Source organism: Streptomyces sp. NPDC104096 (genome assembly GCF_055584385.1).
The window spans coordinates 1-53,232 of the sequence record NZ_JBVJMD010000053.1 but is presented as its reverse complement, the minus strand read 5'-3'; the positions used below and the strand labels follow the sequence as shown (position 1 = coordinate 53,232).

Below are 53,232 nucleotides of genomic sequence, written 5' to 3'. Positions count from 1 at the left end.
GCCGGTACGAGCTCGTACCGGCCCCTCCCCCGCCTCGGTCACCCCGGCCAGGTGCCGGTCAGTCGGCGGGTGGCCGTCGCGCCGCCCCGTTGGACGGCCGCCTTCACGCCCCCGAAGATGGCGCCCTGCAACACGGCGGCGGCGAGGATCTCGCCCCAGGCCCGTTCCTCGTCGGTGGCGTCGGGGGCGTCCGTGTCCTGTCCGACGACTTTCCACGTCTGCTTGAAGAGACCTGCCGCGATCATGCCGGCGAGGACTCCCAGACAGAGTCCGACCGGCTTGTAAGCGATCTTGGATGCTTTCATGGCTCAGCCCTTCCGCCGCCACAGCAGCCATCCGGCACCTGCCACCGCGGTGGCGGTCACCAGCACGCCCCGGTAGTCCCGCGACAGGCGCAGGCCCAAGGCGGCCCCGTCCCGTACCGGCCCGGGTGCCTTCTCGGCCCACCGCCGGTGCATGGGTGCGGCGCTCGTACCGGGTCGCCCGCCACCGCGCTCCGACGCGGACAACGGCTGCCGCGCCCGGGAGGCGACCGCGGCGGACTTCACCCGCGCCCGCCTGGCCCTCAGGACAAGCCGCTCTCTCAGCACCGCGGCCCTGGTCGCGGCTTGCTGCCCGATCCGGACGGCCTTTTCCTGGGCACGGGCCTTGACGTCGGTCTTGGCGGCGAGCGCCGCCACCGTGGCTCCCAGTTCGTGCCGCGTCCGCTCGACCTGCTCGCGCAGTTCCTCCGGAGTTCGAGCGGGGGCCCCTTCCTCAGTCGGTCGGGTCATCGGCGCGCCCTCTCCTTGATCTCGGCCACATCGGCCTTCACGTCCTCGATCGCCTGCACCGGCGCGGGTGGGGCGGCCTGTGCGATCTGCCTCTTGCCGCGCAGCGCCAGCACCGCCGCGACCGCGCCGAGGACCGCGGTCACGATCAGGCCTGCGGCCCACACCGGCAGTGGCACGGCCAGCGCGCCGATCGCCGTGGCCACCAGAGCCTGAAGCATCAGGAAACCGACGACGCCGGCACCTCCGAACAGCCCACCGCCCCGGCCGTAGCGCCTGCCCTTCTCCTGCATCTCCGCCTGGGCAAGGCGGAGTTCACCCCGTACGAGCTCCGTCAGCTGCTGCGAGGCACGCTGCACGAGTTCGCCCACCGGCTCGGTCCCGGCCGGCCGCGGACCGTAGCCGGGCTCCGGTTCGGTGCCGTACGCCATGGCTGTCACCTCCTGTCTCTGTCGCTCCGCACCCGACTGCGCCGGAGCGGGGTCCAGTGAGCACACGGGTACCCCGAACCGGCGGATGACGACATCGCAATCGAAGGCGTTCGCGTCCGGGCAGGCAGGCCGGCGCACCGCGAGCCGTCGTCGCTCGCCCGGCCGGGGAAAAGCCTTGAGTCTCCGGTGACTGGAGACGGCAGAGTTCGGGACATGGACGCGACGACCCTCCACTCGATCGGGGAACTCTCCCGTCGGACCGGCCTGTCCGTGCGGACGATCCGGTTCTACGCCGATTCGGGGGTAGTGGCGCCGACCACCCGAAGTCCCGCCGGCTATCGCCTCTACGACCTCGACGCCCTGGCTCGCCTGGAACTCGTCCGCACCCTGCGCGAGTTGGGATTGGACCTGCCCACGATTCAACGGGTACTGGACCGCGAGCTGTCGATGGCGGAAGTCGCCGCGGCACACGCGGACGCCATCGACGTCCAGATCCGGACGCTGCTCCTGCGTCGGAGCGTGCTGCGCGTCGTGGCCGGACGGGGGTCCAGTCCCGAGGAGACCGAACTCATGCACAGACTCACTCAGTTGTCCGGCGAGGAACGCCGACGTCTGATCGACGATTTCCTGGAGGGCACGTTCGGCACGGAGGACGCCGACCCGGCCGCGGTGGCCATGGTTCGCGCCGCCGCTCCCGACCTGCCCGGTGACGCGACCGCCGAGCAGGTCGCCGCGTGGGTGGAGCTCGCCGAGTTGGTCGGTGACGAGGATTTCCGTACCCGGATGCGACGGACGGCCATGTTCCAGGCCTCGGGGCGCGCTCTCGGCATCGAGAGCGCCGCCGGCGAGGAACTGATGACGTTCACCCGCCGGACGGTTGCCGAGGCCGTGGAGTCGGGCATGGACCCGCTCGGTGACAGGGCCGCCTCCGTCGTCGACGACCTCGTGCACCGCTTCGCCGAGGTGTTCGCGCGCACCCCCGACACGGAATTCCGCGACTGGATGGCGCGGGAGTTCGAAGAGGCGCACGATCCCCGGGTGGACCGCTACTGGCGGCTGGTGTGGATCGTCAACGGCTGGCAGGTGGTACCGAGCCTGCTCCCGGTGTATCCCTGGCTCGTCCGGGCCCTGCGGAATGCGGCCGCGTTCTGATCCCGTCCTCTTCGCGGCGGGCCTCGTGCTCGACGGAGGCGACGCCCCGGTCGGCGCCCAACTCCAAAACACCTGAACGCCCTTGTGCAGGAAGCGGCTTCCATGAACTGACGGGTCTACACGAATGACCGCGAACACCGCGAAGCTCCCGTACCAGCCGGTAAGTCGTTCAAACCGATATAAGCTCCGGCTGCACTTGTTCACTTCACCCGGGGGGATCCCCTTGCGCACGCGTCTTGCCGCTTCAGCCGTCACCATCGCCCTCGCAGGCGTCTTCTTCAGCGCACCGGCCGCATCGGCGGCGACACTGCCGTCCACCAACACGGCCCACCGCTGCGTCCACCACACCACCGGACAGTGCGGCTGGACCCATCGCCAGAAGCCGAAGGACAAGTACGAGACGGCGAAGTGCAAGGACGCCTCCGTCTCGTACTCGCGGCACTCCCAGGGCACCTGCTCGCACCACAGCGGCGTCCGGTACTGGTTCAAGTAGACCCACTGGACCCACCACTACGCTGATGCGCCGCCGCCCGCCCATGGCAGGCGGCGCGTCCGCGTACCCCGCCAGAGCGCGGCCATCAGCCAACTCGCCACCGCCATCGCGACGTTCGACAAGACCATCGACCCCGCCGCGCTCGTCGCCTCCATCACCACGGCGATCGAGACGGCCGTGGGCGAGGTCGTCATCCACCTCGACACCACACCCTGGGACCGCCACCCCCTGGGACAAGGAGCGCAGGGACGACCCGTCCGTCGCGGTCTCGATCGAACAGGGCAGGATCGTGCTGCCGGGTGACCCCGGACCGGGTGCCCGGCCCTGTCCCGACCGCGAGATTCCCTGGGAGGAACGACATGCCGTTCCGTTGCGCCGTACTCGACGACTTCCAGAACGTGGCGACCGCGTACGCCGACTGGACGGCACCGGGCGACCGCGTGGAAGTCGTCTCCTTCACGGAGCACTTCACCGACGAGGACGATCTCGCCGCGGCCCTCGCCGACTTCGACTGCGCGGTCACCCTGCGCGAGCGAGTGCCGTTTCCGGCCACCCTGCTCGACCGCCTGCCCCGCCTGAAGCTGCTGATCGCCTCCGGAATGCGCAACTCGGTGATCGACTACGCGGCGGCGAAGGCCAACGGCGTCACCGTGTGCGGCACCGAGAGCTCCTCCACCCCGCCGCTCGAACTCACCTGGGCACTGCTCCTCGGGCTCGCCCGCGGCATCGTCCAGGAGAACAACGCCCTGCGCGAGGGCGGCCCCTGGCAGTCCACCGTCGGGGCCGACCTGGCCGGCCGCACGCTCGGGCTGCTCGGCCTGGGCAGGATCGGCAGCCGGGTGGCCCAGGTGGGGCTCGCCTTCGGCATGGACGTCACCGCCTGGAGTCAACACCTCACCGCGGAGCGCGCCGAGGAAGTCGGCGTACGCCTCGCCCCTTCCAAGGAGGCGCTGCTCGCGAGCAGCGACTTCGTGTCCGTGCACCTCGCGTCGAGCGACCGTACCCGCGGTCTGCTCGGGGCCGCCGAACTCGCCCTGCTCCGGCCGACCGCCTATCTGGTCAACACCTCTCGGGCCGCCATCGTCGATCAGGACGCGCTGCTCGCCGCGCTGCGCGAGGGCCGTATCGCCGGCGCGGGTGTCGACGTCTTCGACGTGGAACCGCTGCCCGCCGACCACCCGATGCGCACCGCGCCGAACCTGCTCGCCACCCCGCACCTGGGCTATGTGTCCCGCGCCAACTACGAGCGCTACTACGGCCAGGCCGTGGAGAACATCCGGGCCTACCTCGACGACGCCCCGGTCCGGGTCCTCGGCTGACGTGCCGAGGTGAGCACCGGCGGCGAATGACCCCGGCGGGCGGGTGGCCCGCCGGGGTCACCCGCCCGCCGGGGCACGGGCCGCGGCCGGTCCCGCTCCGCGTCGTGCTCTCACGCGGCGGAGCTGTCGGCCTCCATGGTCATGCGGGCCACATGGAGTGCCAGGTAGGAGACCTCGTCCTCGCTCAGCCGCCGCCCCAGACGCAGTTCGACGATCGTCGCCAGCTGCTCGGCGGTGTGCGTCGCGTCCGGGTAGTACTGGCGGATGCCCTTACCGATCGTGGACTCCTGGCCCGTCAGCTGCTGACGCTGCTGGATCCGCACGAAGAGGTAGCGCACGTGGGTGACGAACCGCGCCACGTTCATCGACTCGTGGGAGACGTCCACCCCGTACCGCTCGCGAACGACGGCGAGCATCTGCTGGATGACCCCGGTCATCGTGTACGTGAACGACAGGTCGCCCGAGACGAATCCCGCGTTGACCAGGTGCAACGCGAGCGCGATCGCCTCGGAGGCGCCCAGTTGCGGCTCCACGCGCTTGTTGATGGCCCGCAGCAGGCGCTGTGCCTGGGCGTACTCGGTGGCGTACAGGGTCTGGACCTCGGCGCGCAGCGGGTACTCGATGACGGTGCCTTGCCTGGCCCGTTCCAGCGCGCCGGCGACATGGTCGGCGACGGCGATGGCGAGGGTGGGGCGAGTGGACTCGCGCCCCTCGATGCCGACTTCCTCCAGGGCGCTCACGACGGCCTGGAGGACCTCTTCGCTGATGAGGGCGAGGGCCTCGCCGAGGCATTCGGGGTCGTGGTCGGACTCGTGGTCGGACTGGTGGTCGGGGCTGTCGGTGGGGACGAAGACGCGCTCGATCAGCGCGGAGTCGACGGGCTTGCCCTGGTGGGAGCTGAAGCCGATGCCACGCCCGGTGAGGATGACCGGCCGGCCCTTGTCGTCGCTCGCGAGGACCACGTTGTTGTTGAGGACACGCAGAGCCTTCACCGCAGGCCCTCCCTTCTGTCCGTCTCCATCCTCTCCCGAACCGACGCGGCGCGCGCACGCCTCCCGTGAGGGAGGCGTGCGCGCGCCGGTCCGACGGCGGGTGATCACCGCCGCACGGTCACCACCCGGGCGCCGGCGGTGACGTCCTGCCCGGTGTGGGGCACGACCGAGGCCATGTCCGCGGTGTTCAGGACGGTCATGAGGACGACGGTCGGGTGTCCCGCGGCGTGCACGGCGCCGAGGTCGACCTCGGCGAGGAGGTCACCGGCCGAGACCTTCTGGCCGGGCTCGACGCGGACGTCGAAGCCTTCGCCCTTCATCTTCACCGTGTCGATGCCGATGTGGACGAGCACCTCGACACCGTCCGCGGTGCGGATTCCGAACGCGTGGCCCGTGTTGGCGACGGTGATCAGCTCGCCGTCGACCGGGGCGACGACGTGGCCGTGGGCCGGTTCGATGCCCACGCCCTCACCGAGCGCGCGGGAGGCGAAGACCGGGTCCTCGACTCCGCCGAGGCCGATCACGTGCCCGGAGACCGGCGCCGCGAGCTCGAGGTCCGCACCGGCAGCGGCGGGAGCGTCCGCCGTGACGGTGCCGGCGGAGGCACCGGTGGCACCGACGGTCACGAGCTCACGCTCGGCGGCCGCCGCGGGGGCGCCGACGGTGACGAGCTCACGGTCCTCGGCCACTGCGGCCTCGGCGGGAGCGGCGACCTCACCGCGGGCGGCGGCCTCGGCCGCGTCACGCTCGGCGTTGGCCTCGACGCGCTCTTCCTTGGTGCGGTAGTCGGAGAAGTACACGAGAGCCATCGAGGTGAAGAAGGCCGCCGAGATCGCGATGATGTACTTGATCATCGGGTCGAAGACCGGGATGGTCAGCAGGGAGGTGAAGGCGAAGGCCTCGGTGTTCACGCCGCCGAGGAGGCCGATGATCACACCGCCCACGAGACAGCCGACCAGCATGCGCGGGTAGATCCGCTTGAAGCGCAGGTGGATGCCGTACAGCGAGGGCTCGGAGATACCGCCGAGCAGACCCGCGGCCAGGGCACCGGTCGCGGTCTGGCGCATCATCGTCTCGCGGTGACGGATCGAGAGCAGCAGGACACCGGCGGTCGCGCCGAAGCAGGCGAAGTTCCACGTGCCCATGGGGCCCTGGATGAAGTCGTACCCGAGGGTGTTGATGTTGACGAGCATGAGCGCGTTCAGCGGCCAGTGCAGACCCAGCGGCACCAGGAACGGGTACAGCATCGGGATGACGATGGCGAAGACGATCGGGGCGTGGCCGTTCAGCCAGGACAGACCCGTGCCGAGACCGTTGCCGGCCCAGACGCCCATGGGGCCGATGAGGAAGGCGGTCAGCGGGATCATGATCAGCATGCTGAAGAACGGCACGAAGACCATCTGCACGTTCTCGGGGAAGATCCGCTTCAGGCCCTTGTAGACCAGGGCGAGCAGGGCGACCATCAGGAGCGGCACGAACACCTGGCCGCCGTAGTCGTTGAGCTGCATCGGCAGCCCGAAGACGTGCGCCACGGACTCCGAGGTGCCCAGCGTCGAGTTGACGTGGGTGACCACGCCGGGGGTCTTGGAGCCGATCATGCCCGTGAAGTTCGGGGTCATGACCGCGGCCATGACGGTGGCGCCGACCCATGGGTCGATCTTCAGCTTCTTGGCCGCGTTGTAGGCGACCATGATCGGCAGGAAGTACAGCACCGAGCGCCACATCGCGTCGACGAACACCCAGGTGGCGGACTTGTCGGCGGAGCGGAAGTCGACCACGCCGAAGGCGTCGAGCATGGAGGCGATCGCGATGATCAGCGAGGCGCCGAGCAGCACGCCCAGGAGCGGGCGGAACGAGTCCGAGAGGTACTCGAAGAAGTTGTCGAGCCAGGCGTAGCGCCCGCGACCCTTGGCACGGACCTCGGCCTTGACGTCCGCGTCGGACTGCGGGCGGGGGGTGGCGCCGCTCTTCATCGACGGCAGGTTCATGATGTCGGAGTAGACGCCGGCCACGGCTCCGCCGATGACGATCTGGAAGCGGTCGCCGGACTGCGGCACGGTGCCCATGACCCCGTCGAGGGCGTCGAGCGCGGCCTGGTCGACCTTCTTCCCGTCGTGGAGCTGGAAGCGCAGTCGCGTCGCGCAGTGCGTGAGGCTCTCGATGTTCTCGGGGCCGCCGACGCCGCGGAGGATCATCTCCGCCAGCGCAACGGGTGTGCGTGTGCTCATGGGTGCGTCCTAACATCCCTGGTTCTTGTGATCCTGCGTCGGTCTTCGATCTCTCCCGCCCGGACCGGGGCAGCAAAAAAGGCCCGGGCAGCGCACAGGGGCGCCACCCAGGCCTTGCCTCCCACCGGGCCGGTCCGCCGTCGTCACCTCACGGGAGGCGACGACGATGGCGTCCATAGGGAGTAACAATCCTGCGATCGGGTTCGATCGGTAATGACTATAGCAGCGAAACGGTGTCATAGGAAGAAACTCTTACGGACCGGGCAAACGGTCGATCTGCTGATAGATCGCGACACTCCCGACGACGGGGCATCTCCGCGACGGCCGCGACGGCTGCTTCTGAAGCTGACACGCAGGGACGTGGCCGACGGGGGCCGGAGCCATGAAGGCTCCCGGCCCGCTGGTGCCAGGTGGTTGCGTGGAGGACTTCCGAACCTCGATCAGAAATCGAGCGGGCCATAGTGTCGCACGGCGCCGACCGACGGGGCCAGCACCCGCCGTCCCGCCCTCTCGTACCGGGCCGGCCCCTCCGGTGTCACGACCGGCACGACGCCGGCCCCGCCGACGACGCCCGGCCCTCGCCCCCCACCGCCGATGCGCGCCCCGAAGGCGAGACGGTGACCGGTCCGGAGGCGTCCGGGACGGTGGCGGCGACGGGCGAGGGTGTGACGGGCCTCGCAGTCGGCGACGAAGTCGCCGCTTACCTCCCGGACGGCGGCGGATACGCGCAGTACGCCCTCGCGCCGGCGCCTTTCGCCCTCCCCCTGCCAGAGCCGGGTCCCCGGGACGCCTCGCCGGCGCGCCCTCGCCGCGCCGGGTCGGGCCGCGTCGGGCCGCGTCGGGCGCCGTGCGGATCGACATCACGGCCGAGTGCGACCTGGCCGACGCGGCGGAGGCCCACCCAGTGCTGGAATCGGGCGAGAACACGGGGAAGGCCGTACTGCGCGTCCGATCCTGAGTCCAGGGAGATCCGAGTCCAGCGATACGTGTCCAGAGATAAGTGTCCAGAGATACGTGTCCAACAGTCCGCGACCTGGTGTAGATCGATCCATATCGCGGCGGACCTCACAGTAGGGGGTCCCCGGCCGCGTGGCAATGGCGCGCGCAAACGATTCATTCGCGCGGTGCGAGACGGCCTGCCTGCCGACTCCCCTCCACCGCAGGCCCCTTGGGTCAGACGGACCGGCGCGCCACACCGCCCGGCCCGCCCTCCGCCTGCGATCACACGCGCCGGCTGCACGCGCGGGCGCCACCGACCCGACGCGTGCGGCCCGCGGCGCCGTTCGCGGGTCGGCCGTGCGGCTTTCCCTGCCCCAGGAGACGACTCGGGCTCCGCGTAGCGGCCAACCATGCCCGCGGTTGCCCCAGTTGGTTCGTGAATTGTTTTTTGTCCCAGGCATTGCCGAGGCACAGCAAACACCCTACGGTGAGGGCCGTCGCCGAGTGGATCGATCTACGCGACGCCGCGAACAGCGGACGGACCGCGTTCCGGCGTCTCGACGGAGGCCGACGAAGCTCCCGGACAGTCCGATCACCCCCGTGGCTCCGCCATGCGCGGCAGCGACCACTCCCAAGAATTGAAACGTTTCAAGGAGAGAGTGTTGTCTGAACAGAGAACCGCGAGAGCAGCGAGCAGCAATCTGCGCACCGGCGCGACGCTCGTGGCCGCCGCACTGCTGACCATGGGTCCCACCACCGTCGTCACCGCGTCGGCCGACAGCGGATCCGCGGCCGACTGCTCGACGGTCCCGTGGATGGACACCCACAAGTCGGCCGACCGGCGGGCCAGGGCCCTGCTCGCGGCGAGCACCCTGCACCAGGAGTACCGCTGGCTCGTGGAGCAGCCGGCCAACAGCCCCGCCCAGACCACCTTCAGCGGGGTGACCTATCCGGTCCAGGTCGACTGCACGCCCACCGTCGTCTACACCGACGGCCCCGAGGGCGTACGTGCCGGAGAAGGCGTGACGACCTTCCCGGCACAGCTCTCCCTGGCCGCCGGCTTCAACGAGGACACCGCCTACGCCAAGGGCCGGGCGGAGGGCAGCGAAGCCTTCGACAAGGGCAAGAACGTCATCCTCGGCCCCGGCGTCAGCGCGGGCCGCACGCCCCTCGCGGGCCGGACGCCGGAGTACTTCGGCGAGGACCCGGTCGTCAACGGCGTCCTCGCGGGCGCCCAGACCCGCGGCATCCAGGGCAACGAGGACAAGCCGGTGCTGGCCGACCTCAAGCACTACGTCGCCAACGAGCAGGAGACCGACCGACAGACCAGTTCCTCCAACGTGGACGAGCGGACCCTGAAGGAGATCTACGAACTGCCGTACGGGATCGCCCTGAAGCAGGGCGGGGCCGAGAGTGTCATGTGCTCGTACAACCAGGTCAACGGCGTCTACGCGTGCGAGAACCCGCTGCTGAGGAACAGCCTCAAGGGCGAACTGGGCCTGGACGGCTATGTGATGAGCGACTTCGGCTCCGTCCACTCCACGGCCGCCTCTCTCAAGGCCGGTCTGGACCAGGAGTTGAACCGTCCCATCCACTTCACCCCGGACAAGCTGGACGCCGCCCTCGCCGCCGGTGAGATCACGCGGAAGGACGTCGACGACGCGGCCTTCCGCGTGGTGCGCTCGTACATCCGCGGCGGGCTGTTCGACCACCCGTTGCCCTCGCAGCCGGTGACGGACGCCTCGACGCCCGCCCACAAGGCCCTGGCCCGGCAGATCGCCGAGGAGGGCTCGGTGCTGCTGAAGAACAGCGGCGACACCCTGCCGCTCGGCAACCGGCACAAGAGGATCGCGGTGATCGGCTCGGCCGCCTCGAACACCCCGGCCGCCGGCCTGAACGCCAGGCAACTGTGCAGCCTGCCGCTGAACTTCGGCGGGACCGCGTCCGGCCGCAACACCATGTCCTGCGAGGACATGGTCGCGCCGCTGGACTCGATCCGTGAGCGGGCCGCCGCGGCCGGCGCCGACGTGGTCTACGACGACGGCGGCGACCCGGCCCGGGCCGCGCAGGTCGCCGCCGGTGCGGACGCCACCATCGTGTTCGGCTACAAGCAGGTCGGTGAGTTCTCCGACCCGAAGGACCTGAGCCTGGACGCCGGCGGCGACGCGCTGATCGACGCGGTCGCGGGCAAGGGCAGGTCCACCGTGGTGGTGCTGGAGACCGGTACCGCGACCACGATGCCGTGGCTGTCCAAGGTCGACTCGGTGCTGGAGACCTGGTACCCGGGCGAGCAGGCGGGCCCGGCCGTCAGCGGGCTGCTGTTCGGTGACGTCGACCCGTCGGGCAAGCTGCCGCTCACCTTCCCGAAGTCGGAGTCGCAGCAGCCCGCGCACACCCCGGAGCAGTACCCGGGCGTGAAGGCCGCCGGTCAGTCGATCCGCCAGGTCGACTACGGCGAGGGCATGAAGGTCGGCTACCGCTACTACCAGGCGGAGAACCAGAAGCCGCTGTTCTCGTTCGGATACGGGCTGTCGTACACGAGCTTCGAGCTGTCCGGGCTGAAGGTGTCCACCTCCGGCGGCGCCGGCCGGGACGGACTGCGGGTGCGGTTCAAGGTGACCAACACCGGCAAGCGGACCGGTACCGAGGTCCCGCAGGTGTACCTGGAGCTGCCGGCCGCGGCGAACGAGCCGTCGGCGCGCCTGGTCAGCTGGGAGCGCGTGACCCTGAAAGCCGGTCAGAGCCGCACGGTCACCGTCCACCTGACGGTCGATCAGCTCGACGAGCAGCACCTGACGCAGTACTGGGACACCTCCCGCCACGCCTGGCGCACCCCGTCGGGCACCTTCACCGCCCACGTGGGGACGTCCTCGGACACCGCCCTGGCGGCGAAGTTCACGCTCGACAAGCACTGACGGTCGCCCACCACGCGCCCGCCCGTGTCCTCGGGCACGGGCGGGCGCGGCTCATCGCACGGGACGGAGAGACAGCGTGAGATCCTCCTCGGCACGACCACTCGGCCGCCGACACCCTCGATCGGCCGTGGCCCTGCTGACCTCGCTGGCGCTCGGCGCCGGTCTCGGCAGCGCTCCACAGGCCGCCGCCGGTACTCCGGCGCCCGCAGGCGACGTCTCCTCCTCGGGGTCGTTCGCCGATCCCGGCGCCGCGGACCGGCCGTTCTACCGCTTCTGGACCACCGGTGGCATGCTCACCGACGCCTCCGCCCGGCAGCAGATCCAGCAGATGGCCGCCGCGGGCGCCGGCGGGGTGGAGTTCAACCCGATCAGCGGCGGGGCCAAGTACAACGCGGCCGGCCAGGGTTGGGGGACGGACGCCTGGTCCGCCGCCTGAAGTCGGTCTACGACGCGGGCAGGGCGGCCGGCCTCCAGGTCGACCACATCTACACCCCCGGCTGGTCGGCCGGAACCACCACCGTCTCCCCCGACGGCGCGGGCTCCGACAAGCAACTCACCTTCGCAAGCACGGTGTTGAAGGCCGGGGAGACTCACTCCGGTGATCTCCCGACGTCCGGTCTGCCCAAGGGAGTCACCAAGCGCGAGCTCCAGGCGGCCGTCGCCTACCGGTGCGCCGACGACTGCTCGGAGAAGACACCGGTGCTGGAGCAGCGGAGCGCCGTCGACCTCACGTCGAAGGTCGCCGACGGCAAGCTCACCTGGACCGCCCCGGACGGCGGCACCTGGATGCTGGTGGCCGGCTGGATGACGGACACCGGGCACAGCGTCGGACTGGCGGGCACCGCGAAGACCACCTACCTGGTGGACCACTTCAGCACCGAGGGCTTCGACGCGATCGAGGACTACTGGCAGGACGAGGTCCTCACGCCCGAGCTGGCGAAGTCCATCGAGAAGTCCGGCGGCTCGATCTTCTTCGACTCGCTCGAACTCAACAGCAACGGCAACCAGGTCCGAGCCTGGACCGGCGACTTCCTCGAGGAGTTCCAGAAGCGGCGGGGCTACTCCCTCGTCCCCTACATCGCCGCGGTCGGTGTCACCGATCCCGCCTACGAGTTCGACGGTGACGTGGGCCGACGGGTCCGCGAGGACTACCGCACCACGCTGAGCGAGCTGTTCCGCGACAACCACCTCAAGCCGCTGCTGAAGTGGGCCCACCAGCGCCATCTGACGGTCCGCGGCCAGCCGTACAGCTCCTGGGGTCCCACGGCGATCGACACGCAGGAGATGGCGACCCTGCTGGACGTCACCGAGGGCGAGGACCGCTCCTTCGACTCCGGCAGCGACGTGGACCCGCTGCTCAACCGCAGCGCCGACGTCTGGCGTTCGCTCGCCAGCGCCGTCGCCCAGTCGGGCCGCGACCGGGTCTCCACCGAGTGCTGCGCGGAGGGCCAGGCCCAGCGGGTGGCCCGTTCGACCCTGGTCTCCCGGGTCGACCAGCAGGTCGTCAACGGGGTCAACATGTTCGTCTGGCACGGCTGGGGCGACAGCACCGAGGGCGCGGCCTCCTCCTGGCCCGGCTCCTCCCTGTTCGGCGGCGGTGTCGGCGACGCCTACGGGCCGCAGAGCCCGACCTGGTCGGACGACGCCACCCTCAACGACTACACGGCCAGGCTCCAGACGGTGATGCGGCGCGGTGAACTCCGCGACGACGTGGCCGTCTACCGCCAGGGCGGCGGCCACAGCAAGGACGGCGCCACCGGCGACGCCTACTTCACCGACCAGAGCCTCGCGCGGGCCGGCTATACCTACGGCTTCATGAACCAGGACCTGGTCACCGACAAGAACGCCGGGGGTCAGCCACGGTCGGCTGCTGTCGAGCAGCCTGTCGTACAAGGCGTTCGTCCTGAACAACACCGAGAACGTCGACCACGAGACGGCCCTCGACCTCGACTCCGCCCGGCGGATCCTGTCGTGGGCGAAGGCCGGACTGCCGATCGTCGTCGTCGGCGACCCCGTCCGGCGCACCCGCGGACTGAACCGGGGTTCCGACGCCGAGCCGCGCAAGGTGCTGGCCGAACTGCTTCGGCAGAGCGGCGTCCAGCAGGTCGCCGCCGAATCCGACGTCCTGTCCGCCCTGCGCACGGCCGAGGTCGAGCCCGCCGCCTCCTACCCGCAGACCTCGGACTTCCTGAACATCCGCCGCGAGACCGGCGACACCGATCACTACTACTTCTGGAACTCCGGCAAGGACCGCGAGACGACCACGGTCACCCTGACCGGCTCGGGCCGGCCGTACCGATACGACCCGTGGACCGGCAAGGTCACCCCGATCGCCGCGTACACCCGCACGGCCGACGGGGTCCGCGTCACGATCTCCGCCGCAAGCGGGGACGGTGTCCTTCTCGCCCTGACCAGGGGCAACGAGGACACCCCCAAGCTGCCGAAGGCCGACGTCTCGGTGCTCTCCACGACCGCGGACACCGCGGTGGTCGCGGACGACGGCGAGGTGCGGGTGCGGGCCTCCGCCCCCGGCACCTGCACCACCCGCCTGAGCGACGGCCGTACCGTCGTCTCCAGGGTCACTTCGGTCACCGCCGCCCGCCCGCTCACCGACTGGGACCTCGACGTACGGGCCTACGTCAAGGGCGACACCCCGAGCCGGACGCGCACGGAGGATCTGGGCACGTTCACCGTGACCGCGGGGCCGGACGGCACCCTGCCCGACTGGCAGCACATCGCCGGTCTGGAGAACCGGTCGGGCACCTCGACCTACCGCAGCACCCTCGACCTCGACTCCTCGTTCGCCGAGGACGCGGGCGCGTACCTCGACCTCGGCCAGGTCAAGGGCACGTACACCGTCGAGATCAACGGAAGGGCGCTGCCCGAGTCCGACCTGATCGACGCCTCCTCGATCGACGTCACCGGGTTCGTCGAGCCCGGCCGCAATCTCGTGGAGGTGCGTGTGGCGACCCTGCTCGGCAACGCCGCGTACAACGCCGGGCAGCCGTACGGTCTCGTCGGTCCCGTCGCCGTCAGGCCTCATGCCGAGCGGACCGTCTCCGGCAAGGGGCACTGACACACCGGGACACGGACTGTGAGACGCTGACCCGCGCGACCGGCCGGTGAAGGACCGACCGGCGCGCGGGTCCGACGGCTCGTCCCCCGGTGGGCACCCGCTCGCACGCGAGCGTGCCCGCGGGTGCCCGGGCCCCGCCGGACCGGCCCCCGGGTCCGCGTCCGACGGCGGGAGGGTCTTGCGCCCGGCCGATGCGCCGGGGGACGCTGCGCGCAACGGTGATCACGGGGAGGCTGTGTGTCAGTGGCCGGCAGGCGGCGCCAGGCCGTCACCATCCAGGACGTCGCGCGGGCGGCCGGTGTGTCCCGAGCGGCGGTGTCCAAGGTGATCCGCGACGCCGCCGGCGTCAGCCCCGCGATGCGCGCACGGGTCAACGCCGCCATCGAGGAGCTCAACTACCGGCCCAGTGTGGCCGCCCGGGCGCTGCGCGGGGCGAGTTACACACTCGGTCTGGAGGTCCCGCACCTGGGCAACCGCTTCCTGACCCAGATCGTGGACGGCGCCCTGGCGGCCCTGGAGGGCACCCGCTACCAGACCATCATCGCGCCGGCCGACGGCAGGGAAGGGTACGGCGCGATCGAGGCGCTGGCCGACCGCCAGGTCGACGGGATCGTGGTCGTCTCACCCCGGGTGGACGCCTCCTGGCTGGAGCGACTGGCGGGCTCCGTCCCGGTGGTCATGCTCGGCCGGCACCACCGATCCGTCCACTACGACACCGTGGTCGGCGACGACCTCGCGGGCACCGGTCAGGTGATGGCCTACCTGCTCGGGCTCGGCCACCGCAGCATCGTCCATCTGACCGAGGACTTCGCGGTGACCACACCCGGCAGCGGAGTCCCGCACGCCCTGCGGCTGCAGGGCTACGAGGAGGCCATGACCGCGGCGGGCCTGAAGGACCACATCCGGGTCGTGCGCACCGGGCAGACCGAGGAGCACGCGCGCGCCACCGTCGACGAACTGCTCGACACCCGGCCCTGGCCCACGGCCGTGTTCGCCGGACACGACCAGCTCGCCCTCGGCGCCCTGGCCGCGCTGGTGGAACGCGACGCCCTCGGTGAGATCTCCCTGATCGGGTACGACAACACGGATCTCGCCGCCCACCCCGCGATCTCGCTCAGCTCCGTCGACCAGCACGGCACCGAGATGGGACGGCGGGCGATCGCCATGCTGCTCGAACGCATCGCGGGCCGGGACGAGGCCCAACATCACGTCATCACCCCCTCGCTGACCGTCCGCCGCTCCAGCGGCCCGCCACCGGCCGGCTGAGCCGCCCGCGCTCACGGCGCGGTACGCCACGCGGCGTTCGTCCTGCCGCTCGTGCTCCTGGCCGCGGGGCTGGGACTCGTCAACGGTCCGGCGAGTTCGGCGTCCACGTCGTCGGTGTCCGAGGACGATGTCGGAGCGGCATCGGGCATCTCGAACATGGCGCGGTACATCGGCGCGGCGGCCTTCACGGCCGCCGTGGCGACGGTCGACGCGACGGTGGGCGAGTCGCAGCGCTCGGCGGGGGCCGGGGCTGCGGACGCCCTGGCGGCGGGCCTGTCCAGCGCGTGTCTGCTGCTCGCGGTCGCGACCGGGGCGGGCCTGCTGCTGTCGGTCCTGGCGGTTCGTGCCCGCCACCGCAGGGTCCGGCCGGGTGCCTACGGAGCAGCCGCGGCCTCGCACGCACTCACCGTGCCCGTCGAGGACCGGTGACGGCGCGACCGCTCGAATCGACCTCGGCGACCGGTGAGATCATCCCCTGGTTGGTCGGCGCTGCCTGGACGGACGCCCCTGAACCTGCCGACTCTTGAGGGACCCGTACCGGGCTGCGTGACACAGGCCACAGGAACTCCTCCGGTGTTGCGGAGAGAAGTGGTCGTGAGAGACGCAGAAGACGATGTGCGCCGCCGCGTGCGCGAAGGGGACCGCGAGGCGTTCGCCCAGTTGTACGAGGAGTTCGCCCGTGCCGTGTACAACCACGGTCTGCGGTTGACCGGCGACTGGTCGACAGCCGAAGAGATCATGTCCGAGACGTTCCTGACCGCCTGGCGCACCCGCGCGCAGGTGCACAAGGACGGCGGTTCGCTGCTGCCCTGGCTGCTGGGCATCGCCACCCACAAGGCGGACAACGCCCGCCGGGGTCAGCGCAGACGTCAGCTGTTCCTGGCGCGTCAGCCGCAGCCGCCCGCGGAGGAGGACTTCGCGCCCCGGACGGTCGGGCGCATCGACGACGCACGGCGCCTGCGTGCCGTGCACGCCGCCCTGGGCCGGCTGCGGCGCCAGGAACGCGAGGTCCTGGCCCTGTGCGTGTGGTCCGGCCTGGACTACCAGCAGACGGCCGAGGCGCTGGGCATCGCCGTAGGCACCGTACGTTCCCGCCTTTCGCGGGCCCGCAAGAAGCTGGCCCGCCTCGCGGAGGAGGACCGGGAACCACCCGTCACCCGCGGAGAGATGACAAGTGCGGCCGCGATCGCGGCCCTGCCCGTACGGGAGGAGCTCACATGAACGACGGCGACCGCGAGGAGATCGCGCGCCTGCTGCCGGCCCCGGCCGACTGGGACCTTCCGCGCGAGCAGCACCTTCGTCACAAGGAACTGCTGATGCAGCGCATCGACCGAGACAACGACCAGGAGCGGGCGACCCGTACCCGCCCGGCCCGCCGGCTGCTGCGGCCCGCGCTCCTGGCCCCGGTGACCGCCCTGACCCTGGCCGGCGCGCTGGCCGCGGGAGTCGCCCTGAACGGCGACGGCGGGACGTCGCCCGGCACCGCTTCGCACCGTGGTGCGGCCGCGGACATGCGGCCCGCCGCGGCGCTCCTGGGCCGGATCTCCGCCGCCGCCGGGGAACGCACCGGGCCCGAAGTACGGGACGACCAGTTCGTCTACACCCGGGAGAAGGCCCGCGGTGCCGACCTGACCAGCGGGAAGGCCGTCCTCGGCCCGCTGGAGGACCGGGAGGTGTGGGCCGCTCAGGAACAGGGGCCCCTGCGCAGGCTCGGCCTGGTGCGGGAGGGCGGTGAGACGCTGCCGATCAACGCAGAACTCGGTGACACCGACGGCACCCCGGCCGGCCTCGGCCGGGCCACCTACCGCTGGCTCGGCTCGCTGCCCACCGACCCCGACAAGCTGCTGGCCTATCTGTACGCGAACACCCCGCACGCCGAGGGCCGGGGACGGGACCAGGCGGTGTTCGAGCAGATCGGGGCTCTGGTCGGCGGAATGATGCCGCCCGACACGGCCGCCGCGCTCTACCGGGCCGCGGCGAAGATCCCCGGCGTCACCGCGGCCCCGCGGGCACACGACGCGATCGGCCGCCGGGGGCTCGGCATCGCCCGCGACGACACGGGCTACGGGGTACGGACCGAGTGGGTCTTCGACGCCAAGGACTACTCCTATCTCGGCTCCCGCAGCTACCTGATCAAGGACACCTCGTACGGGAAGTCGGGCACGCTGCTGTCCAGTGAGGCCGAGCTGGAACTCGCCGTCGTCGACAAGGCCGGTCAACAGCCCTCGGACGCGGACCGTATCCGGACCGGGCCCCGGAGCTGACCGACCGCCCTCGGAGGGTCCCACAGCTACGCTCCGGCCCCCCCGCCGCCCATTTCACGGCAGGGGGTCGGAGCGTACGGAACGGCCCGAACGGACCCCGAGTCAGGTCGAGTTGCGTTCGACCAGCCGGGGCGGGAAGACCAGCCGGCGGTGGGTGTGGCCGGGGCGGTCCTCGTCGAGCAGGAGTTCCGCGGCGGCCTTGCCGAGGTCGTACCCGCCGACGTGCACCGAGGTGAGCGGCACGCCCGCGGTCGCGGCCGAGTGGATGTCGTCGTACCCCACGATCGCGAGGTCGTCGGGTACCCGCAGCTTCGCCCGGAAGGCGGTCTGCATGACACCCAGCGCGAGCAGGTCGTTGGCGCAGAAGACCGCCGTGACCCGCTCGCTCGCCGTCAGCAGCTGTTCCCCGGCGCGCCGCCCCTGGTCGACGGTGAACGCGCCGGCCTCGACGATGTGCAGGACCTCGCCCGGGCGGCCGGCCCGCTCCAGCGCCTGACGGCTGCCCGCGAGGCGGTCCTTCGACTGGCGCATGTGCATCGGGCCGGTGATGAAGGCGATGCGCTCATGGCCGCGGGCCAGCAGGTGGGTGATCGCCGAGTCGGCACCGGCCACGTCGTCGACCGCGACGGAGCAGACGTCCGGGTAGGTCTCGGCGTTGTCGAGGAGGACCACCCGCAGCCCGCGGGCACGCAGGCCCTCCAGCCAGTGGCTGTTGAGGTCCGCGGGGGTGATCAGCACGCCCGCCGCGTTCTGCTGGGCGAGCAGTTGCAGGTAACGCTCCTCCTTGTCCGCGAGGACGTCGGTGTTGCACAGCATCACCGTCCGGCCCTCGGCGTGCAGCAGGTCCTCGGCGCCGCGGGCGACATCGGTGAGGAAGGGGTTGCGCACGTCGAAGACGACCAGTCCGACCATGCTGCCCCGGCTGCCCGACAGTTGCCGGGCGGCCAGGTTGGGCACGTAGCCGAGGACGTCGATGGCGTCCTCGACCCGTTGCCGCGTGCCCCGGGCCACCTTCTCGGGCCTGTTGAGCACATTGGAGACGGTGGCGATCGAGACTCCGGCGCGCAGCGCCACGTCCTTGATCCCGATGGTGTTCATCTCCGTGAGCCCTTCGAACGGCCGCCCCGGGACGGTCGGTTGTAACGCTTCAATTGAGTGTGGCCATGCTAGCCGGATCAATCATCGTGGCCGACAGGCGTTTCGGGCCAGGGCAGGTCGAAGCTGTGGGTCCCGCTGCCGACGGTGGTGGACCAGCCCGGCAGATCGACCTCCGCCGTGGTGTTCGGCGGCACCTTGGCCCGCACGCTCAGCGTGCCGCCGGCCACCCGCCAGTCGACCTCGGCGGGTCCGTACGGAGTCAGCAGGCGGGCGCCGGCGCGGGAGAGGCCGCCGCCGGGGCGCGGTGCGATCCGCAGCCGCCGGTAGCCGGGGGCGGCGGGGGCCAGACCGGCGACGACGCGGTGGAGGTAGTCGGCGACGGCGCCCAGGGCGTAGTGGTTGAACGAGGTCATCTCGCCCGGGTTGACGGTGCCGTCGGGCAGCATGCTGTCCCAGCGTTCCCAGACGGTCGTCGCGCCCTGGGTGACCGGGTACAGCCAGGACGGCCGTTCGCGTTGCAGGAGCAGCCGGTACGCGGCCTCGTGGTGGCCGGTGTCGCCGAGCGCGTCGCAGACCTCGGGGGTGCCGGCGAACCCGGTGGCGATGCGGTGTCCGTCCTTGGCGACCAGCTCCGCCAGCCGCTCCCCCGCCCTCGCGCGGCTCTCCGCGTCGGGCAGCAGGTCGAAGCGCAGGGCCAGCGCGTAAGCCGTCTGGGTGTCGGACGTCATCCGTCCGTCGGGGGTGCGGAAGGCATACAGAAAGGCTTCGCGGGCCTGGTCCGCGAGGTCCAGGTAGCGTCGTTCGTCGGCGCTCTCGCCGAGTTCGGCCGCGGTGAGCGAGAGGATCCGCGCGGAGTGCGCCAGATAGGCCTGGGCGACCAGATGGGCGTCGGTGCGCGACTGCCAGGGATCCTCGGGGGGCGAGGCGGGGTCGAGCCAGTCCCCGAGCTGCTTGCCCTGGCGCCACACGCCGTCCTCGCCGCGCTGGGAGTCCATCAGGTCGACCCAGGCGCGGGCACTGGCGTACTGGGCGCGCAGCACGCCACGGTCGCCGAAGCGCTGGAACAGCGTCCACGGCACCAGCACGGCGGCGTCGCCCCACAGCGCGGCCGCCCAGGCCGGCGTCCACTCGGGCACCGAGATCGCCGGGACGATGAACGGAACCGTGCCGTCCGCGTACTGGTCGTGCGCGAGGTCGGCCAGCCACGAGGTGAGCATGCCCGCGCAGTCGTAGAGGAAGGACGCGGTGGGCGCGAAGACCTGGATGTCGCCCGTCCAGCCGAGCCGTTCGTCGCGCTGCGGGCAGTCGGTGGGCACGTCGAGGAAGTTGCCGCGCATGCTCCAGCGGATGTTGTCGTGGAGCCGGTTCAGCAGCGCGTCCGAGGAGGAGAACCAGCCCGTGCGGCGCATGTCGGTGTGCAGCACCTGCGCGGTGACATCGAGGGGCGAGCGGTCCTCGGGCCAGCCGGTGACCTCGACGTAGCGGAAGCCGTGGACGGTGAAGCGGGGCTCCCACTCCTCCGGACCGCCGCCCTTGAGGACGTAGGTGTCGGTGGAGGTGGCGTGGCGCAGCGGGCGGGTGTAGAGCTCGCCGTCCTGGAGGACCTCGGCGTGGCGCAGCGTGATGGTCGTGCCGGCCTCGCCCCGGACGCGGATGCGCACCCGGCCGGCCAGGTTCTGGCCGAAGTCGAGGATCCTGCGCCCGCTGGGCGAGGTGAGGACCTCCTCGGGCGCCCGGCTCTCGGTCCGGCGCACCGGGGGGCCGGGCGGGGCGCACAACGTGCGGGCGTCGAAGGGGACCTGCTGGACCGGCTGCCAGCGGGAGGCATCGTGCTCCGGGCGCGACCAGCCGGTCGACTCCGCCCGGGCGTCGTAACGTTCGCCCTCGTACAGGCCGGCGAAGGTGATCGGCCCGTAGGCGTAGCGCCAGTCTTCGCCGGTGCCGACCACCACCCGGCTGCCGTCCGCGCAGTCGACCTCCAGCTGGGCCAGCAGACCGGTGTGGCCTCCGTAGTGGTTGGTACGGCCGCCGTGGATGCCGAAGCGCCCGCTGAACCACCCCTCGCCCAGCCAGGCGCCCAGCGCGTTGGGCCCCTCGTCGACGAGGGCGGTGACGTCGTGGGTGGCGTAGCGCAGGCGGTGGTGGTAGCTGCTCCAGCCGGGGGCGAGCACCTCGTCGCCGACCCGGGCCCCGTTCAGCTCGGCCTCGTACAGCCCGTGCGCGCTGACGTACAGGCGGGCGCGGACGGCCGGGGCGGGCAGGAAGAAGGTGGTGCGCAGCAGGGCGGGCCGGGTGAGTTCGGGAACGGCGGGCGTGATCATGACGGCGGTGAACTCGTCGGCCGACAGCAGCCCGGCCTCCACGGTCAGGGCCGGGCTCCACGGCGAGCGGGTGCCGTCCTCGCCCCATACCCGCACGCGCACGGTGCGACGCTCCCGGGAGGTGAGCGCGGGCACGTCGTCGGGCCAGGCCACGAGGACGGAGTCGGCGCTCTCGGTGCGCCCGCTGGTCCAGGACGGGCCGGTCTCCGGCGAGATCTCCAGTTCGTAGGCCTTCTGGAGCCATCCGTCGGGCGCGGTGTCGACCACCCAGGAGAACCGCGGACGGGCCTCGCCGAGGCCGAGGCCGCTGCCGCGGTGTTCGGCGGTCGGCGCGGCCACCACCACGGACGCGTCGGCCGGCGGGTTGTCGGGCATGAGTCGGCTCCTGTTCTCTGCTGACCGGGACACAGGCGGGTCTCCGCGCCGGCTCTCCGTAGGAGGTGCAGCCAGTCGATAAAATTGGTGAAACGCTTCAATCACCGGATCGAGCACACCGTAAGGACGTCCTCGCGATCACGTCAAGCACGTCTTCGGGTCTCATCCGCCCTCGTCAGCCACCCTCGAACACCTTCACAGGATTCTCTGAGCTGCTGAAATGCGGTGCGCAACAGCGCGGAGCCACACGGGGCAACGGGATCTCACACTCCGGGCGAAGGCCGGGGAGGGACGAGGAATCCCGACACGACCCTTGACAGCGCTCTGTGGTGAACCTAGCTTCTGGCCAGTGATTTGAAGCGTTTCAGCTTCGACGAAGCACCATCGTGGCGGCTGAACGGCACGCTGCACGACTCGATGGAGAGCCGACATGGCCACAGTGGCGACCAGTTCCTTCCAGAAGCACCGGGACGGTCCACCCGACAAGCCGCCCGCACCGCACGGGGGCAGGCGGCGTCTGTCCCGTCAGCGCGCTCCCTGGTGGTTCGTCCTGCCGGCCCTGGCCTTCTTCGCCTTCGTGGTCCTGGTGCCCAGCGTGCAGGGCGGCTGGTGGGCCTTCACCGACTGGGACGGGATCAGCCCGGTCAAGCACTTCGTCGGCCTCGACCAGTTCCGCGCCCTGTGGCACGACCAGGCGGCACGGGACGCGGTGGGCACCACGCTGCTCGCCGCGCTCAGCATCACGATCGTGCAGAACGCGATCGGCCTCCTGCTCGCCCTCGGCGTCAACGCCCACCTCAAGAGCCGCAACGTCCTGCGCGTCCTCTTCTTCGCGCCGGCCGTGATCACCCCCGTGGTGACCGCCTATCTGTGGAAGTACCTCTACGCCCCGGAAGGCGCGATCAACGCCCTGCTGAAGGCGATCGGTCTCGGCTTCCTGCGCCAGGACTGGCTGGGCGACCCCGACGTGGCCCTGTGGTCGGTCGTCGCCGTGGTCGTCTGGCAGTTCGCCGGCTACTCCATGGTCATCTTCCTGGCCGGACTCCAGTCGATCCCCCAGGAGATCTACGAGGCCGCGGCGGTGGACGGCGCGGGACCCGTCCGGCGCTTCTGGTCGGTCATCCGCCCCATGCTGGCCCCTGCCATCACCATCAACCTGATGCTGTCGATCATCGGCGGACTGAAACTGTTCGACCAGGTCTGGGTGATGACCCAGGGCGGCCCCGGCGGTGCCACCGACACCCTCTCCACGGTCATCTACAAGCAGGCGTTCCAGTTCAACAAGTACGGCTACAGCATCGCCATGGGCCTGGTGCTGACCCTCTTCGTGATCGTGGTCAGCGGCCTCCAGTACGGCTACCTCAGCCGCCAGGAGAAGAAGAACTCATGAACCGCTACACATGGCGTACCGGGCTTCTCGAAGCGGCCATGGTCCTCGTCGCGCTGGTCTTCGCCTTCCCCGTCTACGTGCTGGTCTCCATCGCCCTGCGCAACGAGGGCGACACCTCCTCACCGATCGCGCCGCCCTCGCACCCGACGCTGGCCAACTTCGGCGACGCCTGGCAGAAGGCCGGGCTGGGCGCGGCCATCGGCAACAGCTTCCTGGTCACCGCCGGCAGTGTCGTACTGATCGTCGCCCTGGCCGCCGCAGCCGCGTATCCGCTGGCCCGCTCCACCCGGCACTGGTCGCGATGGGGCTTCGCGGTCTTCATGCTGGGGCTGCTGCTGCCCTTCCAGCTCGCCCTCATCCCGCTCTACCAGACCATGCGCGACCTGGGACTGCTGGGCAACCCGCTGGCCCTGATCATCTTCTACACCGGCCTGCAACTGCCGTTCTCCATCTTCATGTACACCGGGTTCCTGCGGTCCCTGGACCCCGGCTACGAGGAAGCCGCGCTGATGGACGGATGCGGTCCGGTACGCGCCTTCGTCCGGGTGGTGTTCCCGCTGATGCGGCCCATCACCGGCACGGTGGTCATCCTCAACGTCATCTTCGTCTGGAACGACTTCCTCACCCCCCTGCTCTACCTCAGCGGTTCGGGCCGCCAGACCATCCCCGTGGCACTGTTCGGGTTCGTCGGTCAGTACGTCTCCCAGTGGCCCATGGTCTTCGCCGGCCTGATCATCGGCATCCTGCCGGTCCTCGCCGCCTACTTCATGATGCAGAAGCGCATCATCCAAGGCTTCGCCGGCGGCCTGAAGGGCTGACCGCCCGCCGCCTTCCTCACCGAGCCCACCGCTCGTCCCTTCCGAGCCCCCGGCTCCCTTCCGAGCCCCCGGCTCCCTTCCGAGCCCCCGGCTCCCTTCCGAGCCCACCGCTCGCCCCTCCTGAGCCGCCTTCGTGGTCCCCCACGCCCGGCGTCGGCTGTGCCGCACCAACTCCATCCCGTTGAACACCCTGGAGCCGTCATGAGAGCAAGCCGTCCCGTCGCCGCCACGCTGGCCGCCTTCAGCCTCGCCGCGTTCACCGCCGCCTGCAGCTCCGACACCGCGGGCAGCGGCGGCGGCGACACCCTGCGCGTCGCCGCCAACTCCACCGACCGCGAGCCCATGGACGCCGTCGTCGCGGCCTTCCAGAAGGCGAACCCCGACATCAAGGTCAGCGTCACCTACGCCGACACGGACCAGCTCCAGTCCACCCTGCGCACCCAGTTGTCCTCCGGCACCGCTCCGGACGTCTTCACGGTCTGGCCCGGCAACGGCAACCCCGGAGCGCTCCAGGTCCTCCAGAAGGGCGGCTACCTCGCCGACCTCAGCGGCTACTCCTTCGCCTCGAAGATCGCCGACGGCGACAAGAGCGTCACCCAGGTCGACGGCAAGACCTACATCGTCCCCGTCACCTTCAACGGCATCGGCGCCATCTACGACAAGGCGACGCTCAAGGAGATCGGCGGCACCGAGCCCCGGACCTGGGACGACGTGCTCGCCCTGTGCACCAGGGCGAAGGACCACGGCAAGGTGCTGCTGGCCCTCGGCAACCAGACCAACTGGGTGACCCAGCTGGTCGACTACTCCCTCGCCGCGACGACCGTCTACGCCAAGGACCCCGGGTTCGACGCGAACCTCAGCGCCGGCAAGGCCACGTTCGCGGGCTCCCGGTGGAAGCAGACCATGCAGAAGTACCTCGACCTGAACAAGGCGGGCTGCTTCAGCAAGAACCCCAACGGCACCAGCTACGAGACGTCCATCTCGGACGTCGCCCAGGGCAAGGCCGTCGGCGTGGTCCAGGTGACCACGAGCATCCCGCAGGTGCAGAAGGAGGCGGGCGCCGACGCCGAACTGGGCATGTTCGCACTGCCGTCGACCAACACCGCGGGCGAGACCCGCATACCCGCCGCCGTCTCCGCCGCGTACGGTCTGAACGCCGCGAGCAAGCACGCGGCCGAGGGCAAGAAGTTCGTCGAGTACCTCGCCTCGAGCGAGGGCCAGAAGATCTACGCGGAGAAGGGCAGCACCCTGCCCGCCCTGCCCAACGACTCCTTCGAGGCCGACCCGGCCCTGACCAGCCTGATCGACATGCAGAAGAACGGCAGGACCGTGCCGTTCATGGACCAGCGGTGGCCGAACCCCGAGGTCCAGGCGACCCACTTCACCGCGGTGCAGAAGCTGTTCTCCGGCAGCGAGAGCGTCGACGAGGCGCTGAAGAGCATGGACGACGCCGCCAAGAAGAGCTGACGCCCCGACGCCCGCACGGACGGCACACCCGTACCGGCCCCCCAGGACGGCCCGCGACGCCGCCGCGCTCCACGCCGGCGACGGACGCGGGCCGTCCTTCGCCCGCCGGAGCGACGGCCACTCGCCGTCGATCGCGACGGCGAGGGCACGCGATCACTGGAGAGCGCCGCTGCGCCTGCCTTCCTGGAGCAGAGCCTCCACCAGAGCCGACTTCGCTCCCGGCGCCACGAACCAGAGGGGTGCGGCGGAAGAGCTTCTGAAGATCTCGATGCGGTGACCGGCCACGACGTACCCCACGATCACCGTCTGCTGCACCCCGGTCACCTCGCTCCAGGCCACCGAGTCCCGTATCCGCCCGAACCGGTTGGTGACGGCCACCCCGTCCGTGCACAGGTAGCACCTGTTCACCCCCAGCCGGGCGGACAGCCGACGCCAGCCGAACCTCAGGGCGTACACCGCGACCACCACGGCCGTCGTGGGAACGGCGTTGCCGTCGACCGCGGACGGGTTGACGACCGTGGTGACGAGCATGGCGATCCAGGCCAGCAGCAGAAACCCCCGCAGCACCTGCATCATGGTGCCTATCGCCGGGGTCATGAGCGCGTGATCGCCGCGGATCTCGCCGAGCCCCGGACCAGCCACTCTGTCTCGCACTGCCACCCCTTGCCCGAAGCCAGCTCAGCGCGCCCGACCTGCGCGCCACACGGCCTGGCATACCCGTGCCACCGGTGCCGCGAACGGGATCGCCGGGACGCTCCCAGTGACGCCGCCCACTCAAGTGACTTCTGTGCGACGGCAGTTCGGGCTCACTAGGGGCCGCGGTGTCTGGGGCGGGGGCATGACTCCAGAACCGGCCGGCGTGACGGACGAGGCGGAGACGACCTGCGTCTGCCGCGTTCCCGGGCGCCGATGTCCGTTCCGTGTCCCCGAAAGCTGCGGCGCGTGGGCGTCGGGATCACCCGTCCGCCCGGTCCGGCAGGACATCGGTTCGGCTGCCTGGTCAGGCTGGACGTACTCGGCGGGAGGGGGCGGCCAAGCGGTCCCGCCGCACTGATTGGAGCACCTATGCGCGGCCACTCCCGGCGTGCCCTCAGCAAGATCTTCCTGCTCGTGTCCCTGCTCGGGCTCACCGTCCCCACGGCGACGGCCTCCGCCGCGGCGCCTGCCTCGACCGCCGCCCCGATCGTCCACCAGCGCACCCTGGAGCTGGCCCTGAGCGGCACCCTGTCGACCACTCCGGAGCCGGTCGACATCATCGGGCGTATCCGCGTCACCGTGGTCACGGTGGCCAACCGGGGCGGCGGCGGGACCGCCACCATCACCAGTCAGCTCCGCAACACCACCGGCATCGGACGGAACACCGGCGGCTTCTACCGCTTCGTCGGCAGCGACCGCAACGTCGTCGCCTGGCCACCGGACCCGATCAGCCCGCTGACCGTCTTCCCGCGCTTCCTCAAGATCTCCCCGCCTGGTTCGTTCGTCCCGCCGAACCCGATCCGGCCCGTCCACGTCCACACGACGGTCCTCTCGGACGGCAGCATCGACAGCATCTCCGCCGACCTCCCCGAGTCCGGGCCCGACGCCTGAGGTCAGGCTCCCGGAGCTCGACGGCGGGGCCGGTGGTCGCGACGGCCCCCGGCCCACCGCGGCAGCCGACGCGCCACGCTGCCCGAACAGGCACGAGGCAGGCGTTCAGGATGTGTTCAGGCTGACGCTGCGATGGTCGTCGACCGCGATCGTCTCGGCACGGTCGCTCACTGGGCAGGGCGCTCGCTCCCCTCGCGGGGCGAGCACCCTGCCGTACGACGCACAAGGAGCCCCCCACCTTGCAGCAGCCGGAAGTCCTCACCGACCTCGACGTCGCGAGCCCGACCAAATCGGTGATGAAGAAACTGCCCGAAGTCACCCTCGCGTTCTGGATCATGAAAGTCGCCGCGACGACACTGGGCGAGACCGCCGGAGACCTCTTCTCCCAGACCCTGAAGCTCGGTTACTTCCTCACCACGATCGCACTGTTCCTGATCTTCGTGGTGACGCTCGTCGTCCAGCTCCGCTCCAGCCGCTACAACCCGTTCTTCTACTGGACGGTGATCCTGTCGACCAGCATGGCCGGCACCACCATGTCCGACTTCATGAACCGCGACGCCAGCTCCAAGTACCTGTCCGTGGGCGCCACTTCACTCGGCTGGGGGCCGCAGGGCCTGGGCCTCGGCTACCCGTCCGGCGCTGCGGTCCTGCTGTCGATCCTGGTGGTCATCTTCGCGATCTGGCGGCTGAGCGGGATGACCTTCCAGATCCGCGACATCGTCACTCTCCGCGGTGAGGCCCTGTTCTGGTCGGCGATCCTCGTCTCCAACACGCTCGGCACCTCGATGGGCGACTTCCTCTCGGACAGCTCCGGCCTCGGCTACGCCGGCGGCGCGCTGCTGGTGACCGGGGCGCTCGCCTTACTGGTGGCGCTGATGAAGGTGCCCGTGGTGCCGAACGTGCTGCTGTTCTGGATCGCGTTCGTCCTCACCCGCCCGCTCGGCGCGACGGCGGGCGACCTCCTCACCAAGCCGGCCGCCAAGGGCGGGCTGGACCTCGGCACCGCCGGCTCCTCGGCCGTCCTGCTGGTCGTCCTGCTCGGCCTCATGGCCTACGCGCACTTCCAGGAACGCTCGGCCGTCACCTCGTAGACGGAGGATTCGGTGACGGTGAGCCCCTTACGCCTACGCCGTTCAGCCGGTCGCGTGGGCGATCTGCTCGTCGAGCGCGGCGCAGAGCCAGTCGTGGGTGGCGCCGGGGGTCGGTTGCGACGGGCCGGTGAGTTCGGCGGTGAGTCTCCAGTAGTGGTCGATACGCGGGTCCGCGGCCAGCAGCCCGCCGAGGAAGCGACGGAAGGCAGGGGTGTCCTGGGCACTGCGTGACCGGGCGTAGGCGGAGACGAAGCAGTCGAGAGCCTCGCCCACGTGCGGTGGCCGCTCGGCCCGCAGTTGCCGCGCGGCCAGCGCGTACGCCTCGACGAGACCGTCGTAGAGCACGGCCGGGCGCCCCCCGTCGCGCCGGTGGGCTGCCGGCTGGCCGCGATCGGTGCCGGGACAGGGCGCGGAGACGAGAGCGTGCAGTCGGGTGAGGGCCAGTACCTGGGCCGGGGTCGGCTGCTCGGGGAGCTGCGGAACCGCGTGCTCGACGATCGTGGAGACCAGCCGGGCCGGGAGCCGCGGCGGCAGCCAGCGCCGCCAGAAGCGTGCCAGCGGGGCCGTGCTGGGCGGGACGGCCACGGCGCCGACCAGACGCAGTCGCTCGGCGCGTTCCTCGGGGGCGCAGTCCTGGAGCAGTCGGAGGGCCGCTTCCTGCCAGCGCAGGGCGGTCAGTCGGGAGCCGATCCGCCGGAGCTGCCCCGCGACGATGTCCTCCAGCGTGTCCTCCCGGTCGAGGACCCGGCCCACTTCGGGAACCGGCAGGTCGAGGGTGCGCAGGGAGCGGATCAGGTGGAGCCGGTCGAGCGCTTCGGGGCCGTACCTGCGGTGGCCGCCGGTGCTCCGCGTGGCTTCAGGCAGCAGTCCGCGGTCCGAGTAGAAGCGGACGGTCTTGACGGTGACGCCCGCGCGCTCGGCGAGCTCTCCGATGCTCCACATGCTGTCGGGCGGCACGAATTGAACCTCCCTCAGGGGGAGTTCCTACGGTACCGGCGAACGCCGCGCGCCGGTACGTCCGGCCGCGCGTACGGCAGCGTGAGAGGAGACGGCGATGACGGCATTCATCCTCGTGGCGGGCGCCCACACCGGCGGCTGGATCTGGCGGGACGTGGCCGCTCGGCTGCGGGAGGCGGCGGCGCAGGTGTATCCGGTGACGCTCACCGGCATGGAGGAGCACGGCGGTGCGGCGGGGCCCGGCACGGACCTGGAGACGCATGTCCACGACCTGCTGCGGGTGATCGACCAGGTGGACGCGGCGCGGGAGGTGGTGCTGGTCGGTCACTGCTACGGAATCCATCCGGTGCTCGGCGCCGCCGACCGGCGTCCGGAGCGGATCGCCCGGATCGTCCATCTGGACGCGGGCATGCCCGGGCACGGCGACCGGGCCCTGTCCCTGGTGCCCGACCCCGCGGTCCACGACCGGCTGTCGCACCGGGCCGAGGCGTCCGGGGACGACTGGCGGATCCCGCCGCCGGCGCTCGACGAGTGGCGGCGCTGGGGCAGCGTCGCCGGGCTCTCCACCGCCGTGCTGGCCGAGCTGGCGCGGAACGCGGTCCCGCAGCCGGCGGGCACGCTCACCCAGCCGCTCCGCCTGTCGGGAGCGGTCTCCCGGCTGCCCGCGACCGGCGTCCTGTGCACCGCGAACGGTTCGAGCATCGCCATGGTCGAGGAGCTGGTGCGCTGGGGCGACCCGCGCCTGAAGGCGCTCATCGACCCTCGTGTGACGTTCTTCGAACTCGACACCGGGCACTGGCCGATGCTGTCCCGCCCGGACGACGTGGCCGAGGTCCTCCTCCGGGCGGCCGCGGGAGGGGGGCACCGGCTGTCCGAGGCCGGGGACGAACGGCCGGTGCACCTTCGTCCCTTCCTGATGGATGTACCGGAGCGGGAACGCGAGCGGGTGGGACGGGTCGACATGTATTTCCCCGACGACTGCTCCGACGCCCTCGCCGGAGACGACGGCCGGTGGCCTGCGGTGGTGTTCGTCCACGGCGGCCCGGTCCCACCCGACGCGCGGCCCACTCCACGGGACTGGCCGGGCTTCGTCGGCTACGGGCGGTATGTGGCGGGGCTGGGAGCGGTCGGCGTGACAGTGGACCACCGGCTGCACGGTCTCGCCGACTACGGGCGGGCCGCCGAGGACGTGGCCGAAACGGTCGAGCTCGTACGGGCCGATCCGCGCGTGGACGAGGAGCGGGTGGCGCTGTGGTACTTCTCGGCGGGCGGGCTGCTGTCGGCGGACCTGCTCACGGCACCCCCGCCGTGGCTGCGGTGTGTGGCAGCGAACTATCCGATCCTCGCGCCGCTGCCGAACTGGGGGTTCGTCGATTCCCGGTTCCGCCCGGCGGTCGCGGTGCGGACGGCCGGGCGGCTGCCCGTCGTGCTGACCCGGGTGGAACTCGACCGCGCCGCGATCGCGGCGACGGTCGAGGAGTTCCTGACGGCCGCCGAGGAGTGCGACGCCGAGGTCGAGGTGATCGACGTACCGCTGGGTCACCACGGTTTCGAGACGATCGACCGCACCGAGCAGGCGCGGCGGGCCGTGGAACGCGCGGTTCGGTCCGTGCTGGGGCATCTGCGGTGTTGAGGTGGCACCGTCCCCTGGCCGGTGTCGCCGCACGTCGATGTTGACCTTCGAGTTGGTTGAAGCCCAATGATGGCGAGGTGCCGAATTCCGAGTTGATGCCCATCGGGGTCTTCGCCCGGCGCACTGGTCTGACCTCCAGCGCGTTGCGGTTCTACGCCGACTCCGGGCTGCTGTCCCCCGCCGAGGTCGATCCGGTCTCGGGCTACCGCTACTACACCGCCGACCAGGTGGCGCGGGCGACCGCGCTGCGTCGGCTCCGCGAGATCGCCATGCCCCTCGCCGCCGTCGAGGCGGTCCTCGACGCCGAGGCGCGGGAAGCGTCCCGGCTGCTCGACGAGCATGTCTGGAAGATCGTCGGGGATGCGGCGGCGGCACTGCGGAAGGCCGCCGTCATCAAGTCGGCGCTGGTCGGCGACGCGCCCGGGCTGCCGGTCGCGGTGCTGAAGGGTCCGGTGCTGGCGGACGCGGTCGAGCAGGTCCTGACCGCGACCGCGCATGAGCCGGGGCTGCCGGTACTCGCCGGCCTGCACATCGAGGCGAGTCATGAAGCGGTCGTGCTGACCGCGACCGACCGCTACCGGCTCGCCACCCGGACCCTGGTCCCGGCGCGACCGCCCGGACAGACCTGGACCGGCACGGTCGACGGCGACGATCTGCGGGCCGCGGCCGCCGAGGTCCGCCGCAGCGCGCTGGTGCGGCTCGAAGCGGTGCCGCACGGGATCCTGCTCCGCCTGGCCGGGCGGGAGGACCGGCACTGCCGGCTGCTGTCCGAGGAATTCCCCGACCACCGCCTGCTGCTCGCGTCACTGCGCGAGGTCACCACCCGCGCGACGGTCTCGAAGGACCTGCTCCTGCGCGCCCTGGAAGAACACCCCGGCGAACGCGTCGCGCTGCGCGTCGCCGAGCACACGGTGGACGTCCGGTCGGTGGACGACGAGCACCCCGGCATCCTGCTCCCCGCCGCCACGACGGGCGACGCCCTCCGGATCCGGTTCGAGCTGACCACGCTCTACCCGGCCGTGAGCACGGCGATCGGCCCCGACGTGATGCTCGACCTGAGGGGAGACGACCAGCCCGTCACGATCCGCTCCGCCGACCGCGGCGATCTCACCACGCTGGCCATGCCCGTCAGAGCCGACGACGCGGCCTGAGACCAGCCCCTGACCACTCGACCTGAGAACAGCCGACAGAGAACAGAGAACAGGACCATCCATGACCACCGCATCCGCCGCCTCCGACCCGACCATGGAAGCCATAGGCCACGCCGTCGTCGAAGGCCGTACCGGCGACGTCGCCTCCGCCCGCCGGAAGCTCCTGAGTCTGTGGTCGCAGATCGGCGTCACCGGCGACCCACTGCACCGCTGCTCCCTCGCCCACTACCTGGCGGATCTCCACGAGGATCCCGCCCAGGCACTCGCCTGGGACGTGCGGGCCCTGGACGCCGCCGACGCCGTGACCGAGCGGCGCGTCCAGGAGCACCACGCCGACCTCCACATCGCCGGCTTCTACCCGTCGCTGCACCTCAACCTGGCCGACAACTACCGCCGCCTGGGTTCCTTCGAGGCCGCCACCACACACATCGACGCGGCCCGAGCACACGCCCCCGGTCTTCCTCTGGATCCCTACGGGGACATGATCCGAGGCATCGTCGAGGAGGTCGCCGGGGCCATCTCGCGGCGGGACACCGCCAAGCGGCCCGGCGCGCCAGGTCCCACTGCCTGACGTCACGGACCGCTCCCCTCACCGTCGGGGGGATCCCGGCGTGGGCCGGGCTGCTCAAGCCTGTGCGGCGGTGGGGGCCGCGGGCCTGAAACCCTTGACGAGCATGTAGGTGCCGACGGCGAGTTCCCAGGCGGCGATGGGCAGGGTGGCGAGGAACGACCAAGCGGAGAGCTGGTCGTTGTGGCCGAAGAAGGTCGCGAGGCCGGCCGTCAGGAGCAGCGGGGCGCCGACGAAGCCCAGGACGGGGATGAAGCGGGGCACCAGCCTGGACCGGTACAGCAGCGTGCCGAACAGCAGGGCGTTGAGGCAGGGCATGAAGCCGGGGCCGAGCAGGAAGGTCCAGTCGCGGACGGCCACGAGCGTCTTCCCGGTGGTGACCAGCGCCGCCGCGTCCTGACCGGTCGCGTCGGCGAGGTCCCGGCGCAGGGTGATCACGGACAGCAGGCTCACCACGCCGATCAGGATGACCGCGGCCTCGACCAGGCGCGCGGTGACGAAGCCCAGTGCCAGTGCCTCGCCGGTCCGCTTGACGACGGGGAAGACCGCGACGGCGGTGCCGATGCAGGCCAGGGCGCTGATCAGGTCGAGGAGACACCCCCACAGCACCCGGGTGTCGTCGCCGGCGCCGACGATGTAGTCGGCGTGGTCCAGGACAGGGGCGATCAGCAGGAGTGCGGGGATGGATGCCACGAAGGTGATCAGGTAGAACGCTCCGGCCGCGCGGGCGTGGTTCCTCGTCCGGTCGGTCCGTGCCTGCGTGGCCGAGGCCGTCGGCATGGTGCTGGTCATGTCAGTCTCCGGGTTCTGAGTTCTCGGACGGGCGGGGTGGGGGCGTCTTCGGGTCGACCTCCCGTGGGCCCGTCTCCACCCGGGCGACCGAGACCAGGGGGAGGCCGATGTCGCGCAGCCCGTGCAGCAGGCCGTGCAGGGCCGCCTGGTCCACGACGGGCCCCTGGAGGAGGGTCGTCCCGTCGCCGTCGGTGGTGAGGGTCATGCCGTCGAACCGGGTCGCCCAGCGGGGGTCGAGACGGCCCTGGAGGCGGATCTCGTACCAGTGGGGACGACGGTCCTGTGAGCCGGTCGTCGGAGTGTTCATGACGCTCCTTGGGCCTTGCGGGTCGGGAAGCCGGCCCCAAGGTCTCAAGCAGTGTGGTGAGCGGTCGTCACCACATGTGGTGAGCGGGGTGGTGATTGTGCGGCCGGGCCTTCAGGAAGCCCACTCTCAACGGCCGGGTGCGCGGGGGAGCAGGTCGAGGCGTACGGCCGCACGGACCGCGTCCCGCCGGTTGTTGACTCCGAGCTTCGCGTAGATGTGCTTGGTGTGAGTGCGCAGGGTGTTCAAGGACACGTGGAGCCGACGCGCGATGTCCGGGCCGCCGAGGTCGCCGGCGAGCAGCCGCAGCACCTCCGACTCGCGTTCGCTCAGCGGCTCGACGAGTTCGTGCCGCGTGACCGCGGACGTCGTGCCCTTCTCCTCGCCGGAGGCGCCGCCGGTCCGGTGGGCCGCGGCCAGGAGCCGGCGCGGGTACGCCCAACCGGGCCGTTGTCGCACGACGGTGGTGAGAAGCGCGGTGACCGGCGGTCCGTCGTCGACGAAGACGCGGACATGGCCCTGCGGTTCGGCCAGGGCCAGCGCCCGCTCCAGGGCGGCGAAGGCGGCGCCGGAGTCGCCGCGGGCGTCATGGACCAGTGCCTGCAGTACGAGGATCTCGATGACCCCGGCCGTGCGTCCGCCCGCCTCGGCGGCCGTGAGGAGCCGTTGGAGGAAGGGGGCGACGGTGCCGAGCGCGGAACCGGAAGGGTCGGCCGTGCGCGCGGCGAGCAGGATCCGGGCCAGGGTGAGGTGCTCGTACTCGTGTACGTAGGACAGCTCGTCGTCGGTGGTCAGGCCCTGTCGGCGGACCCAGTCGAGGGCCTCGCCGAGGTTGCCGTGGGTGAGCAGCAGCCGGGCCCGGGTGGCCGGGACCGGCCGCACGTTCGGGGAGAGGTCGCCGGTGTAGACGCGCTCCGCTTCCTCCAGCAGTTCCAGGGCTCCGGCCCGATCGCCCTCGGCGTCCAGGATCCGGGCCTTCGCGACCCGCCACCGGTAGGGGTGCTGCGGCAGTCCGGCGAGCTCGCCGAGTTCCCGCGCTCGCTCCAGATGTCCGGTCGCGGCCGCGGTGTCTCCTCGTTCCCAGGCGATCTGGCTCAGCCCGAGGTGCATGTCCGAGGTGCCCCGCAGGATGTCCGGTGCCTCGGCGGCCAGCCGCAGGGCCCGCTCGTAGGTGCGTTGCGCGTCGGTCAGTCGGCCCTGGGTGATGCGGATGTCGGCGAGCGTGATCGAGCAGCCCAGGACGTCCGCGACATACCCGGCCCGTAGCAGGCCCTCGACGGCTGCGGAGTAGGAGGCGTGGGCGGCGTCCAGGTCGCCGCCGCCCCAACTGGCGAGCCCCGACAGGGCCGATGCCGCGGCCCGGACCACATGGTCGTCCGCGGCTGCCCGGTCGATGGCCCGCTGTGCGTGGCGCACGGTCGCGGACGGGTCGCCGTGCGCCACGGCGAGGGCGGAGCGGTACATCTCGATCGCGCCGGGCAGCCGGTCCAGCGCGCTGCGGTCGGCCACGACCGACTCGGCTGCCGGGCACCCCTGTTCGGATTCGCCGAGGAGCCGCTCGGCCCCGTCCAGACGATCCTCGACCCCCTCGAACTCACCGCGGGTCATGAGCGCGCCGACCAGGCCCACGGCGAGCACCGGGCGGACGCGCACGATGTCGTCCGGGAGGTCCTTGATCCAGCCGCAGATGGTGGCTTCCTGTCTGTCTCGCTGCAACGCCGGGATCGCGCGCTCGACGAGGTCGGCCGCCCGGTCGACGTCTCCCGCCTCGAGTGCGTGGCTGACCGCCGGCACCGGCTCGTCGGCGTCGGCGTACCACTGGCCGGCCCGGCGGTGCAGGTCCGCGACCTCGTCGGGGTGCTCGTCGGCCAGATGCGTGCGCAGGACGTCCGCGAAGAGCTGGTGATAGCGGTACCAGCGGCGCCTGTCGTCGAGTCGGTCGACGAACAGATTGGCCCGGTCGAGGACTTCGAGCATGGACTTGCCGTCCCGCCGCCCGGTGACGGCGTCGCACAGCGGGCCGTGGAGACGGGTCAGGACGGACGTGCGCAGCAGGAAGTCGCGTACGTCGTCGCTCTGGCGTCCGAGCACCTCTTCGACCAGGTAGTCGACGACGTACCGGTCGTCCCCCGCGAAGCCCGCCACGAAATGCGAGACGTCCTCGCGCCCGCGGAGCGAGAGCGCCGCCAACTGGAGCGCGGCGATCCAGCCTTCGGTACGTTGCTCCAGCGCTTCGACGTCCGCCGCGATCAGCTTCAGCCCGACGGCCTCGTCGAGATAGGCCGCCGCCTCCTCGGCGGTGAAGCGGAGGTCCGTGGCGCGCAGTTCGACCAGTTCGCCACGGGCCCGAAGCCGGGCGAGCGGCAGCGCCGGGTCGGCGCGGGTGCAGATCACCAGATGCACCTGCGGCGGGAGGTGTTCGAGCAGGAACGTCATGCCCGTCCGGATGTCCGGAGTGTCGGCGAGATGGTAGTCGTCGAGGATCAGGTCGAGCGGGTTCGCCAGGGCACCGAGTTCGTTGAGCACGGTGGCCAGGACGGTCTCGATCGCCGGCTGGGCCGACTGCAACAGCGGCAGGGTACTGGCGCCCACACCGGGCGCGGCCCGCTGCAGGGCGGTGATCAAGTACGTCCAGAACGAGGCGGGTTGGCCGTCACGGGCGTCGAGGGACAGCCAGGCCGCGCTCCGCCGGTCTGCGGCCGCGCCCGCCAGCCACTCGGCGACCGCCGTCGTCTTCCCGAAGCCGGCCGGGGCCGACACGAGGGTCATCCTCGACTTCGCCCCGCGGCTGAGGAATTCGCCCAGGCGGGGGCGCGCCACCACGCCCGGGCGTATCCGGGGGCGGTACAGCTTGGTCTCGATCAGGGGGCTTGCCACAAGAGGTACCCTCCCGCGCGTTCGGGCCGGTGCACACGAAAGTACGGCATTCCGCCATGGCGGGCCCACTGCGAACAGCAGAAGACCCCGCCCCGCGGAACACGGGACAGGGTCTTCACAGAGCGCCGGGCAGGCCTTGCACCTGCATCTCCCCGCAGGAAGCGGGACGTCTTTCCTTGGACCACCAACGCATCGCGGACCAGCGCGCCTTCCGCCGATCAGCTCTGGATGAAGAGTAGCAGGTCAGCGGCGCGCCCGGGCCCGTGCGGGGCCCGGACACGCCGCCATGTCGTCACCGCCGTGTCCGGGTGGCGCAGACAGCCGCCCGGACACGGCGTGCGAGGTCAGTGACGGTGGTCGCCGTGACCGCGGTGGTCGCCGTGACCGCGGTGGTCGCCGTGACGGCGGTCGTCACCGTGACGGCGGTGGTCGCCGTGACGCCAGTCGTCACCGTGTCCGCGGTGGTCGCCGTGGCGCCAGTCGTCACCGTGGTGGCGGTAACGGCCCCAGGACTCGTCGTCGATGAAGCGGCCGCGGTTGTCGCGCAGGGTGATGGTGCCGCGGTCGTTGTCCCAGACGTGGTAGCGGCGGTCCTGGTACAGGTCGGTGCGGGTGTCACGGCCCTCACCGGTGTGGATACGGACCGTGTCGCGGCCGCCCAGACGGTAGTGGCGGAAGGTGTAGGTGCGGCCGGCGTCGTCGCGCAGGGTCCAGCCGTCGAGGTTGACGGTCTGACGCGTGCTGTTGGTCAGCTCGACCCACTCCTTGTTCAGCGAGTGGTTGAAACGCTCGTCACGCCCGGGGGAATCGGCCTGCACGGCCGTGATCTCCACCAGCGGCTGGTACGGACGGGCCATTCCGGCCGCGGACGCCGGAAGCGTCACCACACCCACCAGGGCGCCGGCCGCCAGCGCGGCGGCGGCCAGACGGCGAGGGGAGAGACGATGGGCGGTGACAGAGACAGAAGTGGACAAGATGTCCCCCTGACGGTGCGGGCGTCGGTGTGGAAGCGGCCTTGCGAGCCGTCGCGGCACCGACGCGGTGTACGAGGTAACGGCCCCCTTTTGCGGCCGCACGCACACTCTGTCCGTAATGCGCCACCTTTGAGATGGAAACTCGCCCCTGTTACAGCTTGCCCATATTTCCGTGACCCTTGGATGCATCACCCACTCATGCCGGCGGCGCCCGCCCCTGGCACCCCGCCAGGCCGCTCGTCCCGTACGGGCCTTGAGGAGCACCGCCCGACCGCCGCTCCACGCCAGGCCGGGGCCGAGCAGGCCGTCACCCGAAAGTGGGTAACGGCCCTCCGCCGCGTCGTGGCGCGATCGGACGTCGCATCGGGCCGTACCCGGTGTCAGCGGACCCGGATGAAGACGACGTCGTACCCGCTGTTCGTGCTGCGGTTCTTGATGTAGACGCCCGATCCCGAACCGGTGTCGGGATTGCTGGTGTTGCCCTCGACGGCGGTGAAGCTCGCCCCGCCGCTCACCGACCGGACGATGCCGATGTGCTCGTTGCCGCCGGTGAAGTCACTGCCGCCGTCCCAGTCGTAGGCCACGATGTCGCCCGGCTGCGGATCCGTCGTCACCGAGAGGTGGTAGTTGCCCGCCCGCGCCTGCTTGACCCAGTGGTCGACGTAGGTGTGACGGTAGGACGTGGCGCCCGTCTGCTGGGCCACCCAGCTCACGAAGGTCGCGCACCAGGCGTAGTTGCTGGTGGACAGCGAGACGCCCACGGCCGTGCCGTAGCTGTTCGCCCGGGCGCTGCCCGCGACCGTGCCGACCTCGGCCTCGGCCACATCGAGCATCTTGCCGTACCCGCCGCCGGGCGGGGGCGACGACGGCGGGGTGACCGCGCCGTACAGGGCGGCCTTGGTGTTCGACCCCACCTTGCCGTCGACCGACAGGCCCTTCTCGGCCTGGAAGTCGCGCACCGCGCTGGCGGTCATCGGCCCGAAGTCGCCGTCCACGGCGAGGTCGGCCCCGTGGTGGTTGAGCAGACTCTGCAGCTCGGTGACGCAGCCGCTCTTCTGGCCCTGCACGATCTCGCTCGGGCACGAGGCGGAGGTCAGGACGATCGGCGCCGGTGCGCCGGTGCCGCCGCCACCTCCGATGTTGGAGTACAGCGCGGCCTTGGTGGCCGGGCCGACGCGGCCGTCGGCCGTCAGGCCGTTCGCGGACTGGAAGGCCTTCACGGCCGCCAGGGTCTGGGGGCCGAACCCGCCGTCGATGTCGACGGACTGGCCCTTGCCGTTCAGCAGGGCCTGAAGGGTCGCGACGCAGCCGCCGCTCTCCCCCTCCACGATCTCCGACGGACAGGCCGCGGACCGCAGGTCCACACCGGTCGGCGGCAGCTCGTCGGTGCTGTAGAGCGCGGCCTTGGTGTTCGTCCCGACCGACCCGTCGGCCGTCAGGCCGTGCGCGGTCTGGAAGCTGCGGACCGCGGTGGCCGTCCCCGCCCCGAAATCGCCGTCCGCCTCGACCGCGTAGCCGTGGTGGCGGAGCAGGCGCTGGAGTTCGGTGACGCAGCCGCTCTTCTGGCCCTGGACGATGTCCGCAGGGCAGGAGGCGGAGTTCAGATTGATCGGAGCGGGCGCCGAACCGGCCGTCGTGTACAGCTTGCTCTTGGTCTGGGGGCCCACCCGGCCGTCCACGGCGATCGCGGTGGCGGCCTGGTACTCACGCACCGCGTACAGCGTGTTCAGTCCGAACTCGCCGTCCACCGTCAGACCGGCGCCGTGGGCGTTGAGCAGGTTCTGCAACTCGGTGACACAGCCGCTCACCTGGCCCTGCACGATCTCGGTGGGGCAGGACGAGGAGGTCAGCTTGATCGCCGTGGGCGCGGCCACGGCCGGACCGGCGCCGAAGAGCGTGGCCGCCGAAAGGACCGCCGCGGCGGCGAGGAAAGTCCCTATCCTGCCGCGATTCCGGACACGGGATGTATCAGCCGATAAAAACATGGCACTTCTCATGGATGCGCGATATCCCCTTCAACGGGTCTACGGATTGTCGGTGGTGCCGGTTTTGCCGTTCATGGAATTTCATGATCGACTTTCCATTCCGCGCACGACGGTGACAGCTCGCCTCCGTACGCACAATGCCTCGCGACGCAAGTGGCCGAATTTCGCCGGAACAGGCGTGGGGCGTGCTCAGTCGGTGGGCAGAGCGATCTGCCGCTTGGGGATTTTTCCGCCGGGGCCGGTCGGCAGCGCGTCCACGATCCGGATGTGGCGGGGGTATTCGTAGGCGGCGGCCTCCTCGGGGCGGTTCCCGTAGCCCTCATCACATTCGGCCCGCGCGCGGGGAGTTCGCCGCCCTCCCCGGCGTATCGGGCACCCTCACCGTCCGTGCCGGTCGAGTGCCGCCTGCACTCCGTCGAGGAAGACCTCCAGCGCACCCGGGTAGGCGCTGGTGCTCATGGTCCGCGCCAGGGTGTGCGCGGATTCGGCGATGCGGGGATACCGGTCGGGGGGCAGGCAGGCATACGTCCCCTGCCAGGCCGCGCGGTCGGCCGCGCCGGCCTCCGTGGGGAGCGCGTTGGCGGCCGCGTCGATGGCGGCGAGGCCCAGGGTGAAGTCGATGAACCGGTGGTAGTACCGGGCCGCGTCCTGTGGCCCGAAGCCGGCGTCGCGCAGGATGCCCAGGCCGATCTCGATCCCTTGCATCTCGTTGGGACGGCGGGTGACACGGGAGGCCGCGAGCACCGCGACCTGGGGATGGGCGGTGTACGTGCGATGCAGGTCCGTCCCGAGCCGGCGCAGGTCGTCGCGCCAGTCGCCGGTGATCCGCACGTCCTTGAGGCTCATCCCGATCAGTTCGTCCGCGACCGCGAGGACGAGGTCGTCGGTGCTGCGGAAGTAGCGGTACAGCGCGGAGGGGTCGGCGCCCAGCGCGATCCCCAGACGTCGCACGCTCAGTGCGTCGTTGCCGGGCTGGCCCAGCAGGCGGATCGCCGTCCGCACGATCAGCTCCTGGCTGAGCACGGTGCCGGTCCGCGTCGTACGGCGCCGCCGTCCGGCCGCGAGCCGGTCGGCGGAGGCCGGGCCGTCCGTGTCGCCGAAGGTGCTCACCCGGGCTCCGATCTCTGAGGGGACGTGCGGCAGGCCCACTCGTGGCCCTCCTGGGGGCTCGTGGCCTTCATGGGGACTCTTATGACAACGCGATTGACCTTAAAAGTCCAGAGCCGTGCGCCGCGGCCCCACCGGCGCGACACGCTGGGGCCTTCCGGCGGGAGCGTGGTTTGGCGTCGAGCGTCCTGGTTACCTCGGGACCGTCAGGACCGTCCCCGCCGGAGGCGAACCCCACCGTGAGCCGGGGACCCGGGCTGCGGCCCTGGTCGACGAGGGCCGCAGCCCGCCACCGTTCCGTTCGAGGAGGCACGTCGTCAATGGCCCGGCCGATCCGCCCCACGCCCGTCCGCGGCATGTCCGCGGGCGTGCTGCTCCCCCTGATGACCGTGGCCGCGGCCCACATCGGCCCTGCCGCCACATGGCTCCCCGGCCTGCGGCACCGGTGCTTCCCCGGACTGGCCGGCCTCGGACGCCCGAACCACATCGCCCTGACCTTCGACGACGGACCCGACCCCGGCTCCACCCCGTCTTTCCTGAAGGCTCTGGACGACCTCGGTGTCCGGGCCACCTTCTTCCTGCTCGGTGAGAGCGCGGTGCGGTATCCGGCGCTCGTCCGCGAGATGGCCGAGCGCGGCCACGAGCTCGCCGTCCACGGCTGGACGCACGACCGCCCCTGGCTGCCTACGCCCGCCCGCGACCGACGCGAGGTCATGCGCTCCGTGGAGGCGTTGCACGACCTGGCGGGGCGACGCCCGCGCTGGTACCGCCCGCCCTACGGGATTCTGACCTCCGGACGCTGGGCGGCCGCACACCGCGCGGGGCTGAGGACGGTCCTGTGGACGGCCTGGGGCAAGGACTGGACGGACGACGCCACGCCCGTATCGGTACGGGCGCGGATCGGCGCCGATCTACGGGCCGGCGGCACGGTCCTCCTGCACGATTCCGACCGCGTCGCGGCGCCGGACTGCTGGCGCTCCACCCTCGCGGCGCTCCCGGACATCGTGAACGGCTGTCACGCGGCGGGGCTGACGGTGGGACCCCTCGCCGAGCACTGCCCGGTGGGACGGAGCGGCGGTGCCGTCGCCGGGGCTTCCGGCAGAAGCTCAGGATGACCGGTGCGGACCCGGCCGGGCCAGGGCGTGGCCGACGATTCCCGCCGGCCCCGCCCTCCGGGCGGACGACGGGAATCGTCAGACACGCCCCAGCACTCGCGCGAGCACGTCGTCCCGGAACACCGCCCGCCCCGCCGCGACGCGCCGAGCCCGCTCCGGGCCCGGTTCGGTCAGGCGGTCGAGCGATCCCAGCAGGCCGGTCGCGTCGGCCGCGAGGTCGCACAGCCCGAGGGCGGCCATCCGCCGTACCCCGTCCGCCCCGTGCCCGGGCAGCGGCCGGTACCCGACCACGGGCACACCGGCCGCCAGCGCCTGGACGGCGGTCTGCCCGGCCGCGTTGTCCACCAGCGCGGCACAGGCGCGCAGCAGCTCGGGCATGTCCGTCACCCAGCCGGGCGCGAACACCCCCGGCGCACCGGACAGCGCCCGCCGCAACCGCTCGTTGCGTCCGCTGAGCACGACCGGCAGAAAACCTCGCCCGGCGAGCAGCCGAGCCGTGTCGAGCAGGTGCGAGCCCACGCCCCAGGCGCCGCCCGACACCAGCACCGCGGGACGTCCGCGCCCACGGCTTTCCAGGCGTCCGCGCCAGGTGGGCTCCCCCGCGTCTGCCGCGCCGTCGAAGAAACGCGGGTCCACCACCGGGCCGACCGCCTCCGCCCGTCCGCCCAGCCACCGGCGCACCTGACGGGCGCCGTCGTCCGAGACGCACAGATGGAGATCGTTGCCGGGATGCAGCCACTGCCGGTGCACCGCGAAGTCGACGATCATCACGGTGCTGGGCACGCGCAGCACGCCGGCGGCCCGCAGCTCCCCCGTCAGCTGTGCTGCCAGATGGAAGACCGGCACCACCACGTCGGGGCGCGACCGGCGCACGGAGGTCATGAAGGCGTCGGCGGCGAGCCGGGCCAGGGGGGCGCCGGCCGGGCGACGACCGGCGCCGAGTCTGAAGAACAGCTCGTAGATGCCCCCGTAGGCCCAGGGGGCGCCTCGGACGCAGGCCTCGTAGAACCCGCGCAGTCCCGCTCCCAGTCCGCGGGGCAGCAGCGCGAGCACATCGACGACGCCCGCCTGCTTCCCCTCCGCCCGGACACGACGGGCCAGCTCGGCCGCCACGCTGTCATGTCCGGCACCCATGCCGGCGCTGACCAGCAGCACCCGTTCGGCCTCCGGCGCCGAAGCGGCCTCATGGCGAGCGGACGGGTGAACAGCCATGGATCCTCGGAGATCGGCGCGGGCCGGCACCCGCACGAGTACCTGCACCCCAGTTTCACCCCGCGGTGGGGCCGCGGCCAGCCCGGCGATGCCCGTGGCGGGGTCGCGGCACCGCGATCCGGCGGACGTACGGCGCTGCTTCCACCCCTCGCCCGAGGCGATCGCCGAGGTCACGAGCCTGCCCGCGCCCGGCGGCACTCTGCGCCGACCGCCGGTCGACCGTCGGTGAAGTCCGCCTTGCCCATGCCGGTGTGCAAAGGTGAAAGGACGCCCATGAGCTGGAGCGAGGGTGCGGGAGGCCGGGATGCGCTTCCCCCATCGGCCCAGATCCGGGAGCGGTCGCAGTCAGGCCCTCCGACCTGTCCACCAGTGCAGCGAGGTCCGCTCATGTCCCACCCCCCTCACCATGCAGACAGGGCGGCCATGGCTGTGCCCACAGCCGCCGCGGCCCCGGCAGCGCACGAGCGCACCACGAACGGGGCAACCCGCTTCCGCGGCACGGCCCTCGTGACCGGAGCCTCTTCCGGTATCGGTGCGGCCGTCGCCCGCCGGCTGGCCGCCGAGGGCGGCTGGCACATGGTCCTCAACGGACGCGACCCCACCCGGCTCGACCGGGTGGCCGCACAGGTGTCGGCCGCGGCGTTCCCCGCGGACCTCGCCCGCCCGCACACCGACCGGCTCCTGTGCGACTTCGTCCTCGACCGGGTCGGCAGACCCGACCTGCTGGTGGCGTGTGCCGGTGTGGGCTGGGCGGGAGACTTCACGGCCATGCCCGCGTCCGCCATCGAGGAGGTCGTCGCCGTGGACCTGCTCTCCACCCTCCATGTCGTACGGCAACTCGTCCCCCACATGGCGGAGGCGAACTCCGGACGCATCGTGCTGATCGGCTCCGTGGCGGGCAGCGTCGCCGTACGCGGAGAGGCCGTGTACTCCGCGGTCAAGGCCGCGCTCGGCGTCTTCGCCGACGCCCTGCGGTACGAACTGCGGGCCACCGGCGTCGGCGTCAGCCATGTGATCCCGGGTGTGGTGGACACGCCCTTCTTCGCCCGCCGCGGCGTCCCCTACCTGCGGTCCCATCCCCGGCCGGTGGCGCCGGAGCAAGTGGCCGACGCCGTCTGGAGCGCCGTACGACACGGCCGCGACGAGGTGTACGTGCCGGGCTGGCTCCGACTGCCCGCCCGGGTGCGGGGCGGGGCCCCTGGGCTGTACCGGCGCCTCGCCACCAGATTCGGATGAGGAGCCCGTGGGAACGCTCACGGTCGTCCTCGCCCTGCTCGCGGCACTGTGCAACGCCTCGGCCTCGGTCCTGCAACGCCGAGCCGCCGCCGAGGAGTCCGACAGCCGGAGCGGCGCGCGGCACGCCGTACGCTGGCTGACACGCGTTCTGCAACGGCCGCACTGGCTCGCGGGCTTCGGTCTGCTGATCCTGTCCACCCTGTTCCAGGCCTGGGCCCTCGCCGTGGGCAGTCTGTCCGTCGTCCAACCGCTGCTGGCCAGTGAGCTCCTGTTCACCCTGGTCGTGGGCAGCATGGTGTTCCACCGCCGCCCTGATCGGCGTACGTGGTTCGCGTTCCTCTCGCTCGGCGTCGGGCTGGCCCTCTTCCTCACCGCGGCCTCCCCTTCCGCCGGCCTCGGGACGGCATCCGACAGCGCCTGGCTGATGGCCGGCGGTGTCGTACTGGCCGTGGTGATCGCCCTCGTGCTGGCAAGCCGTCCGACGCGCGGCGGCCCGCGGGCGGCGCTGCTCGGTCTGGCCGCCGCGATGTCGTTCGCGCTGACCGCCGCGCTGATCAAGGAAGTCGTGGGACGGCGGGACCAAGGGCCGGCGGGCGTGTTCACCCACTGGTCGCTGTGGGGGACGGCCGTCATCGGGTTGCTCAGCTTCGTGCTGCTCCAGGCCGCTTTCCGCGCCGGATCGCTGACGGCGTCGCAGCCCGCCCTCACCCTGGGCGACGCCGTCACGAGTGTCGCCCTGGGATGGGCGCTGTTCGCGGAACACATCGGACTCGGTGTGCGCCTCGTACCCGAGATCATCGGCATCCTGCTCATCGGCGCGGGCAGCCTCGGCCTGGCGGGCGCGCCCTCCGTCAGCGCCGCCTGGGACACCGTCCCCCACAGCACCCCGGATCCCGACCCGGAGCAGCGGCATCAGCCGCGCTGACGGGCCTGGCGAAATCGGGCCCGCCGAGCCTGGGTCTGCGGACGGATCAGGTGGACTCGGCCGGGACGGGCTCGGGCTCCTGGTGGACAGGCTCGCGCAGGGCGGTGGAGAGCACGACGGCCAGCACCGGAATGACGGCGAGCACCATGAGCGCGCCTCGGGGGCCGTAGTGGGTGGCGACGACGCCCAGCAGCGGCATGAACAGTCCGCCGGCGCTCACCGCGAGGCCGAGGGTGACGCCGGCCGCGGTCCCGGGACGGCTGGGCAGATAGTCCTGGCCGAGCTTGATGAGCACCGCGAACGGGATGTTCGACACGAGCCCCACCAGCAACGCCAGCGGCAGCGCCAGGTACTTGTCGTCGCACACCAGCATGAGCCACAGGGCGGGCAGCATGGCGGCGTTCCCGATCTGCACCGTGCGCACCATGCCGACCCGGTCGGCGAGCCGGCCACCGAGCAGCGTGCCGAGCACACCTCCACCGAGCTCCAGCGTCAGCGCCGTACCGCCCAGTCCGCTGCTCGCCTCCAGACTCCGGATCCAGTACAGCGAGATGAACGTGTTCAGCCCGGTCGAGATCGTGGAGCGCACGACCTCGACCGCGGTCAGCGCAGCGAACAGCCACGGCCGGTCCGCGCCCTGACGCTGCGCCTTCTTGGCGTCCGCGCCCGCCGTGCGCTGGTGATGGCGCAGCAGGACGAAGCCCATGAGCACGGCAGGGGGGATGAACAGCGCTGTCGCACCGACGCCGAGGTTGTCGAGGGCCGGGGTCACCAGCGCCGGTCCCACGAAGAAGCCCACGCTGCCGCCCGCGGCGAAGTAGCTCATCGCGGTGGCACTGCCCCCGGCCGCCCGGCGCGCGTCCCGCCCCGCCGGCGGATGGAACATCGCGATGCCGACACCGGCCGTCAACAGCAGCGCGAACACCAGCGGATAGGAGGGCGCGAGCCCCGACAGGCCTGCCCCGATCCCCGCGAGGCTCACCCCCAGCGGTGACATCCACCGCAGCCGGTACCGGTCGGCCAGCAGCCCGATCGGCACCTGCGGCAACGCGCTGCCCAGGGTGGCGGCAAGGGCCAGCCCGGAGGCCTGGACATAGCTGAAATCGCGTTGCAGTACGAAGTAGGGGACGGCGGCGGGCACCAGTCCCTGGTAGAAGTCGTCGACCGCGTGGGCGCCGGCCCAGATCCGCATCCGACGCCAGTGTCCTCGCTCCGGCCCGTCACCGACGTCACGCGCCGTGCTCGTTTCCTGTATCGCTGTCACGGGCTCCACGATGCTCAACGGCACCCCGGGCGCGCTTCCCGTATTCTGCCTACGCATGTCGAAGATCCGCCACATGCCCGTCGCGCCCACCAAGACCGAGGCCCACGGCGGCGGCGACACGATCGACCGGCACCGCCACGACGACCACCAGCTCATCTACGTCAGCTCCGGGGTCCTCGCCATCTCCACGGAACACGGGTCCTGGATCGCCTCCAACGACCGAGCCCTGTGGATCCCGGCGAACGTCTGGCACGAACACCGCTTCTACGGCCGGAGCCGCTTCCACGCCATCGGTTTCCCCGCCCGGGGCACGACGGCGCTGCTCGACACCGAACGTCCCACGGTCATCGCCGTCGACGCCCTCGTACGCGAACTCCTCATCGCACTGACCAGCACCACCCTCACGCAGACCGAGAGCCGCCACATGGAAACGGTGCTGCGCGACCGGCTGCGCCGCGTCACGGCCCAGCCCGTCGCCCTGCCCTCCGCCCGCGACCGGCGTCTTGCCGACGCCTGCCGCCTGATCGAGGAGAACCTGCGCCACCCCTACACCCTCGCCCAGGTCGCCGACCAGGTACACGCGGGTGAACGCACCCTCTCGCGCCTGTACCGCGACGAATTCGGCATGACGTTCCCCCAGTGGCGCACTCGCGCCCGCGTCTTCAACGCGATGGTCATGCTCGCCGAGGGCGCCTCCGTCACCGACACCGCGCACGCCTGTGGATGGGCGACGACCAGCGCGTTCGTCCACGCCTTCGCCCAGACCATGGGCACGACCCCCGGCGCCTACCGCGCGGGCGTCCACGCCTCACCGGCATCACCCGCCGGCACCACCGCGTGACAGCCGGGTCGGCCCTCCCGGCAGGGGTCCGCAACCGACGCCTGTGACCTTGCGGCGAACCTGTCCTTGATCGGTAACAGGACTTCCCGGCTTGTGAGTCGGGGGCGATCCCCGGTGCAGAATCGGTCCGCCGTCCCATCGACGGCCGACCACGTACGACCGACCACAGGGGGACCTCATGAACACCGCTGCCCGCAAGAAACCCAAGAGCCTCAACGGCCGGCGGTCCTACGCCCTGGGCGCCGCGGCGGTCGCCGCGCTCCTGGCGACCACGGCGTGCCAGTCCGGATCGCACGACACCGCGGACGCGTCCAAGTCCTCCGCCCGGCCCAGCGCGACGAGCAGCACACCGTCGAGCGCGACGACGCCGAGCGCCACGACATCGAGTGCGACGACGCCGAGCGCGAAGACCTCGACGCAGCCCGGCGGCGGCAGCGACGAGAGCGAACAGGGCGGGAGCACCGGCAGGGCCACCGGCGGCGACGGCAGCTCCAGCGTTCCCCTGTGCACCTTGCAGGACCTGTCGGTCTCCGCCACGAACTACGACGCGAAGGGTGAGCCGGTTCGCCACCTCCTCCTCGTCGCCACCAACACCGGCCGCAAGAAGTGCGACGTCCAGGGCGCCCCCGAGGTCACGCTCGGCAACGCCCGGGGACCGGCCCCGGTCATGAAGGGGACCGACCCCGGCGAGGTGCTCACCCTCGCTCCCGGCGGGAAGGCGTACGCCGGCCTGCTCGCCACCGGCGGCCACCTGGCCACCTACGACGTGCGGTCCATGACCCTCGGCCTCGGCAGCCCCGGCGGCGAGAGCGAAGCGGGCGAGCCGGTCGTCGTACGCATGCCCGTCGCCTCCTTCCCGGCCGACGACGGCCAGCGGGTCACGTACTGGGCGGGCACCGAGGGTCTCGCCATGCGTCCGGTCACCCAGTCCTGACGAAGGGCCTCCACCCGGCCCGGACCGTCCGTCCGGGCCGGCACCGACGCCTCGACCGCCCCTCCCTGGACCCTGGCTACCCCGGGAGCTCCGTACGCTCCCACCATTCGTACACGGGCAACCTGCCGTGATCGGTGGTCTCCTGACGTGTCGTGACCCTGAAGTGCTCGTATCCCCCGTTGAACGGGACCTTGATGTCGAGCCCCGACGCGGGAACCGAGACGATCCGTTCCGTGAGACCGTCGGGGCCGCCCTCAAGAACTGCTTTCGTGGTATCGGTCATGATCAGATTTTGTCCGCAGGCCGGACCGGCTCGTCCCGCGACGCGCCGAGGCGCCCCGCGGTCCGCCGTCGAATCATGGTCGCCGCCCGCGTCACCGAAAAACGGATGCCTCATCCGGGTCCCTCCATGCCAAGCTGTGCATTCCACCGCCAGACCACAGGAGGTCCCCGTGACTGCAGAGTCCTCATCCCGAGAAGGTGCGGAGCCGGCCGAGACCGAATCTCCTGACCTGGCGCCCGACGAGGGCGGTCAGGACGACCTGAAGCGCAAGTTCCGCGAGGCGCTGGCGCGCAAGCGCGCCCAGCAGGCGGATGCCGCCGAACTCGCCGCGAACCCCGCGGCGTCGAAGGTGCGCGGCGCGCACGGCCCGGCATCGAGCCAGCGTTCGTTCCGGCGCAAGAGCGGCGGCTGAGCCCCACCGTTTCTTGGGACACGTTTTACGTGACTCATGCAACTGCGGCGTGGGCACTCGCTGTCTGACCGGAAGACGGGCCCGTGAGGGCCGAAGCGAGAGAGAGCGGGGCAGGTCGTGCGACGGCGTAAGAGCGGCATAGGCATCGCACTCGTCACCGCTGCCGTGCTGGTGGGCACGAGTGCCTGCGGCGGGGGCGGGGGCGGGGGCGGCAGCGACAAGGCCGGCGGGGACGACGCGAAGGCGTCGGGCACGCCGCGCGCGAGTGCCAGCGCGTCCCCGACGAAACCCGCGGGTCCGCCCATGCTGCTGGAGACGATCACCCCGCAGACGGGCGCCACGGTCGGTGTGGCCATGCCGGTCTCGGTGGTCTTCACGAACCCGGTGGCGGCCAAGGCACGGGCCACGGTGGAGAAGCACATGCGGGTGAGCGCCTCGCAGCCGGTGGTCGGCGCCTGGCACTGGTTCGGCGACCAGCGCGCCGACTGGCGGCCGCAGAACTACTGGCCCTCGGGTACGAAGGTGAAGATCGACGTCGACATGAAGGGCGTCAGCAACGGCAACGGACGCTACGGCGTACGCAGCTACACGCACTCCTTCACCATCGGCGACGACGTACGCGCGGACGTCTCGGTGACCGGCCACACCATGAAGGTGACCCGGAACAGCAAGCCGGTGCGCACCCTGTCGATCAACGCGGGCAGCGCCCAGTACCCGACGTGGAACGGCACGATGGCCGTCATCGACAAGCAGGAGAAGGTCCACATGACCTCCTGCAGCGTCCACATCAGCTGCGACAAGGGCAGTTCCAACTACTACGACCTGACACTGCCCTGGGACGTCCACCTGACCCAGTCCGGTACGTACGTGCACTACTCCACCGGCGACCCCAACCCGGGCAGCGGCAGCGCTCGTGGCTCGCACGGCTGCGTCCACCTGTCCCTGTCGGACGCCAAGTGGTTCTACGGCCAGGTCAAGCAGGGCGACCCGATCACCATCACCGGCTCGCCCCGCGCCAAGGCCCCGGCCGACAACGGCTACGCCTCCTTCAACCTGCCGTGGGACCAGTGGCTCGTGGGCAGCGCGTCCGGGCAGCAGACCACCGCCTCGTTGTGAGGCGACGCGGGGGCGGTGAGGGCACGCTGGACGCACCCGCGGTGTGCCTCCTGATCAGGCGTGCCCCGACCGCCGCCGTGTCACGGCCGGCCGGGGTCCGCGCGCAGGTCGAGTCCCATGGGGTTGTCGAGCGGGATGTCACCCGCCTGTAGTACGGCACGGGTCAGGGGGCGCAGCAGCCGCAGGAGTTCGTCGGTCTCCTCGGCGCCGAGCGCGTCGTAGGCGGTCGCCGCCAGCCGGTCGGTGCGTGCCTCGACCTCGGCGGTGAGCTGTCGTCCGCGCCGGGACAGCCGACCGTCCTCGATCAGACCTCTCTCGGCCAGCGTGTCGCGTCTCGCGTCCCACTCGGCCTCGTCGAAGTCGCGGGCGACCGTGTAGACCGCGCGGGGGATCCCCCGCGCGGTGGCTTGCAGGACGTGCGATTCGCGGCCGCCGATCCCGGCGGCGGCCAGGGCCGCGACATGGCCGTCGCCGCGGTGTTCCCGAAGGAGTGTCGCGGCCTGCCACAGCCGGGCGAGGGGTTCCTCGGGCACCGGCAGGGAGCGGTTGGCCGCGAAGAGCGCCCGGCCCTCGAGCGGCGCCGACCGGGCGGCGCGCGTCGCGAGCTGTGCCGCACGGGCCACCTCCGCGCTGTCGGCCGCGGGCCCGAGCGCCCGGGCGAGCGCTCGCACGGATCCCCGTAGCCGAGCGCTCAGCGCCTGGTCCGGCGGGGCGAAACTCCACGCGGCGGGCACGGCCCGGCTCACCCGCTCGTAGGTGAAGTTGTAGAACAGCGCGTGCACGACGTCGGCGCCTGCCCGGCCCAGCGGGGCGGCCCGGCCGGCGAAGTAACCCATCCAGTAGCCGCGGTAACCCGTCGTCCTGAACTCCTCCACCGACTCCGGGGCGAAGTACACGACGGCGTGGATCGGTTCGAGCAGCCGCCACAGGTCACGGGCGACATCGGTCCGGTCCGGCATCGATGCTGGCGTTGTCATGTCACCGTTCTACGCCTCGGGTGCCGCCTGCGTCCCGCGCATCGATGTTCAGCCGGAACAACTCTTTCGAGCGGCACGGTCGCCCTGTGGGGCACCTCGGAGCGCACCGCTCCACGTCGGCTGACGCGACTGTCGGGCCTCCGGTCGACGGTCACCGGGCTCACGTTCGCCGGAGCCGACCGTCACCTCGCGGCCACGCAGTGGGGCGCCGAGGTGACGGCCGGCCGGGACGTCGTGTGGGACGTGAGCCGGATGGCCGCCGTGGTCACGCACCCCGTCGAGCGGGCGTGCGACCTTGCCGGGCGGGGGCTCGACAGGCAGGAATCGTCACGCTGCACGGACGGTCCGCCCTTCCGGAACACCTGCGCCCACCACTGAGCGGGAGCACCGCCTCCTGAGCGGGGCTACCAATAATGCCGACGGCCGCCGACGGCGTGACCGGCCGCTCCGAGAATCCAGAGAATGACACCCACGACGAGGAGAATGATCCCGATCGTCCACAGGATCGAAATTCCCGTCAGGAAACCGACGACGAGGAGAATGATGCCGAGGATGAGCATGGCGTCCTCCCTTTCGCTTGGGGTTGCACAACAGGGGTAGGTGGTGATGAAGGTCCGCGACCTGTTCGGCCGCAGCTCAAAGGAGTATCTCCATGATTCTCATCCTTGGCCTCGTCATTCTGGTTCTGGCCGTCGTCGTCGGACTGGCGGGAGTATTCGGAAATATCGGCGCCGGACACTCTCTCGCAACCGGCGGCGACTTCTCGATTTTCGGCTACCACGCGACTTCCTCGACCGGGTCCCTCTTTCTGAGTGGAATCATCGTGGGAGCCGTGGGCGTCCTGGGCCTGGCCCTGGTCGTGATCGGCGCCCGCCGGTCGGCCCGTCGCTCCTCACGCACCGGACGAGTACCCCGAATGTTCCGCCGTAAGACCTCCATGGTCGGCTGACAGCAGCCTGGGTACACCTGCGCCCTCGGCCCGCCTCATGGGCCGGGGGGCGTCGCGGTGTGGTCCGGGTGGCCCGGGGTGCGGCGGACCGTCTTGAAATGGGCCTCCAGGAGGTGGTCGCGCCCCTCGGCCAGGTCCTCGACGATCTGGTGTTCCAGCTCGGCGAAGGGCCGGTAGTAGGTGGAGTTGTAGGCCTCGACGATCTGGAAGGTCCAGCAACCCGGGACGACGTTCCGGCCGACGAGTTCCCGTTCGACCTGTGCGGCCCGCTCCTCGTGGCCCGCCTCGCGCAGGAGCCGGACCGCGTAGTCGAGTTCGAAGTCCGCCGTCCCGGTCAACTGGTGGAACCCGTACAGATGGCCGCGGGCCCGCTCCGTGGTCTCCAGCGCCTTCGACAGCGCGCCCAAGGCGCGCACCGTCTTCTCGTCGACACCGTGGGGCACTTGATGGGCCTGGCCCAGCTCGCGATCGTTCTCCATGGTGATCCTCTGCCCGGGAGGTGCCCCGCCCAGCGGTCGACTGGGCCGTGCGGCGTACACCGGACTCATCCGTCGGCCGCCGTGGGCCTCCTCGGAACAGCCCATCCTCGGCCCCCGCGACCGGGAGTGACGCACGGACAGGTCCGGACCGCACCGGAGAGCGGCACACCTGCCGCCTCATCGCGGAACGGGAATCGAAGATGATTCGCATGCATGTCCGTGGGACGGCCGGGCAGACGGCGCCTCGGAGGTTGATATCTATGGTTCCCCTGCTTCTGGTTCTTCTGTTGGCCGTGATCCTCTTCGGCGCGGGTTTCGCGGTGAAGATTCTCTGGTGGGTGGCTCTCGCGGTCCTGGTCCTCTGGCTGATCGGCTTCGTCGCCCGTCCGAGCGGTGGCAGCGGCCGCTGGTATCGCTGGTAGCCCTTTTCCCACCCCGCACTTGAGAGCCTCACCGGCGGTGGCCCGCCACTCCGTTCCTCGGAGTGGCGGGCCACCGTCATGTCACCGCGCACGGGCCCGATTTTCCGGTGACCGGTATACCGCCGCCATCGGGGGTACCCGCCGGACGGCCGGGACGGATGATCGACCGACGTCCCGGTTCCGGATTCGATCCGATACGCGTGACGCGGTGAATGCGGGATGGACGAAGTCCAGGAGGACGCAAGGCCCGTCGCGTGCGACGTACGAGCCGAGGAGGGTTCGGCAGAAGCCTTTTCTGCCGTCCCCCGTTGACCGGAGGAGTTGTTTTTCGCGTGACTGAGCATGTGTGGAGCTACCAGCCGACCGCCGGCCGTCTGGCGGGTGCGGACCTGACGGGCTACAAGGTCGAGGCGACCGACGGAGGCATCGGAAAGGTCGACAAGCACTCCGACGAGGTCGGTGACGCCTACCTGGTCGTCGACACCGGCGTGTGGATCTTCGGCAAGGAGGTCATGCTGCCGGCGAGCACCGTGGTCAGCATCGACCCCGACGAGGAGAAGGTCCTGGTCGACCTCACCAAGGAACAGATCAAGAACGCTCCCGAGTTCCACCGGGACAAGCACCTCGGCGACCCGGGGTACCGGGACGAGCTGGGCACGTACTACAGCGCTCCGTACGGCGGCTACCGCGCCTGACCTCGCCACGCACCACTCCGGGCCCGGCACCC

General features: G+C 71.2%; 52 protein-coding genes and 1 pseudogene. 30 read left to right on the top strand and 23 right to left on the bottom strand.

The genetic code is table 11. The features are described 5' to 3' along the window. Positions 1 to 38: 38 nt before the first annotated feature. Genes ACZ60B_RS34965 through ACZ60B_RS34955 form a run of 3 tightly spaced genes read right to left on the bottom strand, consistent with a single transcriptional unit; the run spans position 39 to position 1,201 of the window. A complete protein-coding gene (locus ACZ60B_RS34965; protein WP_469394314.1) occupies positions 39 to 305 on the bottom strand; it encodes a DUF4235 domain-containing protein in 267 nt (88 codons plus the stop codon). A gap of 3 nt (positions 306 to 308) precedes the next feature. Continuing rightward, complete coding sequence (locus tag ACZ60B_RS34960) at positions 309 to 773, bottom strand: DUF3618 domain-containing protein (RefSeq protein WP_469394312.1); 465 nt, start codon at positions 771 to 773, stop codon at positions 309 to 311. Then, positions 770 to 1,201 carry a phage holin family protein gene (locus ACZ60B_RS34955; protein ID WP_469394310.1) on the bottom strand — a complete coding sequence of 144 codons (432 nt, stop codon included), beginning with the start codon at positions 1,199 to 1,201 and terminating at the stop codon, positions 770 to 772. Before ACZ60B_RS34955 ends, ACZ60B_RS34960 begins: the two co-directional genes overlap by 4 nt. 213 nt (positions 1,202 to 1,414) lie before the next feature. On the opposite strand from ACZ60B_RS34955, the gene ACZ60B_RS34950 reads away from it, so the two are divergent. Next, complete coding sequence (locus tag ACZ60B_RS34950; protein ID WP_469394308.1) at positions 1,415 to 2,353, top strand: helix-turn-helix domain-containing protein; 939 nt, start codon at positions 1,415 to 1,417, stop codon at positions 2,351 to 2,353. Positions 2,354 to 2,576: 223 nt separating this feature from the next. Beyond that, positions 2,577 to 2,846 carry a DUF3761 domain-containing protein gene (locus tag ACZ60B_RS34945; RefSeq protein ID WP_469394306.1) on the top strand — a complete coding sequence of 90 codons (270 nt, stop codon included), beginning with the start codon at positions 2,577 to 2,579 and terminating at the stop codon, positions 2,844 to 2,846. Positions 2,847 to 2,863: 17 nt separating this feature from the next. Here ACZ60B_RS34945 and ACZ60B_RS34940 read toward each other — a convergent pair whose 3' ends face one another. Further along, a complete protein-coding gene (locus ACZ60B_RS34940; protein WP_469394304.1) occupies positions 2,864 to 3,040 on the bottom strand; it encodes a hypothetical protein in 177 nt (58 codons plus the stop codon). 165 nt (positions 3,041 to 3,205) lie between these two features. On the opposite strand from ACZ60B_RS34940, the gene ACZ60B_RS34935 reads away from it, so the two are divergent. After that, the gene (locus tag ACZ60B_RS34935) at positions 3,206 to 4,165 is read left to right on the top strand and encodes a D-2-hydroxyacid dehydrogenase family protein (RefSeq protein ID WP_469394302.1); all 960 of its coding nucleotides are present in this window, start codon (positions 3,206 to 3,208) and stop codon (positions 4,163 to 4,165) included. A 110-nt stretch (positions 4,166 to 4,275) separates the two neighbouring features. Here the strand turns inward: ACZ60B_RS34935 and ACZ60B_RS34930 are convergent, their stop codons facing one another. Both ACZ60B_RS34930 and ACZ60B_RS34925 read right to left on the bottom strand, forming a co-directional pair. Further along, positions 4,276 to 5,157, bottom strand: a complete 882-nt coding sequence (locus ACZ60B_RS34930; protein ID WP_469394300.1) for a PRD domain-containing protein — start codon at positions 5,155 to 5,157, stop codon at positions 4,276 to 4,278. A 104-nt stretch (positions 5,158 to 5,261) separates the two neighbouring features. Beyond that, entirely contained in the window at positions 5,262 to 7,385 is a 2,124-nt protein-coding gene (locus ACZ60B_RS34925) for a glucose PTS transporter subunit IIA (RefSeq protein ID WP_469394298.1), read from the bottom strand. A 410-nt stretch (positions 7,386 to 7,795) separates the two neighbouring features. Here ACZ60B_RS34925 and ACZ60B_RS34920 point away from each other — a divergent pair, with 410 nt between their 5' ends. The 9 genes and pseudogenes from ACZ60B_RS34920 to ACZ60B_RS34880 all read left to right on the top strand — a co-directional run bounded on the left by ACZ60B_RS34920 (position 7,796) and on the right by ACZ60B_RS34880 (position 17,845). Then, the gene (locus tag ACZ60B_RS34920) at positions 7,796 to 8,725 is read left to right on the top strand and encodes an alcohol dehydrogenase catalytic domain-containing protein (protein ID WP_469394296.1); all 930 of its coding nucleotides are present in this window, start codon (positions 7,796 to 7,798) and stop codon (positions 8,723 to 8,725) included. A gap of 261 nt (positions 8,726 to 8,986) precedes the next feature. After that, positions 8,987 to 11,239, top strand: a complete 2,253-nt coding sequence (locus ACZ60B_RS34915) for a beta-glucosidase (RefSeq protein ID WP_469394294.1) — start codon at positions 8,987 to 8,989, stop codon at positions 11,237 to 11,239. Positions 11,240 to 11,366: 127 nt separating this feature from the next. Beyond that, positions 11,367 to 11,675, top strand: coding sequence for a hypothetical protein (locus ACZ60B_RS34910; RefSeq protein WP_469394292.1), 309 nt, complete (start codon positions 11,367 to 11,369; stop codon positions 11,673 to 11,675). Between the two features lie 134 nt (positions 11,676 to 11,809). Then, positions 11,810 to 13,021: pseudogene (locus tag ACZ60B_RS34905) on the top strand (glycosyl hydrolase); the annotation flags it as partial. Between the two features lie 283 nt (positions 13,022 to 13,304). Then, a complete protein-coding gene (locus ACZ60B_RS34900; RefSeq protein ID WP_469394290.1) occupies positions 13,305 to 14,315 on the top strand; it encodes a hypothetical protein in 1,011 nt (336 codons plus the stop codon). 243 nt (positions 14,316 to 14,558) lie between these two features. Continuing rightward, a complete protein-coding gene (locus ACZ60B_RS34895; RefSeq protein ID WP_469394288.1) occupies positions 14,559 to 15,581 on the top strand; it encodes a LacI family DNA-binding transcriptional regulator in 1,023 nt (340 codons plus the stop codon). Positions 15,582 to 15,632: 51 nt separating this feature from the next. Further along, complete coding sequence (locus tag ACZ60B_RS34890) at positions 15,633 to 16,010, top strand: hypothetical protein (RefSeq protein WP_469394286.1); 378 nt, start codon at positions 15,633 to 15,635, stop codon at positions 16,008 to 16,010. Between the two features lie 186 nt (positions 16,011 to 16,196). Next, positions 16,197 to 16,802 (top strand): RNA polymerase sigma factor, encoded by a 606-nt coding sequence (locus tag ACZ60B_RS34885; RefSeq protein WP_469394316.1) that lies wholly within the window; start codon positions 16,197 to 16,199, stop codon positions 16,800 to 16,802. Further along, the gene (locus tag ACZ60B_RS34880) at positions 16,799 to 17,845 is read left to right on the top strand and encodes a CU044_5270 family protein (RefSeq protein WP_469394284.1); all 1,047 of its coding nucleotides are present in this window, start codon (positions 16,799 to 16,801) and stop codon (positions 17,843 to 17,845) included. Before ACZ60B_RS34885 ends, ACZ60B_RS34880 begins: the two co-directional genes overlap by 4 nt. 102 nt (positions 17,846 to 17,947) lie before the next feature. Here ACZ60B_RS34880 and ACZ60B_RS34875 read toward each other — a convergent pair whose 3' ends face one another. Both ACZ60B_RS34875 and ACZ60B_RS34870 read right to left on the bottom strand, forming a co-directional pair. Continuing rightward, complete coding sequence (locus ACZ60B_RS34875; protein ID WP_469394282.1) at positions 17,948 to 18,943, bottom strand: LacI family DNA-binding transcriptional regulator; 996 nt, start codon at positions 18,941 to 18,943, stop codon at positions 17,948 to 17,950. Positions 18,944 to 19,020: 77 nt separating this feature from the next. After that, a complete protein-coding gene (locus ACZ60B_RS34870; protein ID WP_469394280.1) occupies positions 19,021 to 21,639 on the bottom strand; it encodes a glycoside hydrolase family 78 protein in 2,619 nt (872 codons plus the stop codon). Between the two features lie 430 nt (positions 21,640 to 22,069). On the opposite strand from ACZ60B_RS34870, the gene ACZ60B_RS34865 reads away from it, so the two are divergent. The 3 genes from ACZ60B_RS34865 to ACZ60B_RS34855 all read left to right on the top strand — a co-directional run bounded on the left by ACZ60B_RS34865 (position 22,070) and on the right by ACZ60B_RS34855 (position 25,314). Beyond that, the gene (locus ACZ60B_RS34865; protein ID WP_469394278.1) at positions 22,070 to 23,029 is read left to right on the top strand and encodes a carbohydrate ABC transporter permease; all 960 of its coding nucleotides are present in this window, start codon (positions 22,070 to 22,072) and stop codon (positions 23,027 to 23,029) included. Continuing rightward, positions 23,026 to 23,847 carry a carbohydrate ABC transporter permease gene (locus ACZ60B_RS34860; RefSeq protein WP_469394276.1) on the top strand — a complete coding sequence of 274 codons (822 nt, stop codon included), beginning with the start codon at positions 23,026 to 23,028 and terminating at the stop codon, positions 23,845 to 23,847. Before ACZ60B_RS34865 ends, ACZ60B_RS34860 begins: the two co-directional genes overlap by 4 nt. A 201-nt stretch (positions 23,848 to 24,048) precedes the next feature. Beyond that, on the top strand, positions 24,049 to 25,314 hold the full coding sequence (locus ACZ60B_RS34855) for an ABC transporter substrate-binding protein (RefSeq protein WP_469394274.1): 1,266 nt from the start codon (positions 24,049 to 24,051) through the stop codon (positions 25,312 to 25,314). A gap of 153 nt (positions 25,315 to 25,467) precedes the next feature. Here the strand turns inward: ACZ60B_RS34855 and ACZ60B_RS34850 are convergent, their stop codons facing one another. Continuing rightward, positions 25,468 to 25,968: a hypothetical protein gene (locus ACZ60B_RS34850; protein WP_469394272.1), complete on the bottom strand. Its 501-nt coding sequence runs from the start codon at positions 25,966 to 25,968 to the stop codon at positions 25,468 to 25,470. A gap of 411 nt (positions 25,969 to 26,379) precedes the next feature. On the opposite strand from ACZ60B_RS34850, the gene ACZ60B_RS34845 reads away from it, so the two are divergent. Together ACZ60B_RS34845 and ACZ60B_RS34840 are read left to right on the top strand one after the other, a co-directional pair. Continuing rightward, positions 26,380 to 26,901: a hypothetical protein gene (locus tag ACZ60B_RS34845; protein ID WP_469394270.1), complete on the top strand. Its 522-nt coding sequence runs from the start codon at positions 26,380 to 26,382 to the stop codon at positions 26,899 to 26,901. 239 nt (positions 26,902 to 27,140) lie between these two features. Then, positions 27,141 to 27,992 carry a COG4705 family protein gene (locus ACZ60B_RS34840; RefSeq protein ID WP_469394268.1) on the top strand — a complete coding sequence of 284 codons (852 nt, stop codon included), beginning with the start codon at positions 27,141 to 27,143 and terminating at the stop codon, positions 27,990 to 27,992. A gap of 42 nt (positions 27,993 to 28,034) precedes the next feature. Here ACZ60B_RS34840 and ACZ60B_RS34835 read toward each other — a convergent pair whose 3' ends face one another. Further along, positions 28,035 to 28,949, bottom strand: a complete 915-nt coding sequence (locus ACZ60B_RS34835) for a helix-turn-helix domain-containing protein (protein ID WP_469394266.1) — start codon at positions 28,947 to 28,949, stop codon at positions 28,035 to 28,037. Positions 28,950 to 29,046: 97 nt separating this feature from the next. Here ACZ60B_RS34835 and ACZ60B_RS34830 point away from each other — a divergent pair, with 97 nt between their 5' ends. The 3 genes from ACZ60B_RS34830 (at position 29,047) to ACZ60B_RS34820 (ending at position 32,304) form a co-directional block, all read left to right on the top strand. Further along, the gene (locus ACZ60B_RS34830; protein ID WP_469394264.1) at positions 29,047 to 30,582 is read left to right on the top strand and encodes an alpha/beta hydrolase; all 1,536 of its coding nucleotides are present in this window, start codon (positions 29,047 to 29,049) and stop codon (positions 30,580 to 30,582) included. Between the two features lie 77 nt (positions 30,583 to 30,659). Next, the gene (locus tag ACZ60B_RS34825) at positions 30,660 to 31,733 is read left to right on the top strand and encodes a DNA polymerase III subunit beta family protein (protein ID WP_469394262.1); all 1,074 of its coding nucleotides are present in this window, start codon (positions 30,660 to 30,662) and stop codon (positions 31,731 to 31,733) included. A 61-nt stretch (positions 31,734 to 31,794) separates the two neighbouring features. Then, positions 31,795 to 32,304 (top strand): hypothetical protein, encoded by a 510-nt coding sequence (locus ACZ60B_RS34820; protein WP_469394260.1) that lies wholly within the window; start codon positions 31,795 to 31,797, stop codon positions 32,302 to 32,304. A gap of 54 nt (positions 32,305 to 32,358) precedes the next feature. On the opposite strand, the gene ACZ60B_RS34815 is transcribed toward ACZ60B_RS34820, so the two are convergent. From ACZ60B_RS34815 to ACZ60B_RS34790, 6 genes are all read right to left on the bottom strand, one after another. Beyond that, positions 32,359 to 33,093, bottom strand: a complete 735-nt coding sequence (locus tag ACZ60B_RS34815; RefSeq protein WP_469394258.1) for a DUF4386 domain-containing protein — start codon at positions 33,091 to 33,093, stop codon at positions 32,359 to 32,361. Position 33,094: 1 nt separating this feature from the next. Next, positions 33,095 to 33,400, bottom strand: coding sequence for a hypothetical protein (locus ACZ60B_RS34810; protein ID WP_469394256.1), 306 nt, complete (start codon positions 33,398 to 33,400; stop codon positions 33,095 to 33,097). A 126-nt stretch (positions 33,401 to 33,526) separates the two neighbouring features. Next, on the bottom strand, positions 33,527 to 36,274 hold the full coding sequence (locus ACZ60B_RS34805; protein ID WP_469394254.1) for a winged helix-turn-helix domain-containing protein: 2,748 nt from the start codon (positions 36,272 to 36,274) through the stop codon (positions 33,527 to 33,529). Between the two features lie 344 nt (positions 36,275 to 36,618). Continuing rightward, positions 36,619 to 37,248, bottom strand: a complete 630-nt coding sequence (locus ACZ60B_RS34800) for a lamin tail domain-containing protein (RefSeq protein ID WP_469394251.1) — start codon at positions 37,246 to 37,248, stop codon at positions 36,619 to 36,621. A gap of 380 nt (positions 37,249 to 37,628) precedes the next feature. Beyond that, positions 37,629 to 39,122 (bottom strand): peptidoglycan-binding protein, encoded by a 1,494-nt coding sequence (locus ACZ60B_RS34795; protein ID WP_469394249.1) that lies wholly within the window; start codon positions 39,120 to 39,122, stop codon positions 37,629 to 37,631. A gap of 489 nt (positions 39,123 to 39,611) precedes the next feature. Then, complete coding sequence (locus tag ACZ60B_RS34790) at positions 39,612 to 40,343, bottom strand: TetR/AcrR family transcriptional regulator (RefSeq protein ID WP_469394247.1); 732 nt, start codon at positions 40,341 to 40,343, stop codon at positions 39,612 to 39,614. 317 nt (positions 40,344 to 40,660) lie between these two features. Between ACZ60B_RS34790 and ACZ60B_RS34785 the strand changes: the two genes are divergently transcribed. Then, positions 40,661 to 41,455 (top strand): polysaccharide deacetylase family protein, encoded by a 795-nt coding sequence (locus tag ACZ60B_RS34785; protein WP_469394245.1) that lies wholly within the window; start codon positions 40,661 to 40,663, stop codon positions 41,453 to 41,455. 78 nt (positions 41,456 to 41,533) lie between these two features. Here the strand turns inward: ACZ60B_RS34785 and ACZ60B_RS34780 are convergent, their stop codons facing one another. Further along, entirely contained in the window at positions 41,534 to 42,667 is a 1,134-nt protein-coding gene (locus ACZ60B_RS34780; protein WP_469394243.1) for an MGDG synthase family glycosyltransferase, read from the bottom strand. A gap of 387 nt (positions 42,668 to 43,054) precedes the next feature. Between ACZ60B_RS34780 and ACZ60B_RS34775 the strand changes: the two genes are divergently transcribed. Further along, positions 43,055 to 43,903: an SDR family NAD(P)-dependent oxidoreductase gene (locus ACZ60B_RS34775; RefSeq protein ID WP_469394241.1), complete on the top strand. Its 849-nt coding sequence runs from the start codon at positions 43,055 to 43,057 to the stop codon at positions 43,901 to 43,903. Positions 43,904 to 43,910: 7 nt separating this feature from the next. Then, positions 43,911 to 44,828: a DMT family transporter gene (locus tag ACZ60B_RS34770; protein WP_469394239.1), complete on the top strand. Its 918-nt coding sequence runs from the start codon at positions 43,911 to 43,913 to the stop codon at positions 44,826 to 44,828. Positions 44,829 to 44,874: 46 nt separating this feature from the next. On the opposite strand, the gene ACZ60B_RS34765 is transcribed toward ACZ60B_RS34770, so the two are convergent. Continuing rightward, the gene (locus ACZ60B_RS34765; protein ID WP_469394237.1) at positions 44,875 to 46,092 is read right to left on the bottom strand and encodes an MFS transporter; all 1,218 of its coding nucleotides are present in this window, start codon (positions 46,090 to 46,092) and stop codon (positions 44,875 to 44,877) included. A gap of 55 nt (positions 46,093 to 46,147) precedes the next feature. Here ACZ60B_RS34765 and ACZ60B_RS34760 point away from each other — a divergent pair, with 55 nt between their 5' ends. Further along, the gene (locus ACZ60B_RS34760; protein WP_469394235.1) at positions 46,148 to 46,933 is read left to right on the top strand and encodes an AraC family transcriptional regulator; all 786 of its coding nucleotides are present in this window, start codon (positions 46,148 to 46,150) and stop codon (positions 46,931 to 46,933) included. A gap of 228 nt (positions 46,934 to 47,161) precedes the next feature. Here the strand turns inward: ACZ60B_RS34760 and ACZ60B_RS34755 are convergent, their stop codons facing one another. Then, positions 47,162 to 47,443, bottom strand: a complete 282-nt coding sequence (locus ACZ60B_RS34755) for a hypothetical protein (RefSeq protein WP_469394233.1) — start codon at positions 47,441 to 47,443, stop codon at positions 47,162 to 47,164. A 1-nt stretch (position 47,444) separates the two neighbouring features. On the opposite strand from ACZ60B_RS34755, the gene ACZ60B_RS34750 reads away from it, so the two are divergent. Beyond that, on the top strand, positions 47,445 to 47,867 hold the full coding sequence (locus ACZ60B_RS34750; RefSeq protein ID WP_469394231.1) for a DUF4232 domain-containing protein: 423 nt from the start codon (positions 47,445 to 47,447) through the stop codon (positions 47,865 to 47,867). Between the two features lie 76 nt (positions 47,868 to 47,943). Here ACZ60B_RS34750 and ACZ60B_RS34745 read toward each other — a convergent pair whose 3' ends face one another. Further along, complete coding sequence (locus ACZ60B_RS34745; RefSeq protein WP_469394229.1) at positions 47,944 to 48,150, bottom strand: DUF5988 family protein; 207 nt, start codon at positions 48,148 to 48,150, stop codon at positions 47,944 to 47,946. A gap of 169 nt (positions 48,151 to 48,319) precedes the next feature. On the opposite strand from ACZ60B_RS34745, the gene ACZ60B_RS34740 reads away from it, so the two are divergent. Both ACZ60B_RS34740 and ACZ60B_RS34735 read left to right on the top strand, forming a co-directional pair. Continuing rightward, positions 48,320 to 48,562 (top strand): DUF5302 domain-containing protein, encoded by a 243-nt coding sequence (locus ACZ60B_RS34740; RefSeq protein WP_469394227.1) that lies wholly within the window; start codon positions 48,320 to 48,322, stop codon positions 48,560 to 48,562. Between the two features lie 117 nt (positions 48,563 to 48,679). Next, the gene (locus tag ACZ60B_RS34735; RefSeq protein ID WP_469394225.1) at positions 48,680 to 49,678 is read left to right on the top strand and encodes a L,D-transpeptidase; all 999 of its coding nucleotides are present in this window, start codon (positions 48,680 to 48,682) and stop codon (positions 49,676 to 49,678) included. Positions 49,679 to 49,758: 80 nt separating this feature from the next. On the opposite strand, the gene ACZ60B_RS34730 is transcribed toward ACZ60B_RS34735, so the two are convergent. Then, entirely contained in the window at positions 49,759 to 50,655 is an 897-nt protein-coding gene (locus ACZ60B_RS34730) for an SCO6745 family protein (protein WP_469394224.1), read from the bottom strand. A gap of 404 nt (positions 50,656 to 51,059) precedes the next feature. After that, positions 51,060 to 51,215 carry a DUF6131 family protein gene (locus ACZ60B_RS34725; protein ID WP_469394223.1) on the bottom strand — a complete coding sequence of 52 codons (156 nt, stop codon included), beginning with the start codon at positions 51,213 to 51,215 and terminating at the stop codon, positions 51,060 to 51,062. 92 nt (positions 51,216 to 51,307) lie between these two features. On the opposite strand from ACZ60B_RS34725, the gene ACZ60B_RS34720 reads away from it, so the two are divergent. Continuing rightward, a complete protein-coding gene (locus ACZ60B_RS34720) occupies positions 51,308 to 51,604 on the top strand; it encodes a hypothetical protein (protein ID WP_469394222.1) in 297 nt (98 codons plus the stop codon). 35 nt (positions 51,605 to 51,639) lie between these two features. Here the strand turns inward: ACZ60B_RS34720 and ACZ60B_RS34715 are convergent, their stop codons facing one another. After that, on the bottom strand, positions 51,640 to 52,083 hold the full coding sequence (locus tag ACZ60B_RS34715) for a hypothetical protein (RefSeq protein ID WP_469394221.1): 444 nt from the start codon (positions 52,081 to 52,083) through the stop codon (positions 51,640 to 51,642). Between the two features lie 260 nt (positions 52,084 to 52,343). Between ACZ60B_RS34715 and ACZ60B_RS34710 the strand changes: the two genes are divergently transcribed. Both ACZ60B_RS34710 and ACZ60B_RS34705 read left to right on the top strand, forming a co-directional pair. Then, positions 52,344 to 52,505, top strand: a complete 162-nt coding sequence (locus ACZ60B_RS34710; RefSeq protein WP_469394219.1) for a hydrophobic protein — start codon at positions 52,344 to 52,346, stop codon at positions 52,503 to 52,505. A gap of 332 nt (positions 52,506 to 52,837) precedes the next feature. Further along, positions 52,838 to 53,200: a PRC-barrel domain containing protein gene (locus ACZ60B_RS34705; protein WP_469394217.1), complete on the top strand. Its 363-nt coding sequence runs from the start codon at positions 52,838 to 52,840 to the stop codon at positions 53,198 to 53,200. The last annotated feature ends 32 nt before the right edge of the window (positions 53,201 to 53,232 follow it).

Bases quoted from the DNA above. Each gene is read 5' to 3' on its own strand.
- ACZ60B_RS34965 (WP_469394314.1), bottom strand. From the start codon at position 305: ATGAAAGCATCCAAGATCGCTTACAAGCCGGTCGGACTCTGTCTGGGA.
- ACZ60B_RS34960 (WP_469394312.1), bottom strand. From the start codon at position 773: ATGACCCGACCGACTGAGGAAGGGGCCCCCGCTCGAACTCCGGAGGAA.
- ACZ60B_RS34955 (WP_469394310.1), bottom strand. From the start codon at position 1,201: ATGGCGTACGGCACCGAACCGGAGCCCGGCTACGGTCCGCGGCCGGCC.
- ACZ60B_RS34950 (WP_469394308.1), top strand. From the start codon at position 1,415: ATGGACGCGACGACCCTCCACTCGATCGGGGAACTCTCCCGTCGGACC.
- ACZ60B_RS34940 (WP_469394304.1), bottom strand. From the start codon at position 3,040: ATGACGACCTCGCCCACGGCCGTCTCGATCGCCGTGGTGATGGAGGCG.
- ACZ60B_RS34935 (WP_469394302.1), top strand. From the start codon at position 3,206: ATGCCGTTCCGTTGCGCCGTACTCGACGACTTCCAGAACGTGGCGACC.
- ACZ60B_RS34925 (WP_469394298.1), bottom strand. From the start codon at position 7,385: ATGAGCACACGCACACCCGTTGCGCTGGCGGAGATGATCCTCCGCGGC.
- ACZ60B_RS34880 (WP_469394284.1), top strand. From the start codon at position 16,799: ATGAACGACGGCGACCGCGAGGAGATCGCGCGCCTGCTGCCGGCCCCG.
- ACZ60B_RS34875 (WP_469394282.1), bottom strand. From the start codon at position 18,943: ATGAACACCATCGGGATCAAGGACGTGGCGCTGCGCGCCGGAGTCTCG.
- ACZ60B_RS34870 (WP_469394280.1), bottom strand. From the start codon at position 21,639: ATGCCCGACAACCCGCCGGCCGACGCGTCCGTGGTGGTGGCCGCGCCG.
- ACZ60B_RS34865 (WP_469394278.1), top strand. From the start codon at position 22,070: ATGGCCACAGTGGCGACCAGTTCCTTCCAGAAGCACCGGGACGGTCCA.
- ACZ60B_RS34860 (WP_469394276.1), top strand. From the start codon at position 23,026: ATGAACCGCTACACATGGCGTACCGGGCTTCTCGAAGCGGCCATGGTC.
- ACZ60B_RS34855 (WP_469394274.1), top strand. From the start codon at position 24,049: ATGAGAGCAAGCCGTCCCGTCGCCGCCACGCTGGCCGCCTTCAGCCTC.
- ACZ60B_RS34845 (WP_469394270.1), top strand. From the start codon at position 26,380: ATGCGCGGCCACTCCCGGCGTGCCCTCAGCAAGATCTTCCTGCTCGTG.
- ACZ60B_RS34830 (WP_469394264.1), top strand. From the start codon at position 29,047: ATGACGGCATTCATCCTCGTGGCGGGCGCCCACACCGGCGGCTGGATC.
- ACZ60B_RS34820 (WP_469394260.1), top strand. From the start codon at position 31,795: ATGACCACCGCATCCGCCGCCTCCGACCCGACCATGGAAGCCATAGGC.
- ACZ60B_RS34815 (WP_469394258.1), bottom strand. From the start codon at position 33,093: ATGACCAGCACCATGCCGACGGCCTCGGCCACGCAGGCACGGACCGAC.
- ACZ60B_RS34810 (WP_469394256.1), bottom strand. From the start codon at position 33,400: ATGAACACTCCGACGACCGGCTCACAGGACCGTCGTCCCCACTGGTAC.
- ACZ60B_RS34785 (WP_469394245.1), top strand. From the start codon at position 40,661: ATGGCCCGGCCGATCCGCCCCACGCCCGTCCGCGGCATGTCCGCGGGC.
- ACZ60B_RS34780 (WP_469394243.1), bottom strand. From the start codon at position 42,667: ATGGCTGTTCACCCGTCCGCTCGCCATGAGGCCGCTTCGGCGCCGGAG.
- ACZ60B_RS34775 (WP_469394241.1), top strand. From the start codon at position 43,055: ATGTCCCACCCCCCTCACCATGCAGACAGGGCGGCCATGGCTGTGCCC.
- ACZ60B_RS34760 (WP_469394235.1), top strand. From the start codon at position 46,148: ATGTCGAAGATCCGCCACATGCCCGTCGCGCCCACCAAGACCGAGGCC.
- ACZ60B_RS34745 (WP_469394229.1), bottom strand. From the start codon at position 48,150: ATGACCGATACCACGAAAGCAGTTCTTGAGGGCGGCCCCGACGGTCTC.
- ACZ60B_RS34730 (WP_469394224.1), bottom strand. From the start codon at position 50,655: ATGACAACGCCAGCATCGATGCCGGACCGGACCGATGTCGCCCGTGAC.
- ACZ60B_RS34725 (WP_469394223.1), bottom strand. From the start codon at position 51,215: ATGCTCATCCTCGGCATCATTCTCCTCGTCGTCGGTTTCCTGACGGGA.
- ACZ60B_RS34720 (WP_469394222.1), top strand. From the start codon at position 51,308: ATGATTCTCATCCTTGGCCTCGTCATTCTGGTTCTGGCCGTCGTCGTC.
- ACZ60B_RS34715 (WP_469394221.1), bottom strand. From the start codon at position 52,083: ATGGAGAACGATCGCGAGCTGGGCCAGGCCCATCAAGTGCCCCACGGT.
- ACZ60B_RS34710 (WP_469394219.1), top strand. From the start codon at position 52,344: ATGGTTCCCCTGCTTCTGGTTCTTCTGTTGGCCGTGATCCTCTTCGGC.